At 64.6% G+C, this 44,025-nt stretch carries 39 protein-coding genes and 2 pseudogenes; 12 read left to right on the top strand and 29 right to left on the bottom strand.

What is annotated here, in order from left to right; genetic code table 11:
* Nucleotides 1-478: 478 nt before the first annotated feature.
* The 4 genes from ACIP1U_RS30995 to ACIP1U_RS30980 all read right to left on the bottom strand — a co-directional run bounded on the left by ACIP1U_RS30995 (nucleotide 479) and on the right by ACIP1U_RS30980 (nucleotide 4,493).
* Nucleotides 479-1,723 (bottom strand): MFS transporter, encoded by a 1,245-nt coding sequence (locus ACIP1U_RS30995; RefSeq protein WP_400323241.1) that lies wholly within the window; start codon nucleotides 1,721-1,723, stop codon nucleotides 479-481.
* 21 nt (nucleotides 1,724-1,744) lie between these two features.
* A complete protein-coding gene (locus tag ACIP1U_RS30990) occupies nucleotides 1,745-2,938 on the bottom strand; it encodes a chromate transporter (protein WP_400323238.1) in 1,194 nt (397 codons plus the stop codon).
* A 34-nt stretch (nucleotides 2,939-2,972) separates the two neighbouring features.
* Entirely contained in the window at nucleotides 2,973-3,935 is a 963-nt protein-coding gene (locus ACIP1U_RS30985; RefSeq protein WP_400323235.1) for a chromate resistance protein ChrB domain-containing protein, read from the bottom strand.
* A 285-nt stretch (nucleotides 3,936-4,220) separates the two neighbouring features.
* Nucleotides 4,221-4,493 carry a hypothetical protein gene (locus ACIP1U_RS30980; RefSeq protein WP_400323232.1) on the bottom strand — a complete coding sequence of 91 codons (273 nt, stop codon included), beginning with the start codon at nucleotides 4,491-4,493 and terminating at the stop codon, nucleotides 4,221-4,223.
* A gap of 417 nt (nucleotides 4,494-4,910) precedes the next feature.
* Here ACIP1U_RS30980 and ACIP1U_RS30975 point away from each other — a divergent pair, with 417 nt between their 5' ends.
* Nucleotides 4,911-5,333: an NUDIX domain-containing protein gene (locus ACIP1U_RS30975; protein ID WP_400323230.1), complete on the top strand. Its 423-nt coding sequence runs from the start codon at nucleotides 4,911-4,913 to the stop codon at nucleotides 5,331-5,333.
* On the opposite strand, the gene ACIP1U_RS30970 is transcribed toward ACIP1U_RS30975, so the two are convergent.
* From ACIP1U_RS30970 to ACIP1U_RS30955, 4 genes and pseudogenes are all read right to left on the bottom strand, one after another.
* Nucleotides 5,330-5,752, bottom strand: a complete 423-nt coding sequence (locus ACIP1U_RS30970; protein WP_400323227.1) for a DUF3574 domain-containing protein — start codon at nucleotides 5,750-5,752, stop codon at nucleotides 5,330-5,332. The genes ACIP1U_RS30975 and ACIP1U_RS30970 overlap by 4 nt on opposite strands.
* 97 nt (nucleotides 5,753-5,849) lie before the next feature.
* Nucleotides 5,850-6,527 (bottom strand): annotated as a pseudogene (locus ACIP1U_RS30965) (alpha/beta fold hydrolase); the annotation flags it as partial.
* 193 nt (nucleotides 6,528-6,720) lie between these two features.
* Complete coding sequence (locus ACIP1U_RS30960) at nucleotides 6,721-7,653, bottom strand: NADP-dependent oxidoreductase (protein WP_400323224.1); 933 nt, start codon at nucleotides 7,651-7,653, stop codon at nucleotides 6,721-6,723.
* Complete coding sequence (locus ACIP1U_RS30955; protein WP_400323253.1) at nucleotides 7,650-7,925, bottom strand: nuclear transport factor 2 family protein; 276 nt, start codon at nucleotides 7,923-7,925, stop codon at nucleotides 7,650-7,652. The genes ACIP1U_RS30960 and ACIP1U_RS30955 overlap by 4 nt, the downstream gene beginning before the upstream one ends.
* 125 nt (nucleotides 7,926-8,050) lie before the next feature.
* Between ACIP1U_RS30955 and ACIP1U_RS30950 the strand changes: the two genes are divergently transcribed.
* Together ACIP1U_RS30950 and ACIP1U_RS30945 are read left to right on the top strand one after the other, a co-directional pair.
* A complete protein-coding gene (locus tag ACIP1U_RS30950) occupies nucleotides 8,051-8,623 on the top strand; it encodes a helix-turn-helix domain-containing protein (RefSeq protein WP_400323221.1) in 573 nt (190 codons plus the stop codon).
* 9 nt (nucleotides 8,624-8,632) lie between these two features.
* Nucleotides 8,633-9,163: a GNAT family N-acetyltransferase gene (locus ACIP1U_RS30945; protein WP_400323218.1), complete on the top strand. Its 531-nt coding sequence runs from the start codon at nucleotides 8,633-8,635 to the stop codon at nucleotides 9,161-9,163.
* Nucleotides 9,164-9,261: 98 nt separating this feature from the next.
* Here the strand turns inward: ACIP1U_RS30945 and ACIP1U_RS30940 are convergent, their stop codons facing one another.
* Together ACIP1U_RS30940 and ilvD are read right to left on the bottom strand one after the other, a co-directional pair.
* Entirely contained in the window at nucleotides 9,262-9,660 is a 399-nt protein-coding gene (locus tag ACIP1U_RS30940; protein ID WP_400323215.1) for a VOC family protein, read from the bottom strand.
* An 866-nt stretch (nucleotides 9,661-10,526) separates the two neighbouring features.
* The gene (gene ilvD, locus ACIP1U_RS30935) at nucleotides 10,527-12,386 is read right to left on the bottom strand and encodes a dihydroxy-acid dehydratase (protein ID WP_400323212.1); all 1,860 of its coding nucleotides are present in this window, start codon (nucleotides 12,384-12,386) and stop codon (nucleotides 10,527-10,529) included.
* 301 nt (nucleotides 12,387-12,687) lie between these two features.
* On the opposite strand from ilvD, the gene ligD reads away from it, so the two are divergent.
* From ligD to ACIP1U_RS30920, 3 genes are read left to right on the top strand one after another with little or no spacing between them, the layout of a single operon-like run.
* Nucleotides 12,688-15,213, top strand: coding sequence for a DNA ligase D (ligD, locus tag ACIP1U_RS30930; RefSeq protein WP_400323209.1), 2,526 nt, complete (start codon nucleotides 12,688-12,690; stop codon nucleotides 15,211-15,213).
* A gap of 30 nt (nucleotides 15,214-15,243) precedes the next feature.
* Complete coding sequence (locus ACIP1U_RS30925; RefSeq protein WP_400323206.1) at nucleotides 15,244-16,140, top strand: Ku protein; 897 nt, start codon at nucleotides 15,244-15,246, stop codon at nucleotides 16,138-16,140.
* Entirely contained in the window at nucleotides 16,137-16,955 is an 819-nt protein-coding gene (locus ACIP1U_RS30920; RefSeq protein WP_400323203.1) for a tetratricopeptide repeat protein, read from the top strand. Before ACIP1U_RS30925 ends, ACIP1U_RS30920 begins: the two co-directional genes overlap by 4 nt.
* Nucleotides 16,956-17,018: 63 nt before the next feature.
* Here ACIP1U_RS30920 and ACIP1U_RS30915 read toward each other — a convergent pair whose 3' ends face one another.
* From ACIP1U_RS30915 to ACIP1U_RS30905, 3 genes are all read right to left on the bottom strand, one after another.
* Nucleotides 17,019-17,273 (bottom strand): RNA-binding protein, encoded by a 255-nt coding sequence (locus ACIP1U_RS30915; protein ID WP_400323201.1) that lies wholly within the window; start codon nucleotides 17,271-17,273, stop codon nucleotides 17,019-17,021.
* Between the two features lie 53 nt (nucleotides 17,274-17,326).
* Nucleotides 17,327-18,175 carry a DUF2950 domain-containing protein gene (locus tag ACIP1U_RS30910; protein WP_400323250.1) on the bottom strand — a complete coding sequence of 283 codons (849 nt, stop codon included), beginning with the start codon at nucleotides 18,173-18,175 and terminating at the stop codon, nucleotides 17,327-17,329.
* A 76-nt stretch (nucleotides 18,176-18,251) separates the two neighbouring features.
* Nucleotides 18,252-19,646, bottom strand: coding sequence for a DUF3300 domain-containing protein (locus ACIP1U_RS30905; RefSeq protein ID WP_400323198.1), 1,395 nt, complete (start codon nucleotides 19,644-19,646; stop codon nucleotides 18,252-18,254).
* A gap of 471 nt (nucleotides 19,647-20,117) precedes the next feature.
* Here ACIP1U_RS30905 and ppk2 point away from each other — a divergent pair, with 471 nt between their 5' ends.
* Nucleotides 20,118-20,894: a polyphosphate kinase 2 gene (gene ppk2, locus ACIP1U_RS30900; RefSeq protein WP_400323247.1), complete on the top strand. Its 777-nt coding sequence runs from the start codon at nucleotides 20,118-20,120 to the stop codon at nucleotides 20,892-20,894.
* 21 nt (nucleotides 20,895-20,915) lie between these two features.
* On the opposite strand, the gene ACIP1U_RS30895 is transcribed toward ppk2, so the two are convergent.
* Together ACIP1U_RS30895 and ACIP1U_RS30890 are read right to left on the bottom strand one after the other, a co-directional pair.
* Nucleotides 20,916-21,317: a hypothetical protein gene (locus ACIP1U_RS30895; protein ID WP_400323195.1), complete on the bottom strand. Its 402-nt coding sequence runs from the start codon at nucleotides 21,315-21,317 to the stop codon at nucleotides 20,916-20,918.
* A gap of 72 nt (nucleotides 21,318-21,389) precedes the next feature.
* On the bottom strand, nucleotides 21,390-23,114 hold the full coding sequence (locus tag ACIP1U_RS30890) for a SulP family inorganic anion transporter (RefSeq protein WP_400323192.1): 1,725 nt from the start codon (nucleotides 23,112-23,114) through the stop codon (nucleotides 21,390-21,392).
* 321 nt (nucleotides 23,115-23,435) lie between these two features.
* On the opposite strand from ACIP1U_RS30890, the gene ACIP1U_RS30885 reads away from it, so the two are divergent.
* The 5 genes and pseudogenes from ACIP1U_RS30885 to ACIP1U_RS30865 all read left to right on the top strand — a co-directional run bounded on the left by ACIP1U_RS30885 (nucleotide 23,436) and on the right by ACIP1U_RS30865 (nucleotide 28,076).
* Nucleotides 23,436-24,803, top strand: coding sequence for an MFS transporter (locus ACIP1U_RS30885; protein ID WP_400323189.1), 1,368 nt, complete (start codon nucleotides 23,436-23,438; stop codon nucleotides 24,801-24,803).
* A 15-nt stretch (nucleotides 24,804-24,818) separates the two neighbouring features.
* On the top strand, nucleotides 24,819-25,415 hold the full coding sequence (locus tag ACIP1U_RS30880) for an RBBP9/YdeN family alpha/beta hydrolase (RefSeq protein ID WP_400323186.1): 597 nt from the start codon (nucleotides 24,819-24,821) through the stop codon (nucleotides 25,413-25,415).
* Between the two features lie 92 nt (nucleotides 25,416-25,507).
* Nucleotides 25,508-26,671, top strand: a complete 1,164-nt coding sequence (locus tag ACIP1U_RS30875; RefSeq protein ID WP_400323183.1) for a porin — start codon at nucleotides 25,508-25,510, stop codon at nucleotides 26,669-26,671.
* A 155-nt stretch (nucleotides 26,672-26,826) separates the two neighbouring features.
* Nucleotides 26,827-27,000, top strand: a pseudogene (locus ACIP1U_RS30870) (alpha-hydroxy-acid oxidizing protein); the annotation flags it as partial.
* Between the two features lie 62 nt (nucleotides 27,001-27,062).
* On the top strand, nucleotides 27,063-28,076 hold the full coding sequence (locus ACIP1U_RS30865) for an NAD(P)-dependent alcohol dehydrogenase (protein WP_400323180.1): 1,014 nt from the start codon (nucleotides 27,063-27,065) through the stop codon (nucleotides 28,074-28,076).
* A 158-nt stretch (nucleotides 28,077-28,234) separates the two neighbouring features.
* Here the strand turns inward: ACIP1U_RS30865 and ACIP1U_RS30860 are convergent, their stop codons facing one another.
* The 14 genes from ACIP1U_RS30860 to ACIP1U_RS30795 all read right to left on the bottom strand — a co-directional run.
* On the bottom strand, nucleotides 28,235-28,804 hold the full coding sequence (locus tag ACIP1U_RS30860; RefSeq protein WP_400323177.1) for an RBBP9/YdeN family alpha/beta hydrolase: 570 nt from the start codon (nucleotides 28,802-28,804) through the stop codon (nucleotides 28,235-28,237).
* Between the two features lie 86 nt (nucleotides 28,805-28,890).
* Nucleotides 28,891-29,883, bottom strand: a complete 993-nt coding sequence (locus ACIP1U_RS30855; RefSeq protein ID WP_400323174.1) for a Bug family tripartite tricarboxylate transporter substrate binding protein — start codon at nucleotides 29,881-29,883, stop codon at nucleotides 28,891-28,893.
* 173 nt (nucleotides 29,884-30,056) lie between these two features.
* The gene (locus ACIP1U_RS30850) at nucleotides 30,057-31,124 is read right to left on the bottom strand and encodes a 3-keto-5-aminohexanoate cleavage protein (RefSeq protein ID WP_400323172.1); all 1,068 of its coding nucleotides are present in this window, start codon (nucleotides 31,122-31,124) and stop codon (nucleotides 30,057-30,059) included.
* Nucleotides 31,125-31,200: 76 nt separating this feature from the next.
* Nucleotides 31,201-32,181 carry a quinone oxidoreductase family protein gene (locus ACIP1U_RS30845; RefSeq protein WP_400323169.1) on the bottom strand — a complete coding sequence of 327 codons (981 nt, stop codon included), beginning with the start codon at nucleotides 32,179-32,181 and terminating at the stop codon, nucleotides 31,201-31,203.
* Nucleotides 32,182-32,930: 749 nt separating this feature from the next.
* Entirely contained in the window at nucleotides 32,931-33,872 is a 942-nt protein-coding gene (locus tag ACIP1U_RS30840) for a LysR family transcriptional regulator (RefSeq protein WP_400323166.1), read from the bottom strand.
* A 136-nt stretch (nucleotides 33,873-34,008) separates the two neighbouring features.
* Nucleotides 34,009-35,115, bottom strand: a complete 1,107-nt coding sequence (locus ACIP1U_RS30835) for an S-(hydroxymethyl)glutathione dehydrogenase/class III alcohol dehydrogenase (RefSeq protein WP_400323163.1) — start codon at nucleotides 35,113-35,115, stop codon at nucleotides 34,009-34,011.
* A gap of 46 nt (nucleotides 35,116-35,161) precedes the next feature.
* Entirely contained in the window at nucleotides 35,162-36,529 is a 1,368-nt protein-coding gene (locus ACIP1U_RS30830; RefSeq protein ID WP_400323160.1) for a nucleobase:cation symporter-2 family protein, read from the bottom strand.
* 31 nt (nucleotides 36,530-36,560) lie between these two features.
* Nucleotides 36,561-37,205, bottom strand: a complete 645-nt coding sequence (locus ACIP1U_RS30825) for a glutathione S-transferase family protein (protein ID WP_400323157.1) — start codon at nucleotides 37,203-37,205, stop codon at nucleotides 36,561-36,563.
* A 10-nt stretch (nucleotides 37,206-37,215) separates the two neighbouring features.
* Nucleotides 37,216-38,952 (bottom strand): Rieske 2Fe-2S domain-containing protein, encoded by a 1,737-nt coding sequence (locus ACIP1U_RS30820; RefSeq protein WP_400323154.1) that lies wholly within the window; start codon nucleotides 38,950-38,952, stop codon nucleotides 37,216-37,218.
* A 25-nt stretch (nucleotides 38,953-38,977) separates the two neighbouring features.
* Complete coding sequence (locus ACIP1U_RS30815; protein WP_400323151.1) at nucleotides 38,978-39,826, bottom strand: aromatic ring-hydroxylating dioxygenase subunit alpha; 849 nt, start codon at nucleotides 39,824-39,826, stop codon at nucleotides 38,978-38,980.
* Between the two features lie 317 nt (nucleotides 39,827-40,143).
* Nucleotides 40,144-41,133: a tripartite tricarboxylate transporter substrate-binding protein gene (locus tag ACIP1U_RS30810; RefSeq protein ID WP_400323244.1), complete on the bottom strand. Its 990-nt coding sequence runs from the start codon at nucleotides 41,131-41,133 to the stop codon at nucleotides 40,144-40,146.
* Nucleotides 41,134-41,631: 498 nt separating this feature from the next.
* On the bottom strand, nucleotides 41,632-42,165 hold the full coding sequence (locus ACIP1U_RS30805; protein WP_400323149.1) for a carboxymuconolactone decarboxylase family protein: 534 nt from the start codon (nucleotides 42,163-42,165) through the stop codon (nucleotides 41,632-41,634).
* Between the two features lie 115 nt (nucleotides 42,166-42,280).
* Entirely contained in the window at nucleotides 42,281-43,447 is a 1,167-nt protein-coding gene (locus ACIP1U_RS30800; RefSeq protein ID WP_400323146.1) for a porin, read from the bottom strand.
* 352 nt (nucleotides 43,448-43,799) lie between these two features.
* Nucleotides 43,800-44,025: aldehyde dehydrogenase family protein (locus ACIP1U_RS30795; protein WP_400323144.1), on the bottom strand; the 226-nt coding region annotated here is incomplete at its 5' end.

The raw sequence follows: 44,025 nt of genomic DNA, 5'->3' as shown, positions 1-44,025 counted from the left end.
TTTGGTCTTCCTCTCATCACCGCCTCGCCGTTTGCGTGCCTTCAACGCAGACTACTATGTGGTGTCAATAATGCAAGGAACTTCTGACGCGGGACACTAGCGTGGTACGGGATTATCGCGCAAAGGCGGCCCCCGTACACGATGCCGGTGCGAATGCCGCACCGCCGGGGCGAATATCGCCCAGCGTTCGCGTCCTGCTGGAAACGATCTTGGCCGCCGCCCGCATATAGCGGGAAGGCCAGCAGCAGCCGCTGCGGGCTGACATGCATGGGAGATTGCAGATGGACGCGCAAGATGGCTCGGAAAGCGGTCTTGGACGATGCCTATCATCGCCGCCCGCGAGAATTCCTGCCTCTGTCATTTCAGAACGCCCCATTCGCTGCCACCAGATGGGCACGCATCGCAAATGCTGCGGCTTCGCCCCGGGACTGGCCGCGGAGCCCTGCGACCCCAGTACAGCCGATCCGGTTCCGATGGTTCAGTTGAGAGGCTTGACCCGACGGAACGCGCGCAGCATCGCAAAGTCGTAGGCGATCTTCAGCAGGCCGCAGGCGACCAGCGGTGCGCTGGCATAGCCGTAGGCCATCAATGCGGCGGCGAGCGCAGGACTGAGTGACGCGGCCAGGCTGCGCGGCACGGCGGTCAGGCTTGCCGCCGCCGCCCGTTCAGGTGGTGTGACAACGGCCATCACATAAGCCGTCCTGGTAGGCACATCCATTTGCGACAGCGCGCTGCGAGCCAGCAGCAAGGCCAGGCTCAGCGTCAGCGTGGGCGCAAAGGCAGCCGCTATCAGGCAAAGGCTGGACGGGATGTGCGTAAACACCATCGTGTTGAGCAGGCCGATCTTTCGGGCCAGCGGCACCGCCGCGAGCTGCGAGAGCGTCGTCAGCATTCCTGCCAGGAAGAAGAACTGGCCGGTCGCGGCAGGACTCAGGCCGAAACGCTGCATCAGCCACAGCGACAGCAGCGCATTGACGACAAGCCCACCCGCGAATGCGTCCACGCTGAACAACATGGCCAGGCGCAATACGAGCGGACGGGACGGACCCAATGGTGTTGTCGCCATGGTCGCCGCGCCCTGTGGCTGCGTGACAGGTACGCGCGCATAGAGACGCCACAGCAGCAGCCCTATGATCCCGTAGAAAACGAACATCAGCCGCATCGCATCGAGCGAGGACAGCCGGGATAGCTCGACCAGCCATGCCGGTAGCGCCGCTGCCAGTGCGCCCAAGGCGGACGAGAATGCGCCGATCAGTCCGTAGCGGGCGAACAGCGCTGTCCGGGTGTCAGGCGACGCCGATTCCGCCAGCCGCGCGTGTTCCAACGGCAGGAAGACACTGACATCGCCGGAGCCAGGGTTAAGCGTGCCCACGAAGGCGATCACCAAAAGCGGCCATAGCGTGGAGAAGCCTGCAAAGCCGATACCAGTTGCAAACATCAGGACAGCCGCCAGCATCAGCAAGCGGCGTTGCGAGTAGCGATGTCCGACGACCCCGATCAGGATCGTGGCGAGAGCAGAGCCGATCAGGGTCGCGCTGCTGATGAGCCCAACTGCCATCGAGTCAAAGCCGAGCGCCAGCAGGTAGGACGGCAACAGCACGGCAATATAGCCATCACAGATACCACGCAGCGCACGGCCGGCAAGCAGCGGCAAGGCGTCGGGGTGAACACCCGCTGGCAGCGCGATGCGTTCGAGCCAGCGACTGCTGGCGCTCGAGTTCATGGTGTCCCCTGGTTCATTTGTTCAGTGATGCAGCACCGGATAAACCGCAAGGCCGATCAGCGCGGCGCAGGTGATGATGACCGGCTCAGGCAGCTTCTTGAATTTCAGCAGCAAAGCGACCGTGCCCAGCGCCAGCAGGATGGTCGGAACGTCGACAATCGAGCGCTTGGCCAGCACGAACACTGCACCGGTGATGGCGCCAATCGCCGCGGCCGTGACGCCATCGACAAAGGCCAGGATGCCCGGCAGCTTTCCGTACTTCTTGAAGTAAGGGGCTGGCAGCACGGTGAACAAATAACAGGGAAGGAAGGTCGCCAGTGCCGCCACGCAGGCGCCGGGCAGGCCGGCCACAAGGTAACCGATGAAGCCGACCGTGATGACCACCGGGCCGGGCGTGATCATGGCCACGGCTACCGCATCGACGAACTGCTTCTCGTTGAGCCACTGGTATTCCGTCACCACCCCACCGTAGAGGAAGGGCACGATGGCGAGACCCGAGCCGAAGACGAATGCGCCTGCCTTGGCAAAGAACATACCGATCTGGGTCAGCAGCGGCCAGTCCAGCGTGCTGAGCAGGCCGCTGGCGGCCGGCACCTGCGTAACCGCCAGCGCATTGGCGCCGCTCTGGCGCAGCCATTTGGGCGGGGCGCGCCAGAACCATGCCAGCACGCCGGCTACCAGGAACAGCCAGGCGATTTCGGACTCGGTGACGACGGTCACTGCGGCCAGCACCAGGTAAATCGCCCACAGCAGCTTGTCCTTGCCTACGCTCTTTGTGGTCAGCTTATAGGCACTGATGGCGATGATGCCGATGACGGCGGCACCCACGCCATAGAACACCGATTGCATCCAGGTCAGCCCGCCAAACCGAACATAGGCCCAGCCTAGCGCCAATACCATCAGGAACGACGGCAACACGAAGGTCAGGCCGATCAGCGTGGCACCGAGGATGCGGTAGTGCACGTAGCCGAGGTAGATCGCCAGTTGTGCTGCCATCGGCCCGGGCGCCAGCTGTGCCAGCGCGATGCCTTCCTTGTAGTCGCCTTCGGAGATCCATCCCCGCCGCTCGACCAGATCGCGATGCATATAGCCGGCCAACGCGACTGGCCCGCCAAAGCCGAAGGTGCCAAGGCGGAAGAAATAGAGCACGAGCTGCCAGAGCGTATAGGCAGGCCGTTCCGAGACTTCCGGCGGTGCTATACCGGCTTGTTGCATGCGACGCATAGTGGGTCCTGGAAGAATGCTGAAGTCAGGGCTTCTTGTTGGCCGAGAAGTGTGCATAAAGCGAATCGAGCACCGTGCCGATTTCTGCCAGCAAGGCGTCATCATCCTTCAAGCGTGCTCGTGCGCCGGCCAGCATGGCTTCAAACCCGCAGGCTTCCGGTACCGAAATACCGCCAATGTCCAGCGTATGGACCATGGTGCCGAGCCGGCCGAGCCCGCGGTCGGAGTCAAGGCCGAAGCTCGACAACAGCACTTCAAACGAAACGCGCTCGCCTAAATGCGTGAACGTCGCGCCGTCGAAATCGAAGCCCAGCGCATCGTCCGGACAATCCGCGGCGCTTTCCAGCCACAAAAACCGGGCGTGGGGGTCGATGAAACGCAGGATCAGCCAGGCGCTTGCCACGCGGTCCACCCACAGATGCCGGCGCGTGGCCCAAAGCCGCCCTTGATACTGAGCGGGATCCCGACGAGCGATTGCTCGCCTGAGCGCCTGTGGTTCGCCTGGAGACTGGATGGTCTCGATGGCGCGGCTAAAGTCATTCCACTGGGCTTCGGCGCGGGTCGACGCGTCATTGGAAAAGAAGTCGATCGCGCGGATCGCTTCGTAAGCACGCCTATGGCGACGTAGCACGCGGTTGAGGTCGGCGCTGCTTTGATCGGAAAGTGATTTGCGCGCATCTGACAGCGCAACCTGCAGTTCGGCATAGTCAGCGCTGCGGTCGAACAGAGCCCGGAAGGCGGCCTCGTCCTCCGGATTGGCGGCGTGGACATTCAGAAGCCAGGCCTGGCCATCTTCCTGCCTGGCCTCGTCGGCCAGCTCGCGCAACTGGGCGAGCTGCTCATCGCCTGCAGGCAAAAGATAGGCACCGTCACGCAGTGCGGCGCAACCAATTGTCTTGACCGCGCGCCAGATCCGCATCCGGGCGGTGGCACCGGAAGTTGGCAGCGTGACGATCAGCAAGGCCCAGGAATCGGTGAATGGAATCATGAGCGCATGTTAGAAGCCCATAACTCGCATTTCAACATTGTAGATATCTCTACATCCAATCCTTTTGCGTCACGTTTCGGCCCGCGGCCCACGGCCACCGATAGCCATGGCGGCCGCATCGGAATGCGGCCGCCATGGCACCGGTTTGTGCGGTCAGTCGCGATAGGCCCAAAGGTCGACCACGCGGCTCCCGTCGTCCGCCAGCAGGCGGAACACGGCAACCGGCAAGTGCCAGGAGCGCCAGCAGGGGGAAAGCTGAAATAAGGCGTTTCATCGCGGCACGCCTCACTGGCCGAACAGTTCGCCAAGACGCAGGCGCAGCCATTGCTGGCCCGCCGTGCGCTGGTCGAAGCCGACTTGCATGGCCGTCACGGCCAGCTTGGTCTTGTAGACCACCGATTCATCTTCAGCTTGCGCGGCCGTTGGCGTACCGCCGCCGGCGCCGATGCCCAGCCCGTACGGCGCAGTGCCGTTGAACTTCAGCGCATAGGCGTCGTAGGTGCCATGCCGCGAGAATGCGAACGGCGTGGCGGCGCTCGGGGCATTCGGGAAATTCACGTTCAGCGCCAGGCCCGTCGGCAGCAGCGGACCGCCGTTTGCCTTGGTACGCAGTGTGTTGACGAGAGGCGTTTCAGGGAGGCGGACAAGGCGTGCCCGCGGCGCAGCCGGTCGGTTCGAGGCAGCCCGATGAGGCTGCCGGGCGTTCGCGCCGGCAACGCCCTGTGTGGTGGCGCTGGCCGGGCAAAGCGCCCTTTGGTATCCGGTGATGGACGGACGCTACGTTACCCGTGGCTTGTGACAGTTGCATGAACAACGAAGCGATGCCCTGACGGGCCCCATTGTGACGCCATGCGTTCATGCGCGTCTGATTGCCGACGGTAATGCCGGACTCAGCTTGATATCCCCGCGGTCCGGCCGGAAGATCGCACTGCGGTGCGGCGGCGGTTCGCACAAATTCTTAGGAAAGGCATTCAGATGAAACCGAACAAAGCTTGTCCGATTGTCCTGAGACGCACACAGGACGGCCTGGAGATCCTGGCGTTCGAGCACCCCCTCTCCGGATTCCAGATCGTCAAAGGCACGATCGAGCCGGATGAACTTCCGGCAGATGCCGCCGTGCGCGAACTGCGCGAGGAGTCAGGTATTGCTGGCGTGGCGACGGTGGACCTGGGGTTGTGGGAATCCGGTTACGAACAACAGATCTGGTCGCTGCATCTCTGCGAGCCGTTACAGCCGCTGCCGGACACCTGGGAGCATCACACAGTCGATGATGACGGCCATGTATTCAGGTTCTTCTGGCATCCCTTCGGCATGGCTCTGTCCGACCAGTGGCATGCGTTGTACAAGGAGGCGCTGTCCACCATCGAGATGCGGCTGGCTCGGATGGGAAGGTCCTAGAAGGACATGCAGACGTGGCTGCGCACCCTGAGCACGGCTTCCTGGCGGAAGCGGGTCTTGAACTCGCTGGCGATGGCGCGTGCCGCCGCCTCGCTGTGTTCGTCGGGAGCATGCACCACGCTGAGCACGCGCGTGGCCTCGCTGACAGCCTTGCCATCTGCGCCACGCCATTGGCCGGCAGCCGGCCAGACCGCGAAGCCATTCGGGAAGCGCGGCGCCACGGAGGCTTGCACGAAGGCATCCCATTCCGCCTCGGACACCGTTCCGCCGGGCTTTGCCATGCCGAAGTAGAGCAGATCGCCGATTGCCGCCTGTTCTCCATCCGCGCATGCGGGAGCCGGTATGGCTGCGCAACCCGCAAGCGAGAATGCCAGCGCCAGCGCGATGACGATGACATTCCCAGGACGCGACAAAGACAAGCAACGAATCTGCATCCGTGCAGATTAGTGCAGAGTCCGGCCTTCGTAAACGGTGAGGGTCGCCGGGCCCGCCAGATCACCGGCATCTCTTCCAGCGTCAGCGGCTGTCAACGCCCAACACCGCCTGCGCAAACGCGACCGGCGCCTCGTGTGGCGGATTGTGGCCAACCCCGCCGGCCAGGTCGCGGTGCTCGTATGGCCCGGTGAACTTGCTCGCATACGAACTGGGCGTCGGGTGCGGCGCACCGTTCGCGTCGCCTTCCATGGTAATGGTCGGCACGTTGATCGCTGGCGCAGTGGCAAGGCGTTTCTCGATCTCGTCGAAGCGCGCTTCGCCGGCAGCAAGGCCCTGGCGCCAGCGGTAGTTGTGAATGGTGATGGCCACGTGGTCGGGATTGTCCAGGGCGACAGCGCTGCGATGGAAGGTGGCATCGTCGAACTCCCACTTTGGCGATGCCAGTTTCCAGATCAGCCTGGCAAACTGGTGCGTGTATTGCTGGTAGCCAGCCTGGCCACGGTCGGTGGCGAAATAGAACTGGTACCACCATTGCAGTTCTGCCTCGGGCGGCAACGGCTTCTTGCCGGCGGCCTGGCTGCCGATCAAATACCCGCTGACCGAGACCAGTGCCCGGCAACGGTCCGGCCACAGCGCGGCCATGATGCCGGCGGTGCGCGCACCCCAGTCGAAACCAGCGACCACCGCGGTCGGGATACGCAGTGCATCCATCAGCGCGATCATATCGGCTGCAATGGCCGATGGCTGTCCGTTGCGCATCGCAATGTGTCGAGCACCCCGGCGTCTTGTATCGCTATGTATCCGGGTGAGGATGGCAGATACGCCGATACAAAAAAGCAGGGATTGAGCGTGGGTGACTGCAACCGACCCTCGCCCGCAAGCTTAATACTCCTTGCCCAGCCGTTCCCGCAAGAACTCGATGAAGCGCTGGGTTTTCGCAAGTAGCAAGCCGCTACTGCTGGTTCGCTACCTTGATGATGACCTTGCCTCTTGCATGCCTGGTCATGCTCCTGGTCATGGCGTGCGATGCTTCGTTGAGCGGGAAGACTGAATCGACTTGCGTGCGCAGCTTGCCCGACTCGTACAGGGCAGCGATCTCCGAGAGCTGTTTGCCGTCTGGACGGGTGGAGAAGCGTATGCCCTCCGCGCCTGACGCACGGCCGCGGAGTATGTCTGGCTGACTGACGCTGGAGACCAGGATGCCGCCGGGCTTGAGGACCGACCACGACTGCTCCTGCGTGTAGCCACCAACCAGGTCGAGCACCATATCCGCTTCCACGACCCGGCGGGCAAAATCCTCCGCGCCGTAATCGATCACGGTGGCTGCGCCCAGGCTACGCACGTAGTCGAGGTTTGCACGGGAAGCGGTGCCGACCACCTCGGCGCCGGCCAGCGCGGCCAGCTGAACGGCTGCGCTGCCGACGCCCCCTGCAGCGGCGTGGATCAGGATCCTTTGCCCTGCACGAAGGCCGCCATGCTCGAACAGCGCCTGCCATGCGGTCAGGGTGACCGCGGGGATTGCCCCGGCTTCAGTCAGCGGCACATTCCCTGGCTTGCGCGCAAGGCGCTCCGCACTGACCACGGCGCGTGTCGCGTAGCTCCCCAAAATCCCGATGAATCCCATCACTTCGTCACCCGGGGCGAAAGTCGTGACATTGCGTCCCACAGCGATCACCGTCCCGGCGGCATCCACGCCGGGCGTGAACGGCAGCGGCACGGGGATCACGCTGCGCATCGCGCCGGACACGATCTTCCAGTCGATGGGATTCACCGACGTCGACGCGATGTCGACAAGTACCTCGTTGTCACCCGGGCGATGATCGGCCACTTCGCGGAGTGTCATGGTCTCCGGACCACCGAAAGCGTCGACTAGTATGGCTTTCATCCAATGCTCCTTGCAAAATCCACCGCGACGGGGGCATCAAGCGCCACCGCGGCCTGAACCGGATTGAAGTACTCGCGAAGGTGGGCGATCTTGCCGTCCCTGACGGTCAGGAAGACGACGTATTCCTGTTCATAGGGCCGGCCGGTCGACCGGATCAGGCCTTTGGCACGCACCACGCCGACAGACATGCCTGGGTCGGCCAGCGCCGAGACCTGCGCATCGTAAAAGCCGAAGTCCGATACCTCGCTGATGAACCACTGGGCATGCCGAATGACCGCCTGAAACAGTCCTCGCCAGGTTCGTCATAGGTGACAGGAGCTTTGTGTGACGATATCGCCGCAGTCTGCAAGGCCATGAATTCCATTAAATTGGATTGTAAATTCAGTATAATGGAAACATGGATTTCGATTCCCATCTCGCCTGGCGGGTCCGCGAACTGCGGAAAACCCGGGGCTACACGCTTGAACAGCTTGCCGAACTGAGCGGGGTAAGCCGCTCGATGATTTCGCTGATAGAGCGCGAAGAGACAAGTCCGACCGCCGCGGTGCTTAACAAGCTAGCGGATGCTCTCGGCGTGACGTTGGCCTCCCTGTTCTCTGGGGAGATGAGGAGCGCGTCGGAACTGCCGATCGCCCGTTCGGCGGACCAACAGTCATGGACGGATCCTGCTTCCGGCTACGTTCGGCGACATTTGTCGCCGCCCAACAGCAAGTCTCCAATAGATTTGATTGAGGTTACGTTCCCGCCGGGTGAGACCGTCGCCTTCGAAAGCGTGACCCGAAGCTTCGTGACGCATCAGCAGGTGTGGATGCTCGAAGGCGAAATGAGGATCACCGTCGGCGAAGACACCTGGCACCTCCTGACCGGCGATTGCCTGGCCATGGCGCTTGGTCAGCGCATCGTATTCAGTAACCCGACTCGCCAGCCAGCTCGCTATGTCTTGGCGATGACCACCACAGCTTCCATTTAGGAGATCGTGATGAGCGAACACACTATCGTGCACTGCAGTTTCGAGCGACATGCAGACTCGATCCTGGAGATCTTCAACGAAGCAATCTTGAACTCGACCGCGCTGTACGACTACAAGCCTCGCACCTCCCAGAGCATGGTTCAGTGGTTTGAGGCCAAGCGGACCGGAGGCTTTCCAGTCATCGGTGTTGAAGACAGTAACGGCGCACTGATGGCGTTCGGAAGCTACGGAACGTTTCGGGGATGGCCCGCGTACAAGTACACTGTTGAGCATTCCGTGTATGTACACAAGGACCATCGTGGCCAAGGGCTAGGCCGGACGGTGATGCAAGCATTGATTGCGGCTGCCCGACAAAACGACATTCACGCCATGATTGGTGGGATCGATGCAGCGAACGCCAGCAGCATCGCGCTGCACGAGCGACTTGGATTCAAGCACGCCGGCACGCTTCCTCAGGTTGGCTTCAAATTCGGACGCTGGCTCGATCTGGCCTTTTACGAACTGCTCCTGGATACGCCCGCTCAGCCAGTCGATGGCTAGTTCGGCGACCTTCACACTCTTTCCGCAGAGTTAGCCTGTCGGCTGTCGCTTCTCGCCCCACAACGGCCCTTCGGTATTCTCCATAGCGGACGTTAGGGTCACGCCCCCGGTTTCGTCACAGACAAATCTTGGCCGAACATCATTCGATGCCCATCAGGCGTCGCTACGACGAACTCTCGCATACCGTGCGGTTTATCGGCGGGAGGCTGCAGGATGATGGCACCCTTGCTCAAGAATTCGTCATGAAGTGCATTGGCGTCGCTGACGTTGAGATAGCCAAAATAGCTGTGGTCGCCCGTTGCCGAAGGCGCGATTGCATCCGGGCAATGACCCATCATAATGCGCACACCATCTCTCGATGCGAGTTGCCAGTCAGAACCTTCTGGCCATTCGAGGCGAAAGCCAAGTGCGTCGCGAAAGTATGAAGCGCTTCGCTCAAGATCGGGTACTGCGAGGACGAAAGAAAACGAACGCAGCTCGGCGACAGATTTAGACATATCGACAACTCCTTTTGACAGGTGGTGCAATTCTATCGTGGGCCTCACAGAACATTTCGAGCTTAGTTGAGGATGATATGGCCAATGTCATCGGCCGTCCCTTCATGGCCGAACTCGGCCACCGGACCATCTCCCCACGGAAATCAGCGATGAACCTATCGGGATAGGGGCGGTCAGGTAAGCTGACCGGTCCCCTCCCACACCACCTGGCATGCGGGTCCGCACCAGGCGGTTGGAATGGTTGAGGTCGTCGGGCTTGTGTTGCTCCCGACCCGACGCCCAGGCTTGCCTATGTCCGGTTCGGCGGAACTGATTCCTCGCTGCCGGGGCCTGTCGGGCTTCACCCTATCCACCTTACCGACGAGCTTCGCTCTCGCGAACATCTGAGGCGCTTCACTTCCGATAACCAGAGGGCTCCCCCTCCCATTCCTTCGGCCCTTCGCCGGCAGCTTTAGCTTTCCCAGCCACGCCGCCCAACTACTATGGCCTCTGCTGACTCCTCGCTCCGACTCGACGTCGTTGCCCTTTCAGGCATGAGGCGAGGCCTCCCCAGGTAAGAACGCACTCCTTCACCGCACAGCCGCTGCATTTACGCCACCTCGCCTTGGTCACAACAGCTTCGCGGTTTCTTGCCCGCTCGCCCTGCTCGGCAGCGCCTTCTATGCAGTTCTTGTCCATCGGCTCGCGATTTACGCTCCACGCTTCCTCCCCACACTCGGTCGCCCTCATGCAGTTGCGCTTCACTTCATTCGCCGTGACCAACTTATGGCGGAACTTACACCCGCAGGAGTGCGCCCATGCTGGGCGCACAAAAAAAGCCGCTCCGAAGAGCGGCCCTTCTTACCAACGCGAAATCCGCGGTGGCGTCAGTCGTCCAGCAGCGACAGGTCGCGCACGGCGCCCTTGTCGGCCGACATGACCAGCTTGGCATAAGCCTTCAGCGCCGCAGACACCTTGCGCGGGCGCGGCTTGACCGGCTTCCAGCCCTTGGCGTTTTGCGCTTCGCGGCGGCGCGCCAGTTCCTCGTCGGACACCAGCACGTTGATCGTGCGATTGGGGATGTCGATGCGGATCTTGTCGCCGTCGCGCACCAGTCCGATCGCGCCGCCGGCTGCCGCCTCGGGCGAGCAGTGGCCGATCGACAGGCCCGAGGTACCGCCCGAGAAGCGGCCGTCGGTCAGCAGCGCGCACGCCTTGCCGAGGCCCTTGGACTTGATGTAGCTGGTCGGGTACAGCATTTCCTGCATGCCGGGCCCGCCCTTGGGGCCTTCGTAGCGCACGATGACCACGTCGCCGGCCTTGACCTTGTCGTTCAGGACGTTTTCGACCGCCTCGTCCTGCGACTCGGTGACATGCGCCGTGCCCTCGAATACCAGGATGCTCTCGTCCACGCCGGCGGTCTTCACCACGCAGCCGTCGAGCGCGATGTTGCCTCTCAGCACGGCCAGGCCGCCTTCCTTGGAGAAGGCGTGCTCATAGGAACGGATGCAACCTTCGGCGCGGTCCAGGTCCAGGCTCGGCCAGCGCGTGTTCTGGCTGAACGCCACCTGCGTCGGGATGCCGGCCGGGCCGGCCATGTAGAAATGGCGGACCGCTTCGTCCTGCGTGCGACCGATATCCCACTGCTCCAGCGCATCCTTGAGCGAGGGGGCGTGGACCGTCGGCACGTCAGTATGCAGCTTGCCGGCGCGCTCCAGCTCGCCCAGGATCGCCATGATGCCGCCCGCGCGGTGCACGTCTTCGATGTGGTACTTGTTGGTGTTCGGCGCGACCTTGCACAGCTGCGGCACGACGCGCGAGAGGCGGTCGATGTCGTCCATGGTGAAATCGATGCCCGCTTCCTGCGCGATCGCCAGCAAATGCAGGATGGTGTTGGTCGAGCCGCCCATGGCGATGTCCAGCGTCATGGCGTTCTCGAACGCCTTGAAGCCCACCGAGCGCGGCAGCACGCGCGCGTCTTCCTGCTCGTAGTACTGGCGTGCCAGTTCCACGATACGGCCGCCGGCGCGCTTGAACAGTTGCTCGCGGTCCGCGTGGGTCGCCACCACCGTGCCGTTGCCCGGCAGCGACAGGCCCAGCGCCTCGGTCAGGCAGTTCATGGAGTTGGCCGTGAACATGCCCGAGCACGAACCGCAGGTGGGGCATGCGGAGCGCTCCACCTCGGCCACGTCGGCGTCGGAGTAAGCGCTGTCGGCGGCAATCACCATGGCGTCTACCAGGTCGAGCTTCTTGAACTCAACGGCCTTGGTGACGGGATTGGCCAGGCGCGTCTTGCCGGCTTCCATCGGGCCACCGGAAACGAAGATCACCGGGATGTTGAGGCGCATCGCGGCCATCAGCATGCCCGGGGTGATCTTGTCGCAGTTGGAGATGCACACCATGGCATCGGCGCAGTGCGCGTTGACCATGTACTCGACCGAGTCGGCGATGATGTCGCGGCTGGGCAGCGAGTACAGCATGCCGTCATGGCCCATGGCGATGCCGTCGTCGACCGCGATGGTGTTGAATTCCTTGGCCACGCCGCCGGCAGCCTCGATCTCGCGCGCGACCAGCTGGCCCAGGTCCTTCAGGTGCACGTGCCCGGGCACGAACTGGGTGAACGAATTGACCACCGCGATGATGGGCTTGTTGAAGTCTTCGTCTTTCATGCCGGTGGCACGCCACAGCGAGCGGGCCCCCGCCATGTTGCGGCCGGCGGTGGAGGTTTTGGAACGATATGTGGGCATTGTTTTGCTAAGGAATGTCGCCAGAAAGGTGGCGGGCCACGGGATGAACGGCCCTGCGCGCGCCCGTGCGGACAACCTCTTGAGCTGCGCCCTGGGCAAACCGTGGATTATCCCATAACAGGTTGGGAATCAGGTTGTGGCACGGCGGTCCGGTGCGGGCCGTCGATGGGGATGCCCGCCACAAATGCCGATAAGCGCACTCTCATCCGACGTAAGACGACGCCCGATACACCGCATACGGCGCACACCCTAGACTGAATCGCAGGCGCTCAACGTGGAGCAGCTGAGGCGCGTAAGTTTTATGGCAACGAACCCAAGGGCGACAACGGCAAGGCGCCGCGCTGCGGAGCGGCCGGACAGCCTTCAGGACTACCAGGAAAAGCGGAATTTCCACATCACCCCCGAGCCCGCCGGCACACGGCGCAGGGGGAAGGCGCAGCCATTGCGTTTCGTGGTGCAGAAGCATTGGGCCCGGCGCCTGCACTACGATTTCCGGCTCGAACTGGACGGCGTGCTGCTGAGTTGGGCCGTGCCCAAGGGGCCCAGCTACGATCCTGCCGAGAAGCGCATTGCCATCCATGTCGAGGACCATCCGCTCGACTATGCGGATTTCGAAGGCGAGATTCCCCCGAAACAATACGGCGCCGGCGCGGTGATTGTCTGGGACCGTGGCACGTGGGCGCCGGTCGGCGACGCGCGTGACGGCATGACAGCCGGCAAGCTGGTGTTCGACCTGTTCGGCGAAAAGCTGGCCGGCCGTTGGGAACTGGTCCGCATCGCCAGGCCGGGCGACAAGTCGGAACCGTGGATCCTCTTCAAGAAGCGTGACGCGTGGGCGCGGCCGTTGTCGGAGTTCGACGTACTGGCCGCGCTGCCGGACAGCGTCATCGCCAGGCCGCTGGGCGCTCTGAACGAAACAGGTCCGGGCCTGGTTGCAGACATGGCGGAAGCCGTCCGGAACGCCCCACGCGCATTGCTGCCGGCGAAACTCGCGCCGCAGCTTGCAACGCCCTCGCCCACGCTGCCGGACGGCGCCGGCTGGATCATCGAAACCAAGTTCGACGGCTATCGCATCCTGGCGCGGATCGACGATGCGCGGGTGACGCTCTTCACCCGCAACGGCCATGACTGGACCAGGAAGCTCGGCTCGCTGGCCACCGAGATCGAAACCCTCGATATCTCGCAAGGCTGGCTGGATGGCGAAATCGTCGTGCTGCGCGACGGCATGCCGGATTTCAATGCGCTGCAGAACGCCATCGACGGGCATCGCCACGACGCCATTGTCTTCTTTGCCTTCGACCTGCCTTACTGGGAAGGCCGCGACCTGCGCGGCTTGCCCCTGGCGCTGCGTCGGGAAAAGCTGGCCACGCTGGTCGGCACGGGCAGCGATCGAATCCGCTTCAGCGAGGCCTTCGAGGCGCCTCCCGCGCAGATGTTCCAGGCGGCGTGCGAGCTCGGGCTGGAGGGCCTGATGTTCAAGCGGGCGGATGCGGCCTACGTTTCCGCGCGCACGCAGAGCTGGCTGAAGATCAAGTGCAGGCTGCGCCAGGAGTTTGTCATCGGCGGGTTCTCGGATCGCGAAGGGTCGAAGACCGAAATCGGCAGGCTGCATCTGGGCGTGTATGACGAAGGCGCCGAAGGCGAATTGCTCTACGTCGGCGGCGTCGGCACCGGCTGGGACAGCAAGATGGCCGGAAAGCTGCACAAGCGGCTGGCCGCCTTGCAAGTGGCCGACAGCCCGTTCGCAAACGAAGCGCGGGGCAGCCCGCGCTGGGGCAGTCGCCGTCCCGCCCTGCCGCGATGGGTGAAGCCAACCCTCGTGGCGGAAGTCGAGTTTTCCGACTGGACGCCGGAGGGCCAGGTCCGCCAGGCCTCCTTCAAGGGCTTGCGTACCGACCGCCCCGCCCGTTCGATCCGGCGCGAAGCGGTCCAGACCGCCGTGACGCCGCATGGCATGGCCGCCATCAAGGTCACCAACCCCGAACGCGTCATCGACAAGTCCAGGGGCATCACCAAGGTTGAACTGGTGCGCTACTACGAGAGCGTCGCCAGCCTGATGCTGCCGCACCTCGCCGACCGGCCGCTGTCGCTGGTGCGCGCGCCGGAAGGCATCGACGCGCCAACGTTTTTCCAGAAGCATGCGGAAACGGCAATGCCAGGGCTGACCGAGCGCCCTGCGTCGCTCTGGCCCGGCCACGGCGCGCTGCTGACGGCCGACTCGGCCGATGCCATCGTCGCCGCGGCCCAGATGAATGTGGTGGAGTTCCACACCTGGAACTCCACCGCACGCCATATCGACCGCCCCGACCGGGTCATCTTCGATCTCGATCCCGGTGAAGCCGTGCCGTGGGAGTCGATGCTCGAAGCGGCCATGCTGGTGCGCACGCTGCTCGATGAGCTCGGCCTGCGGTGCTGGCTGAAGACCAGCGGCGGCAAGGGCCTGCACGTGGTGGTGCCGCTGGCGCCACGTCGCTCGTACGATGAAGTCAAGGCATTCTCGCGGGCTGCCGTGCAACACCTGGCAGCCACCCTGCCCCAGCGCTTCACCGCCCGCTCCGGCGCGGCCAACCGCAAGGGGCGGATATTCGTGGACTACCTGCGCAACGGCTTTTCCCAGACCACCGCGGCCGCCTTCTCGGCCAGGGCCAGGGCGGGGCTCGGGGTTTCGATGCCGGTGTCGTGGGAGCAACTTGGCAAGCTGAAAAGTGGCGCACAGTGGACCATCCGCGATGCCCGCGAGTACCTCAGCTTCCAGGTCGCTGACCCATGGCTGTCCTATTGGGACACTCGCCAGACTTTGACCGCCGCCATCGAGCGCTTAAGCTGATTCCAGCCGACCTGCATTGCGGAGACTCCCATGCCTGCCCGATCCCTCGCCTCGCTGTCTCTCTCCTTCGGTCTGGTATCGATCCCCGTCAAGCTCTACACGGCCACCGAAACCAGCTCGGCGGTGCGCTTCAACCTGCTGAGCAAGGAAGGCTCGCGCCTGAAGCAGCAGTACATCTCCGAGCAGACGCAGCAGGTCGTCGAGCGGGCCGACATGGTGAAGGGCTACGAATTCGAGAAGGGCCGCTTCGTGACCTTCTCGCCCGACGAACTCAAGGCGCTGGAAGAAAGCGCCAGCCACATGGTCGATATCGTTGCGTTCATTCCGGAGCAAAGCGTCGATCCGCTGTACTACGACAAGGCCTATTTCATCGCGCCGAACAAGCGCGGCGGCAAGCCTTACAGCCTCCTGCGCGAAGCCATGGCCAGGACCGGGCGCTGCGCCATCGCCAAGTGGGCCGCCAAAGGCAAGTCGCATATCGTGCAGATCCGGCCGGTCGAGGGCGGACTGGTGTTCCAGCAATTGTTGTTCGCCGATGAAGTGCGCGATATCGCCGAACTGCATATCGACGACGTGGCGGTCTCGGATGCCGAACTGAAACTCGCGGTCCAGCTGATCGAGCAGGCATCGGAAGACCAGTACGACCCGACCCAGTACCAGGATGAAGAGAAGGCCAGGGTTCTCGCCGCCATCGATGCCAAGATCGCCGGCAAGCAGATCGTGTCGCCGGAGCCGGCCGAGGTTGCCGCCGGCGGCGAGGTCATCGACCTGATGGATGCGCTGCGCGCCAGTCTGTCGAAGAAGGGAGCGCCGGCAGCCAAAGGCAAGGCCGCCGCCGACACGGCATCCGCCCGCCGCCCCGGCAAGCGCGCCGCAACACCGGCAGCGCCCACGCCGATCCGGCGCACCGCGAAGAAATCGGCGTGAACCGCGGCGAAGCCCTGACCACCCGGGCGCTGGAGGCGCGCCTGGGCGTGTCGCGCCGGCTGATCGGCAGCCTGGTCAGCGCCGGGCTGGTCACGCCCGTACGCGGCCCGCGCGGCGAGCATGTGTTTTCTTTCCAGGACGTGGTCCTGATCCGCACCGCGGCGTCGCTGCACCAGGCTCGCGTGGCACCGGCGCAGATCCTGCGAGCGCTGCATCGGCTGGAAAAGCTCGCACCAGACCGGCACCTGGCAGGCGTGCGCATGTCCGCCAGCAGCGGCAAGGTCTCGGTGCGTGACCGGCATGGGGCGTGGCTGGTGGAGAGCGGGCAGCGGCTGATGGAATTCGAGCCGGCGCCGGACGATGTGCGCGTAGTGGAACTGGCGCGCGCCGCCGCCAGCGAAACAGCGGCCGACGAGGCCTTTGCGCGCGCGCAGGCGATGGAACCCGCCGATGCCGTGGCCGCGGAAGCCGCTTACCGGCGCGCGCTGTCGCTGTCGCCCGGCATGCTGGACGCCTACCTGAACCTGGGCTGCCTGCTGTCTGACCAGCAACGCTTCGATGACGCGATCGCGCTCTATGAAGGCGCGCTGGGCCGGCTGCCGGACGCACCGCAGCTGCATTTCAACCTGGGCGTCGCGCTGGAAGATATCGGTGCGCCCCAGTCGGCGCTGGCGGCCTACGATCGTTGCATCGAGCTTGCGCCCGGCGATGCGGATGCGCATTACAACGCCGCGCGGCTGCATCATGAACTGGGACACTTCCAGAAGGCGGTGCGGCACTTCAACCAGTATCGCAAGCTCAACCGGGCGGACTAGCAGGACGGGCCGACGGGCCCGGGGACGAACGAGCCGGTTAGCCTCCGGGAAGCGGCGGCCGCTTCAACTGAAACGCTCGCGCATCACCAGCGCACTGACCTTGTGGCCATGCCAGAACATCTGGTGGATGCGGCCCTTGAGCTTGTCCAGGGTCTCGTCGTCGAGCGTGTCGAAGGTCAGCCTGACCGCGGGCCGGCTGCCGTCGCCATCCATATGCTCGATGCTGTTGTATTCCGGGAAGCCGTATTTCACCAGGAAGGCGCCGATGTCTTCGTCGGTGACGGCGGCATCGATGTTGCTAAGCATGAGAACGGACATGGATCACCTCCGCTGTCAGTACAAGGGCGACGGACATTCCGTCGCCCGGGGCGTCATGGCTTGACCTCGGTCCACCCCGGGCCGGGATCGAAGGACCGGATCGCCCGGGCCCTTGCCGCACTGTCCGGACCGAGGTCGCGCTCGTAGACGCGGCCGTCATGGCTCACGATAAAGCTCTTGATGCCAGTATCTCCATACCGGAGCGGCCACGCAATCACGGCAAACCCGCCAAAGAGCTTGCCATTGACGACATAGTCATACTTCCCTCCCGGCGCGTGCGAACCCTGCGACGTCAGCAGCCGGTAGTGATAGCCATGGTAGCCCCCGCCCGGCGCGCTGCGATGCTCGGCGCTGAGGAAGGCGGGGCCAAGCGGGCTTTCCGGCTCGCCGGGGCGCGTCGGCCAGTACAGGCCATCATGCTTGCCGGGCGAACTGACCAGCTTCGATGCATACGCCGTCACGCCGCGGTCCTGGCGCATGATCTGCGCGTACTCGTTCTGAGCATCGCGCACGGCGAGCAAGGTCTGCATCGCCGCCAGTTCGTTGCGGCCGATACGGCGCACGCGCATCTCCTCGACACCGGCGCGCGTATCGAAATGCCAGCCCTTTGCCGTCTTAACCAGCGGTATCGGCATGGTCCAGCCGTCCTTGCCCGCGGCAATGCGGGCACGTTCGGACCCGTCGGGGCGAATCGCGTGCGACTGGTGCCAGGCTTCCAGGAACTTGTAGCGGATCTCGGCGCCGACCGGCGGGATCAGGTCGGTATAGCGGGCGCCGAGCAGCGAGCTCATCGCGTCGTCGTCGCTGGTGGCCACGGCTTCGCCGAAGGCGTTCATCGCCGCCTCGGGCGTGGCGAAGTTCTTTTGCGCCCAGGCCGGCGCCGTCGCCAGGGCGAGCAGCATCCCCCCGAGAGCGAACAGCTCGCGGCAGGGCCGGGCCAGGAACGATCGTTGCGCGCGTTGCATATCGCTGCCCCCCTCAACGCCGTCCGCCACGGCCGCCGCCACCGCGGCCGCCGCCGAAGCCACCACCGCCACGGCCGCCTCCGCCACTGAAGCCACCGCCACCGCCACGGTGGCCGCCACCGTCGCGGAACGAGGCCTGCTGCGTGCTCGCGCGGCCGCGATCGAAGTCGCGCTGCGCGGTCGCACCTCCGCCGCCTACGCCCTGGAATGCGTTGTCGCGACCACCGCCAGCGGCCCGGTCCGAAGCGCGAGCCCGGTCGGACGCCCCGGCGCGATCGGACGCGCCGGCCCGATCGGACACGCCGGCGCGATCGCCGGCCCCCCCACGATTGCCAGCCCTGTCCGCGCCACCACGATCGCCAACACCACCACGATCGCCGCGGTCGCCGCCCAGGTCACCGCGCCCGCCGCGATCCCCGCCGGCCATGCGGTCCGACACGCCGCCCGCGCCTTCACGGCCGCGGAATTCGTTGCGGCGGTTGGCGGCAGCCGCATCGCGCCCGCCAAACCTCTCGCTCGTCGCGTTATCCCGGTACGCCACCCCTTTGCGGTGCGAGGCGTCGTGCTGCCATTTCCCTCCGCCCTGCACCTTGGTGCGGTCGAAATTGCGGTCGATATTGGCGGCCTTGTTGACGTTGATGTTGACGTCGCCCCCGCCCCAGTTGCAGTTGCCGAAAATGGCGCCCGCAGCGGCCAGGCCCACGCCCCAGGCAAAGCCGGTCATCAGCGCGGCACCAGGATAGTACGCGGGGTAAGGCGGCCAGTAATACGGTGGGTAGGCCGGATAGCTCCAGGCACCGTACACCACCGTCGGGTTGTAGGCCGGTACGTAGATGACTTCCGGGTTCGCCGGCTCGATCTTCACGATGGTTTGCGCCGGCGGTGGCGCCTGCGCTGACTGGGCCGGCGCCGAAGGTGCCGGCCCAGGTTCGACAATGACCTTCTGCTGCTCGTTCGACTTGAGATTGCCCGATTGCTGCGCGCGCGCCCGCAGCCGCTGCACGGCGTCGAGCACTTCCTTCTCCTGGCCAATGAACGCGTCGCCCAGCTTCTGCGTCCAGTCGAGCTTGTCGCTCATCGGCTCCAGCACCTGCGGGAACGCCACCAGCGACTTGACGCTGACATCCCAGGACTGGCTCTCGACCGCCTTCAGCGCGGCGTCGCCCTTCACCTTGGGATTGGCCTTGACCCAGCGGGCCGCCTGCACGATCTCGAGCGGATAGGTGGAGGCCATCAGCACCTGCGACAGCACCGAATCGGGATAGAGCGCGATGGGCGCGACCAGCGCCTCCAGTTCTTCCGGCTTGAACGGTGCCGGCTGGGCTGGCGCATTCTGCGCATGGGCATTCAGCGCCAGCCATGCCAGGCCGGCGCACAGGCAGGCGCCGACACGGCGCCAAAGACGCATTCCCCGCCCCTCCATGGCCAGTCTCCCTCGCCCCGTCGCCAGGCTGCGGCCGGGGCTGAACTTCCGGCCTGGCGCCAGCACACTGCTCGCGCCAGGTCCGGGAAAGGTAAAAGCGATCGCCAGGTTTTATTGCCCTGAAAAACTATAGGTGCCGGCGTCCGCACCAGAGATGAAAAATTTACGCAAATGAGAGCAAAAACTTTTGCAGCATCGGGGGCCGGATGCCGGGGTCAAGGCTCGCGCCCGATATTGCTGTCCGATATTGTCTATTGTGAGGAAGGTCGGACAGCACAGCGATACCGGAAGTCTTGCCGTCCCTCGTCTCGAGGCGGCCGAACCGAATGGAGGTGGAGCATGGCCAGGCATAAGGAGAAGCGCCACGACAAGGAGCAGGCCGAGACCGAGCCGCCCCGTCCGCGGGATGACACCGAGGACCGCCAGGACGACGGGCAGGCGCAGCCGCGCGAACGCATGTCCCGCATGTCCGAAAAGGCTTACCAGAAAGAACTCCGCCACCTGCATGGCGAACTGGTCAAGCTGCAGCTATCGGTGCAGGCCAGCGGCACCAAGGTCTGCGTGGTCTTCGAGGGCCGCGACGGCGCCGGCAAGGGCGGCACCATCAAGGCGATCACCGAACGCGTCAGCCCGCGCGTTTTCCGCGTGGTCGCGCTCCCGGCCCCGACCGAACGCGAAAAGAGCCAGATGTACGTGCAGCGATATCTGCCACACCTGCCAGCGGCCGGCGAGATCGTCATCTTCGACCGCAGCTGGTACAACCGTGCCGGGGTCGAGCGCGTGATGGGGTTCTGCAGCGAGACCCAGGCCGAGGAGTTCCTGCGGGCCGTCCCGCTGGTGGAGCGGGCCATTGTTCATTCCGGCATTATCCTCATCAAGTACTGGCTGGAAGTCAGCCCGGAAGAGCAGACCCGCCGCCTGAAGGGACGCATCCACGACAACCGCAAGATCTGGAAGCTCACCGACATGGATTTGCGTTCGTACAGCCGCTGGTACGACTATTCCCGCGCGCGCGACGCCATGTTCGCGGCATCCGACAGCGACTACGCGCCCTGGTATGTCGCCGATTCGAACGACAAGCGGCGGGCGCGCCTGAATATCATCCGGCACATGCTGGACCGGATCCCGTACCAGGAGATCGCGCGCAAGGCGGTCAAGCTGCCGGCCAGGCAGAAAGCACACGGATACCAGGAACCTGACTATCCCCACCGGTACGTTGAGTCGCGCTACTAGGCTGGAAACTCGCGCATTTGCCTAGTCGGCCAGCTTGCGCGACTTCCAGTCGCCGCCCTTCTCCTTGCAGTACCAGCCGGTCCAGCTCTCGGACACGCCGGCACGGCGGAACTCGCTGCGCAGTTGCCGGCACCGGTCGCCCTTGTCCTGCCGGGAACGCAACGGCGTGAACGCGCCTTCGACCTTCCGCTCGCGGGCGTCGGGCGGCAGCGTGAACGGCACGCGCGCACCATCGGCGCCCTGCTCCAGCGTCCGGCGGAAGACGTCGGTCAGCACGTCGAACTGCTTCTGCGTAAGCGTGCCGACAACGGTGCCGGCGAGGTAGTGGTCAAAGTAGGCAATGGCCGTCCCTGCCGGCGCCAGCCCGGCAAGGCATGCGCTGGCACATGCCAGCGCTCGCAAGACCCGCAATCGGCGGTTCATGTCGGCTCCTTCGACGGGTTGCCGTGGCAAGCGTGGCGTGGCCTGCAAGCGCTGGCGCGGCCGCCTGCGGCATCAGTCTTCCTTGCCAAGGTAATCATCGACCGCGCTGCCCACGGTGGGGTGGAAATCGCCGAACGCTTCCAGCAGCTCAAAGCGCTTGAGCTTGTCCCGCACCGGGTCCTTCATTTCGGCGAAATGCAGAGCGATGCCGCGCTCGCGCAACATGCCGCTCAGTTCGCGCAGCATGTCGGCCGACGTGACATCGACACTGGTCACCGGTTCGGCGGCGACCACCACGCGGCGCACGGGTGTCGGCGAGGCGTCGACGGCTTCCATCAGGCGTTCCTGGAACAGCTCGGCATTGGCAAAAAACAGCGGGGCGTCCCAGCGGAACAGGACCAGTCCGTCGATGCGCCTGGCATCCGGGTAGCGCTCGGTATCGTGGTACCCGCGCAGCCCGTCCACTTTCCCCAGCACGGCGTAGTGCGGGCGCCAGCCGTCCCAGAGGAATTCGATCACGGCGATGACCACGGCAAGGAAGATCCCCTGGATGGTGCCGAACACGGCAACGGCCGCGAAGCACACCATGGACAGCCAGAACTCCCACTGCTGGATGCGGAAGATTCGTTTGAGGTCGGCGACCTCGAACAGGCCGATGGCCGCGGCGATCACCACCGCGGCCAGCGCGCTGCTTGGCAGGTACTGCAGCAGGTTAGGGGCGAACATCAGCAGCAAGGCCACGGCCAGCGCGCCGACCACGCCGGTGAGCTGGGTCTTGGCGCCGGCGGCTTCGGCCACTGGCGTGCGTGAGGCGCTGCTGCTGATCGGGAAGCCCTGGAACAGTCCCGCCGCCAGGTTGGCGGCGCCCAGCCCCACCATCTCCTGGTTCGGGTCGACACGGGTTTTAGTGCGCGCGGCATAGGTGCGCGACAGCACGCTGGTGTCCGCGAAGGCGATCAGCGCGACCGCGCACCCGCCCACCACGATCGCCATCAGGTCAGCGCCGTCCAGCCACGGCACGACAAAGGCCGGCAGGCCTTGCGGCGTCGTGCCCAGCACCTTGACGCCTTGCCGGTCCAGATCGAACACGCTGACGACGAGCGTGGCGACGACCACCGCAATCAGGATGCCCGGCACGCGCTCGAACCGCTTCAGGGCCAGGATCAGGGCCAGGCTGCCGGCGCCGACCGCGAAGCTGTACCAATGGGTCTGTCCGGCCAGGATGGCGCTGCCCAGGCTGAGCATTTCCCGCAGCGGTCCGGCATCCTCGACGGGAATCGCAAACAGCTTCGGCAGCTGGCTGACCAGCACGGCGAAGGCGATGCCGTTCATGTAGCCGTAGCGGATCGGCTTGGACAGCAGTTCGGCCACGAAGCCAAGACGCAGCAGCCCCATCACCAGGCAGACCACCCCCGAGACCACCGCCATCATGCTGGCCACCAGTACGGCGCGCGCCGGATCGCCGCCGGCGACCTGCAGCACCACGGCCAGGATCGGCGCCGCCAATGCCGAATCCGGACCCAGCACCAGGATCCGGCTCGGCCCGAACAAGGCGTACGCCAGCAGCGGGACCATGGTGGCGTAAAGCCCGTAGACGCCCGGTACGCCGGAGGCCACGGCATACGCGATGCCCACCGGCATCAGCATGGTGGTCAGCACCAGCCCGGCGGCCAGGTCTCGCGGCAGCCACTCCGGGCGATAGGACTTCAACACCTGCACGCCGGGCAGCCAGCGCAGCCAGCCGGCGATCTTGCCGGCGTCCTGCCCTGCGAAGCGTGTGAGTTTCTGGGGCTCCATGAGCAGCGATCTCGTTTGACACGCATCGACTATAGGCGGTGGCGGCACGGTCTTGCCATGCCACGAGGCCCCGTGCATGCCGATGGCGCCAGGTGAGGCGTTCACTGCGGCAGTCCCTCGCCTGCGCGCTTCCTCCCGGCTTCCTCTCGTTTTCCCCGATTGTCCCGGAATGCAAAGGAGATGTCCCGCAAAGCCAAACCCGCGATCGCCAATCCTAGATACTTTGCGGGTCGCGACCGGCCTGCATCCCCCTGCAAGCGGACCGATTTCCCCTGCTGGCGCAACCGTGGCCACAGCCGGTGCACTACTGGAAGAGCTTTCATGATCGGGCAACCCACTACCCATCGCGCCGTTGCAACGCCCTCGGGCATCTCGGACACCTCGGGCACCTCTCGCAAGGCATCGCAATCCGGCCTCTACGGCTGGATCGTCTTTGCCCTGAGTTTTGGCCTGCTGCTGTCGGACTACATGTCCCGCCAGGTACTGAACGCGGTATTCCCGCTGCTGAAGGCCGAGTGGTCGCTGAGCGATACCGAACTGGGTGCGCTGGGCGGCATCGTGGCGCTGATGGTGGGCTTGCTGACGTTCCCGCTGTCGATCCTGGCCGACCGCTGGGGCCGGGTCAGGAGCCTGGTGCTGATGGCGATGCTATGGAGCCTGGCGACGCTGGGCTGCGCGCTGGCGAACGGCTTCGGGCAGATGTTCATCGCACGCCTTTGCGTGGGCATCGGCGAGGCGGCGTATGGCAGCGTCGGCATAGCGGTGGTGCTGTCGGTGTTCCCGCGCCACCTGCGCGCGAGCCTGAGTTCCGCTTTTATCGCCGGCGGCGCGTTCGGCTCGGTGCTGGGCATGGCGCTGGGCGGCGCGTTGTCGGCCCATTTCGGCTGGCGCTGGGCCTTTGCCGGCATGGCGTTGTTCGGGCTGGTGCTGGTGGCGGTGTTCCGCCTGGCCGTGACCGAACCGCGGCTGCAGGCCCGGCGCAAGGCGCTGGGCGAGGACGCGGAGACCGGAACGCGCGAGCCCGCCATGGCCCTGCGGCCGCTGCTCGCCGCCCTGTTCTCGGCGCGCTCGATCCTCTGCGCCTATGTCGGCAGCGCCCTGCAACTGCTGGTGATGGGCGCCCTGCTGACCTGGATGCCGAGCTACCTCGCGCGCTACTACAGCATGGCCACGGATCGTGCCGGCGTGGCCGCTGCGGGGTTCGTGCTGGCCGGCGGCGTCGGCATGGTGCTGTGCGGGGCGATGACCGACTGGCTGGCTCGCCACGCGCCGCGCCGCAAGTGGGGGATCGCGGTCGCCTACAGCCTGACCTGCTGCGTCCTGCTGCTGGCGGCGTTCCGGCTGCCGGCGGGCAGTGCGCAACTGGCGCTGATCGGTGCGGGCATGCTGTTTGTCGGCGGCACCGCCGGCCCGGCCAGCGCCGCGGTCGCCAACCTGACGCGCCCGGCCATCCACGCCACCGCCTTTGCCACGCTGACGCTGGCCAACAACCTGCTGGGCCTGGCGCCCGGCCCCTTCGTCACCGGCCTGCTGGCCGACCACATCGGCCTGCGCGGCGCGTTGCAGGCGGTGCCGCTGGCGTCGCTGCTGGCCGCCGCCGCCTTCCTTGCCGGCCGCCGCTACTACGCGGCCGACCTGCGCCGCCTGGAGAGCGGGCATGAAGCCACCGCTTCCGCAACTTCTCACTGACTTTCCTGCAGAACCATGAGCCTTTCCCCTGACACCACCGTGCTGCTGGTACCCGGCCTGCGCGACCACGTCGCCGAGCACTGGCAGACCCTGCTCCAGGCACAGTTGCCCAACGCTCGCTCGGTACCGCCGCTCGAGCACGACAAGCTCAGCCGCGATGCCCGCGTCGCGGCGCTGGACGCCGCCCTGGCCGAGATCGAAGGCCCGGTCGTACTCGTCGCGCATAGCGCCGGCGTCATGATCACCGTGCACTGGGTCACCGCGCACTGGACCACGCACTCGGCCGCGCAACACCGCCGCAAGATCCGCGGCGCGCTGCTGGCCACCCCCGCCGACCTGGCATCCCCAATGCCGGCCGGCTACCCGGACACCGCCACGCTCGCGCAACACGGCTGGCTGCCGGTTCCGAGAACCCCGCTGCCCTTCCCGACCATCCTCGCCGCCAGCCGCAACGATCCGCTGGCGAGCTACCAGCGCGCCGCAGAAATGGCCACCGGCTGGGGCAGCAAGCTGGTCGACCTTGGCGAAGTCGGCCACCTCAATCCCGCCGCGGGCTACGGCCCATGGCCGCGCGCGAACGCGTTGATCGACGAGTTGCTGCGCGCCGGCTGATCCGGCGCATTGATCTAGCAGTACCTGGCAATACCAAACCAGACGGAAACATCCGCATCCCAACACCAAAGGAAACAAGGGGAGAACAATCCATGAAGCTCAGGACATTGGCTGCAGCCGCAGCGCTGGCCTGCTCGGGCGGCGCCCTCGCGCAGTCGACCGTCACGCTGTATGGCGTGGTGGACATCAACGTCGAATACGCCAACCATGTCGGCGCGGTGCCCGTGGCGGGCAACCAGTTCAACCGCGGTCCGGCCAACGACGTCTACCGCATGAACTCGGGCGGCATCTCCGGCTCGCGCTGGGGCATGCGCGGCACCGAGGATCTCGGCGGCGGCCTGAAGGGGCTGTTCGTGCTGGAGAGCGGCTTTAACCTCGATATCGGCACGATGCAGCAAAGCAACCGCCTGTTCGGCCGCCAGGCCTTCGTCGGCTTGCAGAAGGCAGGCATCGGCCAGATCAGCCTGGGCCGCCAGTACACCTCGATGTTCGAGGCCCTGGCCAACTTTTCGCCGGCCGCCTATGCCACCCAGTATGAGCCGGTGGTGCTGCAGTCCGGCCCGAACTTCCGCGCCGACAACACCATCAAGTACACCGGCAAGTTCGGCCCGGTCACGGCGCTGGCGCACTGGTCCTTCGGCACCGGCCTGGCCCTGCCGCAGACCGTCGGCATTGCCACGCCGATCGGTGGCAGCGGCGAAGTGCCGGGGCAGTTCCGGCGCGACACCGCCTGGGGCGCCGCGGCGGCGTACCAGGGTGGTCCGTTCGGCGTGACCTTCGGCTACGACCAGTGGAACCCGACCATCGGCACGAGCAACGGCACGGTCAGGAAGGCCGTGGTTGGCGCCAGCTATTCGTACGGCCCGGCAAAGATCATGGGCGGCTACCGCTGGGGCCAGAACAAGAACGCCGCGGACGTGGTGATCCAGCGCGACGATTTCTACTGGATTGGCGCTACCTACCAGGTCACCCCCGCCATCGGCCTGACGCTCGAATACAACTACGACGACGTCAAGAGCCTGTATGGCGATACCCATGTCGCCAATCCGTGGCAGATCGCCTTCGTCGCGAACTACGCGTTCTCCAAGCGTACCGACGTGTACCTGACCACGGCATACGCCAAGAATGCCGGCCTGATGCTGGAATCGCTGGCCACGGTCTATGCCAACAGCCTGTCGCTGGGCAACAGCTACGTGCTGGCCAACGGGCAGAGCAACATGTTCGGCGCGGCAGTGGGCATCCGCCACAAGTTCTGAGTTCTGATAACGCGTCTCGCAGCATCGATCCTGCAACCGATGCTCTTTCGCGGCCGCCCCGGATTCCGGAGCGACCGCCTTTTTATGGTACCTGGCCTGGCCGCAGGCGCCCCCTTGTCACCGGGATGGTGGTATCTGGCGAGGCGGTGATATCTTCACTGGGCGCCCGCATTTTCTTCCTGGGGCGGCCCATTATCTACGCTGCGTCCGTTGGCCGAACCGAGGGTGTTCGCCACGCCATCACGCTCTTGCGCGACGAGGTCGATCGGAACATGGCAATGCTTGGGGCGAACACGCTCGCCGACGTGAACAATTCCGTTATTGTCTAGTCCGATGCACCACGGAATTACCACCGGGGCGGAAGCGCTTCGGTGGGTCAAAGGGAATGTCCATGACTCCAGCAAAATCTATCTACCTCGATCCACCGGCCGGCTTCGAGCGCATCGTCGTCGGCAGCGCCGCCGTCACCCCTCCGGGACCGGGCGAGATCACCGTCCGCATACGTGCCAGTTCGCTCAACTATCATGACTACGCGGTGGTTTCCGGCCGCCGGAGCCTGACGGAACGGCGCATTCCGATGGCCGACGGCGCCGGAGAAGTCACGGCCGTCGGCGCGGACGTAAAAGAATTCGCGGTCGGCGACCACGTCGTCAGCACCTTCTTCCCGACGTGGCATGACGGAGAGCCGCGCCTGTGCGATTTCTCTACTGTCCCCGGGGATGGCGTCGACGGCTTTGCGCGGGAAGCCGTGACGTTGCCGCAAGACTGCTTCACGCTCGCCCCACGCGGCTACAGCCATGCCGAGGCCGCGACCCTGACCACCGCGGGCCTGACGGCCTGGCGGGCCTTGTTTGTCGATGGCCGCCTGAAACCCGGAGAGACCGTGCTGGTGCTTGGCAGCGGCGGCGTATCGGTCTTTGCCCTGCAGTTCGCCAAAGCGGCCGGCGCGCGCGTGATCGTCACCTCATCGTCGGACCAGAAACTCGGCAGGCTTCAGGCGCTTGGCGCCGATTACCTGATCAACTATCGCAAGACTGCGCAGTGGGGCGAGACCGTGCGCGAGATGACGGATGGCGCTGGCGCCGACCATGTGATCGAGGTTGGCGGCGCCGCGACCCTCGACCAATCGATGACGGCAGCACGTGTCGGCGGACATATCGCCGTGATCGGATCATTGGGGAACGCGACCGGGCCGGTCACCGTCACGCAACTGCTGCGCAAGCATCTGCGCTTGACTGGCCTGCTCGTCGGGAGCCGCCGCCACCAGCTTGACATGGTGCGGGCCATCGATGCCACCGGCATCCGCCCGGTCATTGACCGGCACTTCCCGCTCGAAGACATGGCCGAGGCCTTTCGCTACCAGGCCGAGAATCATCACGTCGGCAAGATCGTGCTCGACGTCTGAGCGTCGCTCCGCTTAACAGCGCCCTTCGGTCTGCGTCACTGAAGGCGCGCATGTTCGCCAGCGCAGCGGCTGGCTCCACGGAGCCCCGTTTGGTGGTGCTATTGCCAACACGACAGCGTCGCTCGTTACTGGTTACCCGCGACGGGCGGCGCTCGCGCTCAGAGTTCCTGAACGAGTTTCTCTGCCAGTGGCCACGTTCCATAGCCATCCGCCGGCCCAAGATGCCCGACTTCACCGGCGTCGACAAACCAGCTGCCCCAGGCCTGCGCCAACTCGCGGATTCGCTCGAACTTCCCGAGCGGATCATTGCGGCTCGCGACCACGATGCTCGGGAATTTCAGATGCCGCCGTGGAATCGGGATCCAGCCCTCATCTGCCAGCGTCTGCGGGTCCTTGTATCCGGTCGGCAACGGGCTTTCATAGTCGGTCGGCGCGGCAAGCAAGACGCCCTGCACAGTGCACTCCGTCGCCTCTGCCCAGTGAACGGTAATCAGGCAGCCCACACTATGACCAACGAGGATGACAGGCCCCGGGATGCTGCTGACGACACGCTCCAGGTTCGCCACCCTGGCACGGCGCAGCCTCTTGTCCTGGTCAATCTGGGGCACGATGCGCACGGCTCGTCCTTGCTGCTGCAAGCGCTCCGCCAGCAGCGACTGCCAGTGCTCCGGCATGTGATCGCGAAAGCCGGGAACAATCACAACCGTTGGCTGATTTCCAGATGTCATGAAATTGGAATTCCTCGTTTGGTTTGAGGGATTGCGCTTCGTCCTGTTCTAAAGCTTGAATTTGCTGCAGGTCTAAGGGGGGGGCGCTAGTCGATCTGGATCCCTGCATCGGCAGCGATCTTCGACCAGAGCTGCAGATCGTGGCTGACCATGTCGCGGAACTGCTCCGGGGCCTTCGCCGGTGGCGGTCCGAAGTTCATGGTTTTCATCGTGGCTGCGAGATCAGGAGACTTCTGGACCTTGTTGATTTCATCAGCCAGCCTCTTCAAGATCGCCGGGTTGGTTCCCGCCGGTGCGAAGACGCCGAACCAGCCCACCGCATCGAACTTGTAGCCCTGTTCACCCATGGTTTTGACATCGGGCAGCTGCGGTGCGCGCGCGTTGCCTGCAATGGCAATCGCGCGGACCTTGCCGGAACGCAGGAAGGGAATGGGCGCGCCCGGATCTGTCCAGCCGATTTTCACGACACCTGAAGCGAGGTCGGTCAACAACTGATTCGAAGTCCGATACGGGACGTGATCAGTCTTCATGCCAGTCCGCTTCTTGAGCCATTCCATCGTCAGCTGCCCTGATGATCCCGTGGCCCAGGTGGCGTAGCCATACTTGTCCGGATTCGCCTTCACGAACTGGATAAGCTCCGGCAGGTTGTGAACCGGCAGATCGTTGCTCACCAGCAGCAGCACGCCACCCTCAGCCGTCTCGGCGATTGGCACAAGGCTCTTCTTCGGATCGTAGGGGATGGTCTTCAGTACGGCCGGGGCAACGACCATGTTCGATGCCGTGGTGTAAAGCAGCGTGTACCCGTCGGACGGTGCCTTGACAACGACGTTTGTCCCAACGACTCCACTGCCGCCTGGCCGGTTTTCAACGATGACTGGTTGCTTCAGGGATACCGACAGGCGTTGCGCCATCAAACGTGCCAGGGCATCGGTTCCCGAGCCTGCCGATGACGCTACGACCATCTGTATGGGGCGCGCGGGCCAGGCATCCTCCGCCCACACCGATGCGGAAGCGCACAACGCCGCGAGCGCCGCCGTGCCCAGCGTGGCCGCAAGCAGCTTTTGCATTCGAAATGTCATTGTCACCCTCCATATATTTTTTCTGTTAGCGATCGCTCCGCCTGCGCTCGTTCCAGTTGCATCGCCCTGGCAACGCGGCAACGCCAGCGACAAAGGCCACGCAGCCCGATGCGGTGCGAACAACGCTGACGCGAAGCACAGCGCAAGAAGGCCGCGTGAACCGTAGCCTGACCTCAGGCCGGCTGATTTTCCTGCTTGCGCAGGAAGCCCTGGTGGGCACCGTTCCGATTCGGCGCGAAGCCATTGGCCTGAAGCGTCTCTTCCACGGTGTCGTAGAAAACGCCAAGCTTCAGGATGTCTCGCGTCTGCTGCGCCGTCGCAATGGGACGACCGAATTCGCGGGCGATACGCACCAGTTGCTTGATCTGATCGACCGAGCTCATCTTGGCCGTGCGGCTCTGGTTCCAGAGCACATCCTCGATGCCGCACCGTACATGCAGGCCCAGGGCCATACCGATCATATTGATGGGCAGCACATTGAGCACCGAGCTTTCCACCGTCACGACGGCGCCATCGGGCACCGCACGCAGCATGTTGGCCAGGTTGTAGATGTTCGCCTGGTCCATGCCGCCGCTGATCGCCACCCAGTTCATCACCAGCGGGCCCTTGTAGACGCCGCGGCGGATCATCCGCTCGATCGTTTCAAAGCTGTTGATGTTGTAGACCTGGAACTCGCTCTGGATGCCCGCGGCCGTCAGTCGTCGGATGTGCTCCTCGGCCCAGCTGGGATTCGAGGGCACGATCATGTCCTTGTACGTGTCGTAGAGATGCGGGAAGCCACGCGACACGCCCTTGAAGTCGTCGATGCCGGCGTGCTCCGTCACGTTCATCTGCGTCGTATTGACCGTCACCGTCACCTGGTCAGGCTTGGGATCGAGTTCGGCGAGCATGTGCCGCGTGTCATCGCTCAGCCATTTGGCGGCCTGTCCCTCTTCGGGCGCGAAGCTGATCGAGCCGCCCACCTGGATCACCATGTCGGGCACGGCGGCGCGCACCCCCGCGATCAGCTCGTTGAACATGGACAAGCGCTTGCTGCCCCTGCCATCGGCTTCCCGCACATGCAAGTGCAGAACCCTGGCACCAGCCTCATAGCAATCCACCGCCTTCTGAATCTGCTCTGCCATGGTGACAGGGATGTCTTCCGGGAAGTCCGAGGGAATCCAGCCCGGCGCATAGGGCGCGGCCGTAATGATCAGCGGCTGCTGGTTCTCGGGATAAAGGTGGCCGTCAAGGAAGTTCATGGTGGGTGGTCTCCTGGATGAATCTTGAATATTGAGAGTGTCGAACTGGGTGAGACAGTTTCCCCGAAGGGTCCTGTCAAATGACAAAAATGGACGAGCCCGTGGTCTTTCGCGCCTCGAGGTCCCGGTGCGCCTGTACCGCATCCTCCAGCGCATAGCGCTGATTAATCTCGATGCGGATGCGGCCCGCCGCCACATGGCCGAACAGTTCATCGACCAGCTCCGCCTTTTCGGCAGGATCGGCGATATAGTCGGCAAGGCCCGGGCGCGTCAGGTATGCCGAGCCTTTGCGGGCCAGAATGGCCGGATCGAACCCGGTGACCGGGCCGGAGGCGAACCCCACGCACACCAGCAGGCCGCGACGCTTGAGGGAGTCCAGCGAGGCCATGAAGGTGTCCTTGCCAACGCTGTCGAAGACCACGGACACACCCACCCCGTCCGTCAGTTCCCGCACGCGCCTGGCCACGTCCTCATGGCTGTAGTTGATCGTGTGATCACAGCCATGGGCGCGCGCCACTTCGGCCTTGGCATCGGTGGATACCGTGCCGATCACGGTCAGGCCCAGCAGCTTGGCCCATTGCGAAATGATCAGGCCAACACCACCCGCCGCGGCATGCAGCAGAATGGTGTCGCCTGCCTTGAACGGATAGATCCGGCGCGTCAGGTAGGCAGCTGACAAGCCCCGCATGGTCATGGCCGCGGCGACCTCGCAACTGATTCCCTCCGGCAGCTTGATCAGCGGCGCGGCGGAGATTAGCCGCTCGGTACTGTACGCGCCCAGCGTGTTGGTGAAGCCCGTATAGGTCACACGGTCGCCGACCGCCAGATGGGTGACGCCGGCCCCTACGGCCTCGATCACGCCGGCCGCTTCGTTGCCGATGCCGCTGGGCAGCGGAACCTGATAAGTACCGCTGCGGAAGTAGGTGTCAGCAAAATTCAGTCCGACCGCCACGTGACGGACGCGGACCTCTCCCGGCCCCGGTTCGCCAACGGTTGCGTTCTCAAAACGAAGGACCTCTGGCCCCCCCGATTCGTAAATCCTGACTACCTTCGCCATGTCGTCTCCTTTCTTCTATCGAATATGAAAGTGCACCTGCGGCTTGCCGATCGGGCTTGCCGGAGGGACAACCTGTGTGCCGATCATCAGGCCAGCCCCTGCTATCCGCTTTCCCGTATGCGTCTTGCACTGTCCATTTTCTGACAGGGATCTGCGGGGGGCCTCTCGCGTTGGCGTCGGCAACGGGCACGGGCGTAGTCGCGAACTGGTGCCACATGCAGCGAATGCACTTCGGGAAGGGAGAATTCGCGCCAGGGCGAAAAGCGAGGGATGAGGTGAGTCCGGTGGCTCACGGAAGCCGACCACTTGTCTGGCAGCTGCTGCCCTCGGCCGACGAGGTGTTGCCGAACTCGCCCGTTACCGGCACGCGCATGTGCTGCCGCCGCGGCCCGGCGAAGCAGGTGCCATGCTGCTACCGGCGCTCGGCCGGAAAAGGCCTTGTCGCGCGGCGCGCAACATTTGGTCATCAAGGAAGTTTCGGCGTGCCGGCCAGGCACCTGCATGCGCGTGGGCCGGAATGGGCAGCGCAGGCCTAGGTGCGGGCCAGCGCGTCGGCACCCGGGCTTTTGTATTCGGCGTGATCGGGCGCGTCTATTCCGGCGCCTGTGTGTCGGGAATCATGCACGCGCCATCCAATCCATGGAAAAGGGCCAGATGGAAGCGGTCCGCGCGATCGACATGTCTTACGGTCAGGCCATGCTTACGAGCGCCACCGCCCATCGCCAAGCATAACTAAATCGTAAAGCGGGTCAGCCCGCCCTCGACGCCGCCGCGAGGGCCTGGTCCCGCCGGATGTCTTCGGCAACCGCTGCAATCTCGCCGCGCAGCCACCGGTGTGCCGGATCGGCATGCCGGCGGCCATGCCATACCAGCGAAACGGTGAAGCCGCCGACTTCGACGGGCGGCTCGAGCACTTGCAAGGGAACGGCGCTGGCAAGGCGCCGGGCAGTCAGTTCCGCGATCAGGCCGATCAGGTCAGACTGCGACACCAGCAGCGGCGCCAGCATGAAATGCGGCATGGTCAGCGAGGCCTGTGCCCGGATCCCAAGCGCCCCGTAAAGTCCGTTGACGGCCTCCTTCACCGCGCCGTAGGTGCTGCTGGCGCGCAGGTGCTTGCCCTGGCAGAACTGTTCGAGCGACAGGCTGCCGTCGATGTCCGGATGTCCGACGCGCACCATGGCCTTCAGCCGGTCCGAGAAAAGCTCGCGCACGTAGAAGTTCGGTGGCGCGCTTTCCTCGTTCCACAGCACCAGGTCGATCGCGCCGTCCTTCAGTGCGGCGAGATCGTCCTGCGGCTTGAGCGGCCGGATGTCCAGGTCGATCCCCGGCGCGGCCGCGGTCAGGCGCTGGATCAGCAGCGGCAGCAGGATAAAGCCGATGTAGTCGCTGGTTGCGATCCGGAATGTGCCGGTGAAGCTTGCGGCATCGAAGCCCTCCGCCGGCCGCACCAGCGTCTCGAGCGCGTCGAGCGCGCGCTGCAAGGGCTCGGCCAGTTCGAGCGCACGCGCGGTCGGCACCAGGCCGCGGCCCATCGACACGAATAATGGATCATGAAACAGGTCCCGCAGCCTGGCCAGCGTATGACTGACGGCCGACTGGGTCATGTTCAGCTGCACGGCCGCCTTGGTGACGTTGCACTCCTTGACCAGCGAGGCAAAGACTTGCAGGGACTTCAGATCGACGTTATGCAAACGTTCTCCGGCATCCCGCCCGCAGGCCATGGCAGCATGGCGGCGCGGATGCGCTTCAATGTGGTGGAGACGAAATTGTAGCCGCTGGTCGGGCAGCGCCCCCGCTGGCGCTGCCCGCGGCATGTTCAGCGCGGCGCTAATAGAGGACGACGGAGCGGATGGATTCGCCCCGCTTCATCAGGTCGAAGCCCCGGTTGATCTCGTCCAGGGTAAGCCGGTGCGTGATCATGTCGTCAATGCGGATCTTGTTTTCCATATACCAGTCGACAATCTTCGGGACATCGGTGCGGCCCCGCGCGCCGCCGAATGCCGACCCTTTCCACACCCGGCCAGTGACGAGCTGGAACGGCCGGGTGCGGATCTCCTCGCCCGCCGCCGCGACGCCGATCAGGATGCACTGCCCCCACCCCTTGTGGCAGCATTCGAGCGCCTGGCGCATGACCTGCGTATTGCCGATGCATTCGAAGGCGTAATCGGCGCCGCCGTCGGTGAGCTGGCTGATGTGGTCGACGACATTGTCGACCTCTTTCGGATTGATGAAATCGGTCATCCCATACTGCCGCGCGATGGCTTCCCGCGCAGGATTGATGTCGACGCCGATGATCTTGCCGGCGCCGACCAGCCGCGCGCCCTGGATGACGTTGAGGCCGATGCCGCCCAGGCCGAACACCACGACATTTGCCCCGGCCTCGACCCTGGCGGTGAATATCACGGCACCAAGGCCGGTGGTGACCCCGCAGCCGATATAGCAGACCGTGTCGAACGGCGCGTCTTCGCGGATTTTCGCCAGCGCGATCTCGGGAACCACGGTGTAGTTCGAGAACGTTGACGTGCCCATGTAGTGATAGATGGAACGGCCGCCGGCACTGAAGCGGCTGGTTTCGTCCGGCATCAGCCCGCGCCCCTGGGTCGCGCGGATCGCCTGGCACAGGTTGGTCTTCCTCGACAGGCAGAACTTGCAGCCGCGGCATTCCGGCGTGTAGAGCGGAATCACATGGTCGCCGCGTTTCAGGCTCTTGACGCCTGGCCCGACGTCGACGACAACGCCGGCGCCCTCATGTCCGAGGATGGCGGGGAAGATGCCCTCCGGGTCGGCACCGGAGAGCGTGTAGTAGTCGGTGTGGCAGATGCCGGTGGCTTTCAGTTCGACCAGCACTTCGCCCTCGCGCGGCCCGGCGAGGTCAACGGTTTCAATAGTCAGGGGAGCGCCTGCCTGCCACGCAACAGCAGCTTTGGTTTTCATTGCAGTCCTTGCACGCAAGTGGGTAAGGGGATGGGCGGATCCGGTATCAGCGCGAGCCTTCCGGCAAGGAAGCCGCCAGCTGCTCCTGCCGGGATCCGCCCAGTACGTTGAAGAAGAGGTTCAGCAAGACCGCGGCGAGCGCGGCCAGCAGGATGCTGCTATGCAGAAGCGGTGCCAGCTGCTCGGGGAATTTGGCGAAGAATTCGGGCTTCACCACCGGCAGCATGCCGATGCTCACGCTGATGGCGATGATGTAGGCATTGAACGGGTTGTTGTCATAGTCGACGGCCGCCAGCATCCGCACGCCGCAGGCGGTGATCATGCCGAACATGATCAGCCCCGCGCCACCCAGCACGTATGCGGGCACCAGCGCCACCAGCGCCGACATCTTCGGGAACAGCCCCAGCGCCATCAGGATCACGCCGCCCATGGCGCAGACCCAGCGGCTGCGCACGCCGGTGATGCTGACCAGCCCCACGTTCTCGGCGTATGAGGTGTAGGGAAAGATATTGAAGACCGCGCCGAGCAGCGTGCCCAGTCCGTCGGCCCGGAAACCTTTGACCATCGCGGCTTCGTCGACAGGCTTGCCGACGATCTCGCCGACCGCGACAAACATGCCGGTCGCCTCGATGAACGTCACCAGCATGACGATGGACATGGCAATGATGGCCCAGAAGTCGAACTTCGGCATGCCGAAATGGAATGGCAGCACCAGCCCGAACCATGCCGCTTCGCCAACCGGCGAAAAGTCGATGGAGCCGTTGACGGTGGCCACGCCCATGCCGAACACGATGCCCAGCAAGACCGCGATATTGCGTATGAAGCCGTTCAAATACTTGGTCAGTGCCAGGATGAAGGCGAGCACCAGGAAGGACATGCCAATCAGTTTCGGGCTGCCGAACTCCGGATGGCCGGTTCCGCCGGCTGCCCATTCCGCACTGACCACCATCAGGCATAGGCCGACCACGAGGATCTCCGTGCCGATCACCACCGGCGGGAAGAAGCGCAGCCCTTTCGCCACCAGCGGCGCGATGGCAATGCCGAGCAGGCCCGAGCAGATCATCGAGCCGTATATGCCGAGCAGGCCCAGCTCGGGGTTGGCGCCGATGGCGATCATCGGGCCGACGCCGGTAAACGACACCCCCATCATGATCGGCAGCCGCACGCCGAACCAGCGGGTGCCGACGGCCTGGACCAGCGTGATCAGCCCGGAAACGAACAGGTCCACGCTGATCAGGTAGGCGACCTGCTCCTTTGGCAGCTTCAAGGCCATGCCGATGATCAGCGGCACCGCGACCGCTCCGGCATACATGACCATCACATGCTGCATGCCGAGCACGGTCAGGCGGCCGGCCGGGAGGACTTCATCGACCGCGGCACGCGAGTCGGCGGGGATATAGCGCTTGGTTTTCATGGTGTCTCCTCCGGAATATGGTTTTTTGTCTCTATGGCGCCGGCGCGGACGCGGCGAAGATGCCCGACATCACGATGAAGCCGGGCACGCGCCTGACCCGGTCGGTCCACCGGCGCAGCGCGGGAAAGTCGATCAGCGGGATCCCGCCCTCGTCGGACAGCGCAACATACGGAAAGCAGGCGATGTCGGCCACGGTCGGGCGATCGCCGCTGCAGATCCAGCCGGCGTGCTCGCGCTCGGAGAACCAGAGCTGCTCGTCCAGCACGCGGAACAGCGCGTGCGCGCCGGCGCGCGCCTTGTCGGCATCGAGCGCATAGCGCAGTACGTCGTGCAGCCGCGCCGCCGATGCCGTGCCGGTGATCGCATCCGCAAACGCAAGCCACATATTGACCTCGGCCAGCCGCTTCGGATCGTTGGTGGGATACCAGGTGCGCGTCGCGTCGTAACGCGACGCGAGATAGCCGAGGATCGCCTGCGCGTCGCGCAGGACGAAACCGTCGTCGTCCAGCACCGGCAACTGGCCGAGGGGGTTCAATGCCAGGAAGGCATCGCCCTTGTGCTCCTGGCCGGGAAAGAACTCGACGTTCTGCTTCCGGTATTCCAGGCCCAGGATATTCATGAAGAGGCGCAACTTGTAGCAGTTGCCGGACAGCTCATAGTCGTAAAGGGTAATCATCGGCAACTCCCTACAGATCGAGGACCAGAAGTCCGGAACGGCTGCGCGAAACGCAAGGCAGCAGGCAGCGGTTGCTCTGCTTTTCGGCGGCGCTGAGGTAAACGTCGCGGTGCTCCGGTTCGCCGTCGACCACATCGGTCAGGCAGGTGCCGCAGACGCCCTGCTCGCATGAGGTATCCAGCGCAATGCCTTGCGCCTTCAGTGCCTCGGCCAGGGTGACGCCGGCCGGCACGAGGAACTCCGTGCCGCGCTTGCCGAGGCGGACGCGGAATGGCTGGTCGGCGTGGTGCGAGACGTCGTTGGCGAACAGTTCGGCATGGACGCGTGCGTCGGCGATACCCCGGATAGCCGCCCTTTCCCGCACCAGATCGATCAGCGGGCGGGGGCCGCAGACGTAGATGTGGCGATCCTCCGAGGTGGCCTCGAGCGCCCGCTCAACCGCATCGCGCGTGGCTTGCGCGGTCAGATCCATATGGCGCTGCAGGTGGTCGAGCCCGGCCAGGCGCTCGCCGAAGGCGACGTGTTTCTCGGCCCGCGTGAAATAGTGCAGCGCATAGGGCAGTCGCGCGGCCTGCAGGGACGCGGCCATTGCCAGGATCGGCGTGATGCCTATCCCTCCGGCAATGAGCAGGCCGCCCGCGGCCGGGGCCAGCCGGAAGTTGTTCTTCGGTGCGGACACGGTCAGCCGGTCGCCGACCTGCAGCGCCTCATGCATCGAACGCGACCCGCCCCGTGACTGGGGTTCGAGCTTGACCCCGATCACCAGGCTGTCGCGCTCGCCAGGCGCGTTGACCAGGGAGTATTGCCGCACCGGCCCGGCGGGCGTATGCACGTCGATATGCGCACCGGGCTCGAAGGCGAGCGGAAAATCGGCCGACGGTGCCAGCCTGAAGGCCACGATGTCCTGCGCGGTCATCCAGCGCGCCGCGACGGTGACCGCGTGTGTGTTGGAGCGCGCTGCGGCCGGCCTTGGCACGACGGGAATGATGCGTGGCTGCGCAACGGACGCGGCGGCGCCTGTGCTGCTGGTTCGCGCCGCGTTGTGTTCGACATCGCGGCGCAGCGCCGTCAGCATCCGGTTATGCCAGCGCAAGGCGGCTTCCGGTACCATGCCGCAGCCGCTGGCCGTGCTGTGCACGACAGTCTTGCCGGTGTCAGCGGGCTGCAGCCAGAAACGGACTTGCCGCTCGTGCTCCCCGGCGCGCCACGACAGGTCGACCTGGGCGACATCGTTGTCACGGCGGACCAGCGTGGCAGAGCCAGGCACGGCACTGTCATCGTAGCCTGCGTAGCGTGCCAGTGCGCCGGCAACCGCATCGATGCCCGCATGGAAGACCAGGCTGCGCAGCGCCAGCGGCAGCGCTTTTCCGGCCGCTGCGAACGGGGCCGCTGCATCGGCTGCCAGGTTGACCCAGACGTAGCCGCCGGCCTCGGCCGCGGCGAAGGTCCTGGCGCACAGGCTTGCCGGCGGCGTGGCGCCGCTCGCCGCGGGAATATGCGTGCAGCGGCCATCCCCGCTGCGGTATTGCCAGCCGTGATACTGGCAGCGCAGCTTTTCTCCGGTATTGGCGCCCAGTGAGAAACGCACGCTGCGGTGCGGACACCGGTTCTCCCAGGCGTTCACCGTGCCGTCGTCGGCGCGCCACAACGCCAGTTCGATGCCATGCAGCTGTCCCTGGAAGACATGGCGCATGGGCAGGTCGTCGGCGCGCGCCACCGGGTACCAGCGGTGCTCGCCCGTATTCATTGCGTTTTCCATATGCGTGGCGTGGTCAGTGAGCTTGATAGGTGCCGTACGAGATACCCTTCTGCTGCAGCCAGCGGCGATAGGCGGCTGACATCGCGTCGGCGCGCGTCGGGACTTCGAGCCGGGTGCCGAGCGGCAGCGTGCGCGGCAGATGGTTGGACAAGATCATCAGGTCCTGACCGAAGATCGTCTGCTGGAACTGTCGGAGGTCCTGGTCGCTGGAGGTCTCATCCAGGTAAGCCAGCACGGTGTGCGCGATGCACCAGTCTTCCTCGACGGGCTGCACGAACAGGCAGATCACGTCGCGCCGGGTCGGCTGCGGCGGCGAGGTCTTGTAGAGGATGGCGACAAACGGGCTGGCAACGCGATAGATGTAGTCCGTATCGATGCCGGCGGTCGAAGCCGATGCCGCTCTTGGCTGATAGAACCGGCATTCGCGTGCATAGATCTCGTCGGCGTCGCGGTCGAACTCGACGGAGTACGGCGCCACATCGGTGTGCGGCTCTTCGCCCAGGTAGCCGGTATGGACGTAGGGAAAGTGCGCCATGTCGAGGAAATTCTCGATCGCGCGCAGACCCGAGACATGGACGCGCATGGAGCCGGCCCCGAGGATGCGCCGGTCAGCCTCGCTGAACTCAGGCACGGCAAAGAACGCTTCGGCCGGCTCGCCGAGCGACACCCAATGCGTGTGATAGCAGGTCTGCACGCGGCATGCGCCGCCGCCTTCACGGCGGGCGGAAAACCTGCCTTCATCGTCGCGGCCATATTCGATGTCCTGTCCCAGGAGCCGGGTGTGGTAATGACCCCCCTCCTTCAGGTCTTCGACGACCGCTACCGGGTACCACGCATCCCGGATTGTCGCTTCGATCTCCATGCGCATTGCTCCTCCTGTTCCGACGCGGATTTCATGTTTGAGGTCTGGGAAGGAACGATACGTTTGGCGTTGATATCGATCAAATGACGGGGTTCATAGCAGGTATGAAGGATCGTCATTGGAAATCCGGCCAGGAAACGCCTAGGCGGCGTGCGCGCCGCGGGAGTGGCGAAGACGCCTCGGCGCGGGGGCGGCAAGCGCTCCCGCCTTGCGCCTTCTCGTTGGAGCCTCGTTGCCAAGGATGCTGAGGCTCGCAGAAGTCGACCTAGATGTCGGTCGCCATCCAGCGGACAGATTCGATGCAGCGAGGCTTGCGCCTAATCTACCGACAGTCCTTTGCTGCGGATGACCTTGCCCCACTTCTCCGACTCCTGGCGCAGGCGCGTGGCAAGCGCGGCGGGCTCACCGCCATCGGACACCTCGAAATTGATTCGCTCCAGCTGCGCGCGCACCTCGGGTGCCCGCAGCACCTGCCGTGCCGCCTGGTTCAGTTGCTGGACGATCGTCGCCGGCGTGCCGGACGGCGCCATCAACATGTTGAACGGCTCGACAGCGGTGGACGGGAATCCCTCCTCTGCCGTGGTTGGCACGTCAGGCATTGCGGCTACCCGCTTGTCGGCCAGCACTGCCAGCGGACGAACCTTACCGCTCTTGAGATAAGGGGACACCGGTTGCAGCACGTCGAAATAGATCGGATAGATGCCGCCAAGGAAATCGCTCATTGCCTGCACCGTTCCCTTGTAGTTGATGTGCACCAGTTGCACGTTGGCCTGATCGAACAGCAGCAGGCTGCCGAGGTGCAGCAGCGTTGCCGGGGCGGGCGAAGAATAGTTGTAGTGCCCTGGCCGGGCCTTCAATAACGCCATCAGTTCCTTCAGGTTCCGCGCAGGCAGCCGGCTGTCGACCCACAGGAAAACGGGCGACGTGCCCAGCATGGCCACCGGCGTGAGGTCCTTGATGGGGTCATAGCTTAGCTTCTTGTACAGATGCGCGCTGGTGGCCAGGTAGGCCGCCCCGACCACCAGCGTATAGCCGTCAGGTGCGGCGTGAGCCACCGCCGCCGCGCCAACGTTGCCGCCAGCGCCGGGCTTGTTTTCGACGATCACGGCCTGCCCGAGGGATTCCGACAATTTTTTGCCGAACACGCGCCACGCCGTATCAGTGCTGCCGCCAGGGGGAAACGGGACTACCAGAGTGATCGGTTTGGCAGGCCAGGCCGGACGCTGCGCCGCGGCATCCGCGGCAGCGCCCAGCAACATCGCAAACAGCATGGTGCCACGGGCGGCGTGGCACAGGAATCGAATCATCTTCACGTTCTTTGTCTCCTCGGATACCTTTGCCGCTGGGCAAGGCTGTTTAGGGAAATGATTAATGACGCCGGCGGGCAGCGATGCAGATCACTCGGAGCACAAATGCTGATCAGTTGAGCGCCTGTCGTGCCCGAGCAGGCGGGGATCCAGTGAGCCGTCAGGAAAGCAGGCTCTTGCCTGCGCGGAATGTCGGTGGCGCTTAATCAGTTATCTGAACGGAACGGCATTGCCGATGCAGCGCTGCAGTGCCGTTGTTTCGCGGCTTCCAGGTTTCCTCCTGGTATGCCCAGCCAGCGCTGCGTTGCCAAGGCTGCGGTGCGCACGCCATGGCGGTCGACCCTTCGCGCACCATCCGGGAAATCTGCTCAGGGACCGATACGTCGGCTTGCACGACGAAGCGCCGCCCGCCTTCGCGGGCAATCCAGTCGCCCCTCGCGCCGGATGCTGCCCAGTGCAGGCCTGAAGAGCTGCGGTTCAGGGTTGGGTTGCAGGGCATCAGGCACGGGGCATCTCCACATGTTCAAGCGGCGGGTTCTCAAGATCGACTTCCAGGTTCTCCAGCAGGCGCGACACCAGCATGTAGTAGCCGATGGTGACCAGCAGTTCCATGGTCTGCTGATCTCCAAGGGCCTGCGCCACGCTCGCGTACAGCGCCTCGGGCGCCTTGACATCCCGCACCACGGCGTCGGTGAATGCGATCACCAGCGCCTCATGCGGCTCGAGCGCTTCCGTCGAGCCTGGCCTGAGCGCGGTCTCGATCTTTGCCTGCGGCAAGCCCGCCGCGCGCGCCACCTGGCGATGCTGATGGATTTCATAGCTGGCATTGCACAGTGCGCCCACTCTGAGGATGGCCAGCTCACGCAGTGTTGGCGGGAGCGCCAGTTTCGTGAGAACGGCGCTTCCAAGCGTCAGGAGGCCGATAGCGGCCTCAGGCGCATTGGGGAGAATCCGGTACAGGTTGAGCGGCGCACGGCTGCGCACCAACTCGCCGAGCCGGCCGGTGATGTCGTTGACGTCAAAATATGGCATGCGAGCCATGGAGTCTCCTCTGGCCGCGTGGGCGCGGCGCATGGGCTGGTGGATAAAGCGGATGACTTCGGGGGCATCAGGGCAGGAGGGCTATCAAGCGCGGCGCGAGTCGGGGCTAAAAGGTATGCCGCAAGCCCACGGTCACACCCAGCATGTCGTTCTGGCCTGATGTCGGAAAGTAGCCGGAGCTAAAGCCGGTCAACGATGTATCGAAGTTCAATCCCGCATTCCTTGCGTACGCCGTTGTCAGGTAGACGACCGTGCGCTTGGACAGCGCGTAGGCTGAGCGAAACGAAATCTGCCAGGGATTGACTGGATTCGCACTGGCAGCCGTCGCAGCCAGACGGGCCGACTTGATATCCCAATAGTAGAAGGCCAAGGTCAGGCCGAGCGCGGGATTAACTTGGTATATTCCTCCGGCCCACCAAAAATCGTCGCGCGCAAGGGTGTTACCGTTGTGGTATGTCGCCCGCCCCCACCGATACCCGCCCATCACGTTCACGGCCCCGGTGTTGTAGCTGACCGCCATACTTGCCTTTCTGGATTTTCCTTCCTGTCCGACGGTAGTGCTTGGATTCCACTCGTCGTAAGCGAGGCTCAGACCAAGGCCGCCACGTTCATAGTTCAGACCACCGCCCCACGCGGCATTACTGCCCGCGTGGCCAGGCACCTCGCCGGCGCCCCCATTGAATAACGGTACAGGCCCGACCGACGCCGCGCCGACACCAAATGAATAGTGGGCCATGGCGGAAAGGGGTCCAAAATTCCCCCGGTAGTTGACGCTATTGTCTGCACGAGCCGTACCGCCGAGCAAGGCGCCGGCAGGCTCGTACAGCGGCGCAAAGCGCAGTGGCACAAAATTGGCCAGCGCCACAAACATCGAGGAATATTGCCTGCCGAATGTCAGCTGCCCAATATTCTCCTTCGCAATGCCAGCGAAGGCCTGGCGGCCAAACAGGCGGCCTAGCTGGGAGCTGCCGCTATCCAGGGCGAAACCATTCTCCAACACAAATAACGCAGTGGCACCACCACCAAGCTCTTCCTTGCCGCGAATGCCCCACCGGTTTCCGGCCAGTCCGCCACTGGACGGCATGGAAAGACGGCTGCCACCGGATGGCTGGAAAGTCAGCTTGCCATCGGCAAGCGTGGGCGCGCCCTGGGCAATGCGGTTGACGAACTCGATAGGCGCGTCAACCACACCATAAAGCGTCACGCCCGATTGTGCTTTCGCTGCACCATGAGCGACACACAGGAGAATTGCTGCCGAGACCACCATCCTCATTTCTTGTCGTCTCCTCGTTGGATTTCTGTGACACATGAACGCTGAGCAGTCCCGTTTTGATGCCTGATACATGTCGCAGGCACACGGAAGCCGCCGCCTGGCTGAATACCCAAGGAGGCAAATTCCTTAGACCGCCGACAGACACCGAAGGGGAGCGCAGCGCTCCTGGTCGAAAAGCTGAGTTCGCGCGCGGATCCGCGGCCGGGCCTGCCTGACCGGCCACGAATCCTCATGACCATTGCAACGCCGCAGTGATCGGGGTAGAGACTATTGAATCTCGCCCGCCACGATTGCCATGGATTTCGTGGAATCGATCGGCGGCCCGGAGCGCGACGGCCGGCGACCGTACCGGTCAGATGGCGATAGTCTTCCGCTCGAGATACTCGGACAGGCCTTGGATGCCTCTCTCGCGTCCGTTACCAGAACGCTTGTAGCCACCGACCGGTGCGCCGGGGTCGACAACTGCCCCGTTGACGTGGACAATCCCCGCGCGCAGCCGGCTGGCAACACGCCGTGCGTGCGCAGCGTCGCCGGACCAGACATAGGCCGCGAGCCCGTACTCCGTGTCGTTGGCAATG

This window comes from Cupriavidus sp. NPDC089707 (genome assembly GCF_044748965.1).
Taxonomy (GTDB): Bacteria; Pseudomonadota; Gammaproteobacteria; order Burkholderiales; family Burkholderiaceae; genus Cupriavidus.
Note: the sequence above shows the minus strand (reverse complement) of the source record. Positions and strands in the feature narration are given on the sequence as shown.

Coding starts and splice junctions, on each gene's coding strand:
- ACIP1U_RS30950 (WP_400323221.1), top strand. CDS start 8,051: ATGGATTTCGATTCCCATCTCGCCTGGCGGGTCCGCGAACTGCGGAAA.
- ACIP1U_RS30975 (WP_400323230.1), top strand. CDS start 4,911: ATGAAACCGAACAAAGCTTGTCCGATTGTCCTGAGACGCACACAGGAC.
- ppk2 (WP_400323247.1), top strand. CDS start 20,118: ATGTCCCGCATGTCCGAAAAGGCTTACCAGAAAGAACTCCGCCACCTG.
- ACIP1U_RS30905 (WP_400323198.1), bottom strand. CDS start 19,646: ATGCGTCTTTGGCGCCGTGTCGGCGCCTGCCTGTGCGCCGGCCTGGCA.
- ACIP1U_RS30890 (WP_400323192.1), bottom strand. CDS start 23,114: ATGGAGCCCCAGAAACTCACACGCTTCGCAGGGCAGGACGCCGGCAAG.
- ilvD (WP_400323212.1), bottom strand. CDS start 12,386: ATGCCCACATATCGTTCCAAAACCTCCACCGCCGGCCGCAACATGGCG.
- ACIP1U_RS30875 (WP_400323183.1), top strand. CDS start 25,508: ATGAAGCTCAGGACATTGGCTGCAGCCGCAGCGCTGGCCTGCTCGGGC.
- ACIP1U_RS30815 (WP_400323151.1), bottom strand. CDS start 39,826: ATGGAGATCGAAGCGACAATCCGGGATGCGTGGTACCCGGTAGCGGTC.
- ACIP1U_RS30865 (WP_400323180.1), top strand. CDS start 27,063: ATGACTCCAGCAAAATCTATCTACCTCGATCCACCGGCCGGCTTCGAG.
- ACIP1U_RS30945 (WP_400323218.1), top strand. CDS start 8,633: ATGAGCGAACACACTATCGTGCACTGCAGTTTCGAGCGACATGCAGAC.
- ACIP1U_RS30835 (WP_400323163.1), bottom strand. CDS start 35,115: ATGAAAACCAAAGCTGCTGTTGCGTGGCAGGCAGGCGCTCCCCTGACT.
- ACIP1U_RS30810 (WP_400323244.1), bottom strand. CDS start 41,133: ATGATTCGATTCCTGTGCCACGCCGCCCGTGGCACCATGCTGTTTGCG.
- ACIP1U_RS30825 (WP_400323157.1), bottom strand. CDS start 37,205: ATGATTACCCTTTACGACTATGAGCTGTCCGGCAACTGCTACAAGTTG.
- ACIP1U_RS30845 (WP_400323169.1), bottom strand. CDS start 32,181: ATGGCGAAGGTAGTCAGGATTTACGAATCGGGGGGGCCAGAGGTCCTT.
- ACIP1U_RS30995 (WP_400323241.1), bottom strand. CDS start 1,723: ATGAACTCGAGCGCCAGCAGTCGCTGGCTCGAACGCATCGCGCTGCCA.
- ACIP1U_RS30855 (WP_400323174.1), bottom strand. CDS start 29,883: ATGACATTTCGAATGCAAAAGCTGCTTGCGGCCACGCTGGGCACGGCG.
- ligD (WP_400323209.1), top strand. CDS start 12,688: ATGGCAACGAACCCAAGGGCGACAACGGCAAGGCGCCGCGCTGCGGAG.
- ACIP1U_RS30820 (WP_400323154.1), bottom strand. CDS start 38,952: ATGAATACGGGCGAGCACCGCTGGTACCCGGTGGCGCGCGCCGACGAC.
- ACIP1U_RS30940 (WP_400323215.1), bottom strand. CDS start 9,660: ATGTCTAAATCTGTCGCCGAGCTGCGTTCGTTTTCTTTCGTCCTCGCA.
- ACIP1U_RS30850 (WP_400323172.1), bottom strand. CDS start 31,124: ATGAACTTCCTTGACGGCCACCTTTATCCCGAGAACCAGCAGCCGCTG.
- ACIP1U_RS30990 (WP_400323238.1), bottom strand. CDS start 2,938: ATGCAACAAGCCGGTATAGCACCGCCGGAAGTCTCGGAACGGCCTGCC.
- ACIP1U_RS30960 (WP_400323224.1), bottom strand. CDS start 7,653: ATGAAAGCCATACTAGTCGACGCTTTCGGTGGTCCGGAGACCATGACA.
- ACIP1U_RS30985 (WP_400323235.1), bottom strand. CDS start 3,935: ATGATTCCATTCACCGATTCCTGGGCCTTGCTGATCGTCACGCTGCCA.
- ACIP1U_RS30885 (WP_400323189.1), top strand. CDS start 23,436: ATGATCGGGCAACCCACTACCCATCGCGCCGTTGCAACGCCCTCGGGC.
- ACIP1U_RS30800 (WP_400323146.1), bottom strand. CDS start 43,447: ATGAGGATGGTGGTCTCGGCAGCAATTCTCCTGTGTGTCGCTCATGGT.
- ACIP1U_RS30910 (WP_400323250.1), bottom strand. CDS start 18,175: ATGCTGCTCGCCCTGGCGACGGCGCCGGCCTGGGCGCAAAAGAACTTC.
- ACIP1U_RS30805 (WP_400323149.1), bottom strand. CDS start 42,165: ATGCCATATTTTGACGTCAACGACATCACCGGCCGGCTCGGCGAGTTG.
- ACIP1U_RS30925 (WP_400323206.1), top strand. CDS start 15,244: ATGCCTGCCCGATCCCTCGCCTCGCTGTCTCTCTCCTTCGGTCTGGTA.
- ACIP1U_RS30915 (WP_400323201.1), bottom strand. CDS start 17,273: ATGTCCGTTCTCATGCTTAGCAACATCGATGCCGCCGTCACCGACGAA.
- ACIP1U_RS30880 (WP_400323186.1), top strand. CDS start 24,819: ATGAGCCTTTCCCCTGACACCACCGTGCTGCTGGTACCCGGCCTGCGC.
- ACIP1U_RS30860 (WP_400323177.1), bottom strand. CDS start 28,804: ATGACATCTGGAAATCAGCCAACGGTTGTGATTGTTCCCGGCTTTCGC.
- ACIP1U_RS30895 (WP_400323195.1), bottom strand. CDS start 21,317: ATGAACCGCCGATTGCGGGTCTTGCGAGCGCTGGCATGTGCCAGCGCA.
- ACIP1U_RS30830 (WP_400323160.1), bottom strand. CDS start 36,529: ATGAAAACCAAGCGCTATATCCCCGCCGACTCGCGTGCCGCGGTCGAT.